We start from the raw sequence: 57,035 nt of genomic DNA on the forward strand, positions 1-57,035 counted from the left end.
CCTGCGCCATGGCAGACTTAGTACTTGGAGCTTAGCCGATCGATCAGCTCTTCATACCGAAAGCGTGAGCGGCGTCCCCGCCAAAACCGACGTCTTTGAGTACTATCCCTCGACCATCCTGCGGGAAGATCGCCCAACGTTTACCTTTACCGGCATGGTCCGCAGCCCATGCGCGGTTATGTCGACCCGCTTCGTAGGTCAACCCCGGATCACCGCCGTAATTGGCACGTAACGTACCCCAGTCGGCCAACGAAGGCATGTGCGCACCCGCGCCGTTTACCGGTTTCATAGCTTCGGTGTAGGTGTGGAAGATGAAGAACACAAACGTCAGGACATTCGAGGTTTTCACGTTATAGCTGACGCGTTGACCCGCGCTGTCGGTGACGATGATAGCGGCAGCGCCATTGCCGACCGAGATGACTCGTCCCGTTGCGTCGACCTCCGCAATCGTTGGTGCGCTGGACTGGTAATGGTAAGGCGCGACCCCACCCGAAGCCACTCGCTGCGAGAATGCTCCGGCAGGTGGAAACTTCGGCGTGGCCGCCGTTCGCAAGTGCCGAGCGCTCAGCACCAGTTCAGAGGTGTCGATGATCAACGGAGGCTTGGCAGCGGCCACGACGTTGAACGCAGTCGCTGGCGAAACCAGCGGCAAAGCATTGTTACGAGTCGCCTCGTAAGTGACCTGAACTGCGCCATCGGCACTGCCGATCACAACGGATTTTGGCACGACGAATTCAATCTTGGCCGCGGTGCCGGCCTCTTTCGCAGGGGTTGCGTGGTTTTGAGGGCCGGCCCATTTAACGACGATGCTGTCTTTTCCATCGATGCCGGTGTAACGGGGGACTGTTACCAGCACGCCGTAACCAGGTACGTTTTCCAGGTGCATGATGTTATTAACGTCTACACCTGCGACAGTCGGCTTGGGAAGGTGGGAGAGGGCAGTGTCGATCAGCAAATCAAGGACGTTTGACTGTTCAATCGTGCCGTCGACGCGGGTGACTACATAATAGATCTGCACCTTATTGCCGAGGTCATTGGCAACTATCGTTCCCGAAAAAATCACCAACAACTCTTGCCCTGCTTGACTGGCGGAGATGCTTTTATCTTTAGCGTACCTCCCGCATGGCGATTGCCATGACACGGTCACGAAATCGCCTTCCTTCAGATTCGCGCTGGCGTCAATGGCCACGGTCGCGCCTTTGAACGTATCGACAGGGTCAAGGGTGCCATCTTCTTTGGATTCCTTAACTGTTGGATCGGGCAGATGAGTGATGACCGTGGTGCTGATTGTGAGTGGCAGAGTTTCCGAGGCAAGCGTGCGATTGCCACGTACCACTTCATACCGCACAGCAACGCTGCCGTTGAGGTTAGCGTCCACGTAGTGCTTCTTGACCCGGAAAATGACGTCCTTGCCCGACGTGCCGCTGTTGAGTGTTGTGCTGGCGCTGTAACTGGCGTCCGGCGCGCGGCCATCCCAATACAGCGTGACATTATCCAGCGGCGCCATACCCGTGTAGGGCCGAATACGGACCACGGCCTCGAGCACGATGTCCGTTGGATCAAGCGCGCCATCGGCACTTGCGCCATCGACAGAGGGGGGCGGTAACAACGCGCCCCCGCCAGCGCTGACCTGCACCTGCAACGAAGGCGACTTGAAAAACGCCCGGGCGAACGTAGTCACCGTGTAATAAAGCTCAAGCGTACCGCCCGCCAGCGAGCTGACTTTATCGTCAGGGATCAAAAATTCTACTGTCTCGCCCACATCGTCGCTATTGAGGTTTTTCACCTCTTCATGAATCACATTGGCACCGCCAGCCGTCTTGCCCATCCACACCAGAGTGACGTCATTGCCATCGGCCATGAAGTAATACGCTGGCACTTGAGCGATGACATTGTGCGCCGTCGGGTCGAGCACCCCGTTATTCTCCTCTGCGACAGGCAACTTCGGTGGCGCCAGTACTTGGACTTTACCCACGATGGTCAGCGGCAGGCTCTTGGAACGCTGCTCCTCGCCGGACACTTTCCTGACCTTGTACTTGAGCCGCGCACGGCCTTGTGCAATCGGCTCGAACTGTTCATTGGGAATCAGGAACTGCACAAACCCGATGGACGTGCCCACCGCTTTTACCGCGACATAAGGGTCCAGCCCCATCCCTTCCGCCGTGTTGCGCTCGACGGTGAAAGTGATTTCGTCCGTGGCATTGATACCCGGATAAGACAACACCAACGCCTGCACATCGGCCCCGGCGAGGGTTGCAAGGTTCAGCTCCATATTGGCCGCTTGTGGCGCGACCGGGGCGGGGAGAGTGGAATTGCCGACTTCGACTTCGACATAGGTGGGGAGTGACCAGCGCGACCAGTTGTTTACGACGTCGCGGAGTTCATAACGCACTTCCAGCATGTCGGAGTCGCCAGCGGCATCAATAACTTCCTTGGCAATAGGCAGTACGACAGGTTTGCCGAGCTCCGCTTGAGATTTCAATTCGTATTTGACGAATTCACCGTTCCACGAAAGGGTAATTCTGTCGCCGACTTCCATGTTTGGATAGGGGGCAACAGTGACGCTGACACCTTCAGGTGAACTGATAATTCCCTGGGGTATAACGGTAGCTTTGGCCAGTGCTTCGTTTTCCCAAGGCGTCGAAGGATTGATGTCCGTTCCGCCCGGGAGTGTCAGCTTGACCCTGATTGTTGCGGGCAAGGATTTATTCCTCAAGCCGCCAATAGGCTCGGTCACTTCATACAGTAGCGTTATCTGCTCCGGATGAATGTTCTGTTGGTCCAGTTCCAACACAACATAGGAAGGTGTTTCGGGTATGAGATCTCCGTCCTTGATTGTATAGTTGAAAACAAGAGTGCCATTACAGTACAAATCAATAATATGACCCGCAGCCATGTCAGTGTAAGGCCCAACTCGAACGAGCAGCGGTACGCTAGGGTCCAGGGTGTCCGCATAACCAATACCACTCGGGTCATGGAGGTTTTGCATGGCCGGTTCGGGCAGTAATGCCTTCAAGAAATTATTCATGTTGTTATCCGGTTTTTATTTGTTAGAAGGCGAGCCCTCAAGGCTCGCCTGTTGAGTTACATCAGCAGCCAGCGCCAGGTGTGGCCATGCGCATCAGGACTGAAGCGGTTCTGGAGTTAACGGGCCCGTTGGGGCCTTCGACCCTGTAATAGGCTTCAGCATGCCCGGTACAAATGAGGCGTAATTTAGCGTCCGGCACCCGGAAGCTATAGCCGTTAAGGATTTCACCATCGTCCAGCGTATGGGTTTCTTCCATGCTGGCGCCCGGTACAGGCGTGCTGCCGTTGGCCGCGTTATAGCCGTGGAACACAAGGGTGACGCGAGGGTATTTATCGATGTGTTCGTACGGTGCGATAAAAATGGGCGTGCCATCCGGACTAAGAATCGGACTGATGGCGTTATTTTCATTGGCGTTGGTAAATACAGGCTGCGCCAAACCATCTTCCCCGCCCGGTAGATCACCTTCGGCTCGGACTTCGACTGATTGGGCAAAGGATTTGGAGGTGTTAGGGTTACCGTCATGACTGACGGTGTAGTACACCTTGATCGCTTCGCCGGTGCCCTCAGCGGCCATCAATGTATTAGGAATGGTCAGCGTAATGTCTTTGTTCAGATCGATGGATTTAATCTGGAAACTGACCGGTGTTGGCTGCGCGCCCCAGAACAAATGAATGCGGTCACTGACGGCGAAATCATTCTTCCAGCCAATAACGGCTTTGGCCTCAAGCAAGAAATCATCTTCATCAATAACGTTATCGTCGTTATTCGCATTACTGCTGGTTCCTCGGATAATCGGTAGATCGAGGTTTTCGTTTTCTGGGGTTTCCGGGTCTGGGTCAACGGGGCCTGGCAGCTCCAGATTGACATTGACCATCAGTTCCGAGGAACTGCCGATCAATACAGTATTGCGTCGCACCTCATAACGAAGCACTACCTCTCCATCCCCTGACAGCGCGATAGTTGGATAACGAACATTGATGTCAAAGATCGGGTCTTGAGTTTCATCGCCAAGCTTTAGTTCAGCGTCAGGCAGCGCATTATCACCCCAGTACAGGGTTACCTTGTCGCCTGCTTCTGGAGCTGGGTACTGAGGAATGGTCACCGCAACCACCGCGCGCGCATCCGCGTCATCAATCACCCCGTCATCGGCCTGAGCGCAGAGCGGTGCAGGGAAGTCGGCTGGCGCGGGCTTGAGAAACAGACTGAATGTTTTAGTCTGGGATTTGATCGATACATTGCCGGCACGGTCGGTGACAATATAGTGAACCGGTTCGGCGACATCGCCGACGCTTTCCAGGAATGCCCGGTCGAAGTCGATCATCACCTGATCCAAGGTGACTTCATCTTCAATCACCGTATGGGTGGGGCCCACTTTGTCGCCCCAGAACGTCTGGATATAATCGCCCCACGCCATGCTGGTATAGCCCGGCACTTCGGTGCTGAGTATATCGCCCAGCCCCGTCAGCTCGGCCGAGGTCAATACACCGTCACTGACGACCGACGGGAATATCATTCCGGCCAACAGGCTGCCGCCGGGCGCGGTTCTGTCGACAATGATGTAGGCGGCGTCGGACGTACTACCTTGACCGCCTTCAACATTAGTTGCCCGGTAAGCAACTTTATACCGACCGTCGTTAGCCAATAGAGACGCAGGAATATCAAGGGACAGTGGCGCGCCGGGACCTTCATCGTTGGCGATTTTTTTTATTTCACCAGCCGCAACCTCATTCCATATTAATTGGTACGTATCGCCCGGCAGGGCTTCATCCCATACGACCAGTGTGGCAACGATAGGGTTCTGTAAATCATCAAGCGTCAGTAATCCATCGACGGGGTCGGCCAAAGGCACGACCGGGGCATTCAATGCCCGTGGGTTATTCGATTTACGGGTGATCAATGAGCGCGAGTGTGACGTACACATGGGTAGTTCTCCAAAATTAAGGCGGAATTAAAACTATTTAAAAGGTTCGCCGCCTTTTAAGCGGCAATAAGAGATCGGTCACTTTTCTTCAGGAAAAATTAATGAGTCGGCGTTATTGGCCAAGGGTTAAACGTTGTACCGCTGGATAGAACATGTGCTCTATCTGTAATCGAACTAATCGTAAGTGCGGCGGTGTGTCAATAAGGTGTGGTAAATAAATATTTTATTTTTTTGCTGTTTGGGGGCTGTTGTAGGCGTTGTATGGCTGAACATTAAGAAACGTCTTACGTTGACGCTATTCCATCGAACAACCCGCTGCGGGTGGTCGTCCATCCACATAGGCATCTGCCTTTAACGAAGTGGCCTGGCCATAGCGGTTGCTCACGCTGTACCGCGCTTCGGCACGCCCCAGCGGGATAGCCAGCAAGTTGGCCTCCGGGATGTTGAAATCACAGCCTGTGAGGGCTTCGTTTTCGCCGACCGATTGCTCCGGAGTCATCGCCGAGGCCGCCAACGGATGGCCGCCCAGCCAGGCATCGAAACCCGAGAACGACAGCGTGACCACGTCCCCTACGCGCATGTTGCGGTAAGGCTTGATCGACACGGTTGTGCCGTTCGGGCTACCGATGGGTTCCAGGGTGTTGTAGCGGTTGGCCTGAATGAACAGGGGGGCGGCCAGCCCGGACTCGCCACCGGGCAATTGCGCCTGAGACACCACCTTGACCCGCTGCGTCGGTGAATACGAGGTGTTGGGGTTGTCTGGATGGGTCACGGTGTAGCGCACCGAAATCGCCTTGCACACGCCTTCGTGGGTGATGAGGGTGTTAGGGATGCACATCACCAGGTCCGTCGCGGCGTCCAGATCGTGCTGATGGATCGGCCGTACCTCGGGCATGGTAGCGGTGCCCCAAAAAAGATTGATCTGATCACACCGCTTGAAGTCCTCGCGCCAGGCGATCACCGCGTCGGCGTTGAGCCGGTAGTCGTCTTCATCAAGGTGGTTATCCTGACGGTTGGCGTTGTCGCTCCTGCCCTTGATCACGGGCGCCGCCAAGGCTTCATTGACCAGCGTGTGTGGCGAAGCGTCTTGTGAGCCGGGCAGGGTCAGAAACACCCGTACCTTCAGGCTCGGCGAGGTGGCCAGCAATTGCCCGTTACGCCGTACTTCGTAACGCACATCCAGCGTGCCATCCCCGGCCTGAGCCAGGCTGGCGTATGCCAAGGCCAGGGTGAACATCGGTGCCTGACCCACTTCTGCGTCGGTAAGCAAATGCTCGGGCAGGGGCTCGCTGCCCCACAGCAGGGTAATGGCATCTCCCGCAGCGGCATGGCCGTAACCGGGGATGTGCACCTGCACCCCCAACCGGCCATCGGCGTTGTCGATCAGGCCGTCGTCAGCCTGCGGGACCACGGGCGGCAATAAGTTGTTGGGCAGATTGTTTATCTGCAATTTCACCGTGGCCGGTTGTGACAGCACCGAGAGGTTACCCGCACGGTCGGTGACGGTGTATGTCACCGCCACTTCGCCATCGCCGAGTTGTTCGAGGAAGCGCCGGTCGAAGTTGAACGTGATGGCGTTAGCCGTTGGTTGTTCGGCCTGTACGGTATGGACCGGGCCGGGTTGCCCCGCCCAGTAGCTATGCACCACATCGCCCCATTTCGCATCGGAATAACCGGGCAGGGTGGCGACCAGAACATCGCCCATGTTCGAGAGATCGGCGGCACTCAAGCCGTGGGCGGCGCTTGAAGGAAACATCAGCGGTGCCAGCAGCGCGCCGCCGGGTGGCGTGCGGTCGACAATAATGTAGGTGGCGTCGGACGTACTACCTTGATCGCCTTCAACATTAGTTGCCCGGTAAGCAACTTTATACTGACCATCCTTAGTCAGCAGAGATGCAGGAATGTCGAGGGACAGTGGCGCGCCAGGCCCTTCATCGTTGGCAATTTTTTTATCACACCCGCCGCAACATCATTCCATATTAATTGGTAGGTATCGCCAGGCAGGGCTCCATCCCAGACGATCAGCTTGGCTGTGATGGGTTGTTGTAGCGATTCAAGTGTCAGCAAACCGTCCACGGGGTCTGCTAACTCCACGACGGGTGTGTTGAGTGCCTGTCCATGTACATAGCGGCGCATATGCGAGCCCTGGGTGTTGTGTTTTTGTTGGGATAAAGTGTCCATGTTCATTCTCCAGTTTTTAGGGCTAAACGCGTAGCTATCGCTCGGCCACTTTTTAATAAGCAGTATTGCGCCGGCAACTCATCCGAATAGGGATAGTGGGTTATCAGCGCTTTATGCCAATGATGAGACGAGGTGCTTTCCTCATCTGTAAACGACCTAATCGTGATGCAGGTGTTGTGTCAAGAGAGGTGGTAAATAAATAGTGTTTTTGTGAGATGTGAACTCTTTATTTGGCCTTGGGTAAGCGTCTGTAGGAGAAATAGTACTTTTATCAGGAAGGCTCCTACGGCATGAAGGGATGGAAGGCAGAGATTTGACGTTGATGTTTTTGGAGAATGTCCATTCCGATTGTTAGTGTGGAGTATGGATATTGGAAAATAATGGACGCCTGTGTCGCCTGAGCATCGGTGTAGCAGGGATAACTCTAGGGATGTCGTTGGCTGGCGCTGTATGTGCGAAAACTGAAACCATCGTGGGCGGGGTAACAGATATTAGTGAGTCGACTGGAAATGATTACTCTATTATCCAAAAGGCTGTCGTCAATTTTAATGGTGCCGATGTGGGGTGGATTGCTGCCGATGACTCGACTATAAATATCGAGGGTGGTTCAGTTGGCAAGGATGCGCCGGGTGGGTTAACACTGAGTGCTAGCGTTCTCCATGCAGAAGGGACTGTAATTTCTAACGCTGAGGGTACTGGCCTTGCACTGAGATCCCTTGCAGCTGCTGGCTCCAATGCAACACTAAGTAAAAGTAAGGTTTTCGGCGTTGGTATAGGTGTGATGGTTGGTAAGTCGGGTGACTTGGCATTGAGCAATACCAGCGTTATTGGGACGCAGGACGCCGCCGGTAAAGGTGTTGGGATAGATGTGACGGAAGCTACAGCAACGCTGACGGAGGGCAGCTATGTCCGTGGTGACAGTGTAGGGGTATTGGTTACCCCAGCTGGACAGCGACCGGGAGGTGGAAAAAGTTCGAATTTAAATGTGGTTACTGTCGACGGCTCCATCGTCCAGAGCACCTATGGGGCAGCTATCAAGGTTGATGAGCCACCCCGCGCTGGCACTGTCTTTACTGGCACTGTGGCTAATATAGTCGTCCGAAATAACTCGGTTCTCCTGTCAGGCAACGGCAACCTTTTGGAGGTTGAGCACGCCAGCACCGCCACGTTCACCGTCGACAACAGCACCCTCACTGGCAATCTCGTTGCCGATGACACCAGCGCGCTGAATGTCACCCTGCGAAACAACGCGCAACTCACGGGTGATGTGATCAATGGCAATAATCTGTCGATCAATTCCGGCGCACAGTGGCAGATGGTGGGTGATAACAGCGTCGCCACCCTGGCCCTTAACCGGGGCACGGTCAGCTTTGGCGACGGGTTTCATACGCTGTCGCTGGGTGAGTTGTCCGGTTATGGGACATTTGCCATGAACATCGACCTGGCTGCGGGTATCGGCGATTTGTTGGTGGTCAACGGCGAGGCCAATGGTTCCTTCGCGTTGAAGGTGAAAAACACGGGCGTTGAACCGGTGTCGCCCGACATTCAACCCTTGCAGGTGGTCCATACCGAAGGTGGCGATGCGCAATTCAACTTGCTGGGTAACAAGGTGGATCTGGGCGCCTATTCCTATGAACTGGAAAAGCAGGGCACCGACTGGTTCATCGTCGGTTCGGGCAAAATCATCAGCCCCTCGACGCAGAGTGTGCTGGCCTTGTTCAACGCAGCGCCGACTATCTGGATGAGTGAATTGACCACCTTGCGCAGCCGCATGGGCGAAGTGCGCAACAGCGGTGAAGGTGGCGGCTGGATCCGGGCGTATGGCAATCGCTTCAATGCCACGACCAGCGCAGGTGTCGATTATGAGCAGCGGCAGAGCGGTATGTCGTTCGGTGCGGATGCGCCGGTTCCGGTGAGTAGCGGTCAGTTGCTGATCGGTTTGCTCGGTGGCTACAGCAAGTCTGATCTGGACTTGAGTCGCGGCACCTCGGGCAATGTCGACAGCTACTACGTCGGCGCCTACGGTACCTGGCTGTCGGAGGAGGGCTATTACGTTGATGGTGTGCTCAAGCTCAACAAATTCCACAACGAGTCTGAGCTGGCGATGAGCGACCAGACCAAATCCAAGGGCAGTTATACCAATACGGGTATCGGTGGATCGGTGGAGTTTGGCAAGCACATCAAGCTGGCCGATGACTTCTTCCTTGAACCCTTTGCGCAGATGGCGGCGGTGGTGATTCAGGGCGACCATTACACCCTGGACAACGGCCTGGAAGCGAAGAACAACCGTACTCAATCGGTACTGGGCAAGGTGGGTACCTCGGTCGGTCGTAACATCGCGCTCAAGGATGGTGGGGTACTCCAGCCCTATGTGCGTGTTGCTGTCGCTCACGAGTTTGCGCGCAGCAATGAGGTGACGGTCAACGACACCCGTTTCAACAATGAGCTGTTTGGCTCGCGTGCAGAGTTGGGTGCAGGTGTGGCGGTATCGCTCTCGAAGCGCCTGCAAGTGCATGCCGACTTCGACTACATGAAGGGTAATAATGTTGAGCAGCCGTGGGGGGCGAATGTTGGGGTGCGGTTTGCTTTTTGATGGGGTGAGCCCAAGCGCTTCGTGGTTCTGAAGCCCTGCGTGTAAAAACCCCCGATGATCGCTCACCGGGGGTTTTTCTTTACATCGTCAATGCTGCGGCGGCGGGCGTCGCTGCTGTTTACGTCTGATGGATCGTCCTCTGTTGCGTTGTTTGACGCTGGATCGGTAACAGCTATGCACGTTCAGATGGAGGATCGCGGAGGTGCCAATCCGTTGCCCGTCGCGATTGATGTCGTAACACACTTCGACTTTGCCCTGCGGGGCAACGTTATCGGTGCTGTACGAGACCCATTGCATCCCAATGATCGGATCGTTGATGTTTTCTTCATCCAGCGTCTGGATGGGGTAGGTTCTGCTGCCCCACAGCAGGTGGAATTCATCCCCGGGTTTCAAATAGGAAGAGCCAGGTATCAGTACGTTGATCCCTGCTTTCATCTGCGCTTCCGAGACTGACTTGGGGTTGATCCCTTCCAGCGAGGGTGGCTCCAGGTGGGTGGAGATGAGGACGGCAAGCTCGCCCGACGAGCTATCTTCAGCCCGAAGCACGTGGGCGTATGTAAAGGCCATTTCCCCGGTTGATGAGGTCTTCGGGGCGCCGTCCGAATGTTCAGTCGGCAGGTGCGTTCCGATAGGAAGGCCCGGTTTGGTGAGGCTGTCTCGCCGAGCCGGACGCGCACCCTGCTTCGTAGGCTTTTTAGGTTTGAAGGGAGGAGGGCCAGGCGGCTTTTGATCATCCATATTCAATACTCCTTACAGTGCTGACATAAACGTTGATAGTGCGGCGACACAATATTTATAAGCTGCAATGGCGATTTATTCCTGGAGAATTACATTGCTTCGTGTAACGAGGCTCGGGTTTGGTTAGAAGACTACACGGTTGTTGCTTGGTTTTCCGCCATTGATTTCATATTATGAACAATTGATGCCGTGTGTGACTTGTTATTACTAATTAGGTGCGTGTCGACGTAATAGGATGTTCGTCGGGTTGTCAAGCGAAGTGGCCCATTCGGATAGTCAGTTAGTTGAGGCGGCGTGAAGAGTGTAGGACGCAACCTACACGTGCGGATTAATTCCTACGTGTGCAAAGGAAGATACTTATTTGTAATAAAAATAAAACCCTGAGGGATAATCCACCAAGGTTTTGTTGGTGCGTGAAAAAAGAGAGGAGGAAGGAGTGTCTTATAGTTGCAGCGTTAAGGTTACACAGTGCGAGGCGATGGATGTATTGCCTGCTCGGTCAGTGACGAAGTAGTCAATTGTTACTTCGTCATCGTTCTGCGCTTGCAGGCATGGACGATCAAACTGGATTGTTAGTGTCGCGCTGTTCTACCCCTCGCCAAACTGGGAAGCGAACGAGGATATCACTTTCAAGATCCACCGTTTTAATAAGACCATCGTTACCTGCGACAGGCACGACGGGCGCACTCAATCCATAGTTACTTTCGTTGTTCATTGTTGATCTCCTTGCAGTGTGGGTAGCCAATAAATCTGCTTCTACCGTCGATAATTGATTGTTCAGGCAGCGATACCTAATGGCCTACTCTGGGGGGGTAATTAGTTATTGCTTTCGCTGCCTTCAAATCAACTAATAGAGGTGGCAAGATTCTGTCAAGCTGTTCGAGTGGGCCTGTCGTGTTGTTGTGGTCTACAAGCCGTTCAAATGCCGTATTTCAGAAACGTCCTGCATTTCCTAAACGCCACCCAATAAAAAACCCTAACAAACAAAGTCTGTCAGGGTCTTTTTACAACACATTACCTATTACCGATTAAAGCGTTCCACCAGCGAATATTGAGACCGCGCGGTGCTGGTCAGCTCTTCGCTCAGCACGGCCGAGCGGCGGGCTTCGTCGGAGGTTTTATCGGCCAGTTCGGCGATGGTGGTGATCTTGCGGCTGATTTCCTCGGCGACGGCACTTTGCTCTTCGGTGGCGGCGGCGATTTGGGTGGTCATGTCCGTGATGTTGGCCACAGCGTCGCTGATGCCCACCAGCGCCTTGTCGGCCTCCATAACCCTGGCAACGCCTTCTTCGGCCTGGCGATGCCCGGCGTCCATGGTTTGCACGGCATTATTGGCGGTTTTTTGCAGTTTGGCGATCAGGCTGTGAATCTGCCCGGTGGACTCGGTGGTGCGTTGTGCCAGTTGGCGAACTTCATCGGCGACCACCGCAAAGCCCCGGCCCATTTCCCCGGCGCGTGCCGCTTCAATGGCGGCGTTGAGCGCCAGCAGGTTGGTCTGGTCGGCGATGCCTTTGATGACATCGACCACGCTGCCGATTTCGTTGCTGTCTTTGGCCAGTTGCGTCACGGTCAGGCCGGTTTCACCGACGGCGGTGGACAGGCGCTGAATCGCTTCGCGGGTTTCGCCTGCGATATCACGGCCGCGACGGGTCAGTTCGTTGGCTTGTTGGGTGGCATCGGCCGTGCGCTGCACGTGGCTGGCGACTTCTTGAGTGGTGGCGGCCATCTGGTTGACGGCGGTGGCCACTTGTTCGGTCTCGACACGCTGACGCTCAAGTCCATCGGAGCTGGCGTGGGCGAGGGTGTCGGATTGACGGGCCTGGTCGTTAAGGTCTTCGGCAGAGGCCTGCAAGCGGGTCAGGCAGGTTTTCAGGCGAGCCTGCTGGCTGAGGATCGACATCTCCAGGCGCGCTTGCGGCCCACGGCTGTCGGTATACATTTGGGCGATCAGCGGGTCGGAGGTGGTTTGTTCGGCCAACTTCAACAATCGCTTGATACCGCGCTGCTGCCAGCTCAAACCGAGCAACCCCAAGGGGACCGACAATGCAGCGGCGAGGGCGAAGCCCCAATTGGAGTTAAGCCAGGCGCCGATCATGAAGCTTAATTGGCTGACCAGGATGAACGGTATCCAGTCCTGAAGGACGGGTAGCCATTTGTCCCGACGAGGAATAGCCGATTTTCCGTTATTGATACGTGAGTACAAGGCTTCAGCGCGACGGATCTGCTCGGCGGTCGGTTTGACCCGAACCGATTCATAGCCCACCACCTGATCTTTTTCAAATATCGGTGTTACGTAGGCGTTAACCCAGTAGTGGTCGCCGTTTTTGCTGCGGTTCTTGACGATTCCCATCCATGGCTGACCCTGCTTGAGGGTGTTCCACATGTGGGCGAAAACCGCCGAGGGCACGTCTGGGTGCCGGACGATATTGTGCGGTGCTCGAACCAGCTCCTCGGCGGTGTAGCCACTGATTTCAACGAAAGCGTCGTTGCAATAGGTGATTACGCCCTTGGCGTCGGTGGTGGAGATCAACCGCTGTTGAGCGGGAAACGTCCGTTCGCGCTGGGTGATGGGCTGGTTATTACGCATGAGCTTTCGAGTCCGCTGGGCTTTGGCGGGTTATCGGCCAAGGCACTGATAAATTGAGCAGGTTTCTTGAGTGACCGACGAGTCGCAGGCTTTGACATGAACCGGCCTTTGATCGCGACGCTCATTATCGATCAAACATCGGGTAGGTAAACAGGCTGAAATGCACCAGATTCAAACCAAAGTGAGTGATGACCGCCGCCTGTAGACCGCCAAAACGGTAGGCCAGGCCATAGCCTATGCCAGCAAACCCTGACAGTAGCACCCATTGCCAGCCTGCGCCCATGTGAGCCAGGCCAAACACTGTCGCTGCTGCGGCGATGGCCAGCGCGCTGCCATAGGGCAGTTGTTTGAATAGACGGTGAAAGCTGCCCTGGATATAGCCGCGAAACAGCAGCTCTTCGGTCAAGGTCACCAACAACAGGTTATTGGCGATCCACAGCCCGCTTTGCGCCGGCCATTTCGGTGCCCACGTGATCATGCCCAGCGACACGGCGGCCAGCATGCAGGCCGTACTGGTGGCAACCAGCGCGACGGCACTGACGGTGGCTGATCGGGTAAAGCCTGTGCGGGTCAGCACCCACGGGCATATCCATAGAATCCAGAAGCCGATGAGCGGCTTGTCGAGGTTCAGGTACATCGAAAAGGGTGCAGCCTCGGGCGTGAACCGCACGCCGGCGATCACGCGCGCACTGTAAAAACCCGGCAACCAATGGGTGGCCAGCGCCAACGCCAGCAGAAGAAACAGCCCGTGGCCGAACGCGCGGACATAGGAGTTGCTGAACTGCGAGACGCACAGGCCCGCCATGATCAGCAGGGCGATGGACAATGAGGCGAACAGGTTCAGATAACCGTAGGCCAGCGCCATGCCGTACCCGAGGGTGAGTAACGTTAATCCTGTCCAGCGCAATGCAGGCATGGGGAAGCTCCTTGTGACCATTCAAAATCCGTTTAGGCGCGGATTCTACCGTTGAATGGTGCGCAAGCCTGTCAGACGCAGCAAGGATATTTCCGATGATCAGGGGAGGGGGATTCCAGTTCTTTCGTAAGAGTCTTCTGAAAGACGGATTACTGCGTGATTGCGCCCCAGTGAAGACGGGGCGCGATCAGTCACGTGATGTGTTCTATAGGCAGGGTTATCGCCAGGCGTCCTCCTGCCAACAGAACTGTTCAGCTACGAAGCAATCAGCTGGCGCAGCACGTAGTGCAAAATCCCTCCGGCCTTGAAGTATTCAACCTCATTCATCGTGTCGATCCGGCACAGCACGTCGAGGGTTTCCTGGCTGCCGTCGTTACGGGTGATGTTCAGTTTCAAACTCATTCCCGGTTGCAGTTCGGTCTTGGTCAGGCCGGTGATGTCGATTTTTTCGTTGCCGGTCAGTTTCAGCGTTTTGCGGCTCTGACCGTTCTTGAGCTGCAGCGGTAATACGCCCATGCCCACCAGATTGGAGCGATGAATCCGCTCGAAGCTTTCGGCAATCACGGCTTTGACCCCCAACAGGTTGGTGCCTTTGGCCGCCCAGTCACGGCTTGAGCCCGTGCCGTACTCTTGCCCTGCGATCACTACCAACGGGGTGCCGTCGGCCTGATAACGCATGGCCGCGTCGTAAATCGGCAGTTTTTCGCCGGTCGGCACATAGAGGGTATTACCCCCTTCTTCGCCTCCGAGCATTTCGTTGCGGATGCGGATGTTGGCGAAGGTGCCGCGCATCATGACTTCATGGTTGCCGCGACGGGAGCCGTAGGAGTTGTAGTCCCGTGGCTCTACGCCTTTTTCGCTGAGGTAGTGGCCTGCGGGGCTGTCGGCTTTGATATTGCCTGCGGGGGAGATGTGGTCGGTGGTCACCGAGTCGCCGAGTAGCGCCAGGATGCGTGCGCCAGAGACATCCTCGACCACGGGCGGAGGGCCGTCGATACCGTCAAAGAAAGGCGGGTGCTTGATGTAGGTGGAGTCATCCTGCCAGACATATGTCGCCGCCTGCGGTACTGCAATGGCTTGCCATTGCGCGTCACCGGCGAATACCTCGGCGTACTCCTTGTGGAACATGCTGGTGTTGACGTTTTCCACCGCCTCGGCGATTTCCTTCTGGCTTGGCCAGATATCGCGCAAGTAAACCGGCTTGCCATCCGAGCCGTTGCCCAGCGGCTCGCTGCTGATATCGATGCGCACGGTGCCAGCCAAGGCGTAAGCCACAACCAGCGGCGGGGAGGCCAGCCAGTTGGTTTTTACCAGCGGATGCACGCGGCCTTCAAAGTTACGGTTGCCGGACAGGACCGAAGCCACGGTCAGGTCTGATTGTTGAATGGCTTTCTCAATCGGCTCGCGCAGTGGCCCGGAGTTACCGATGCAGGTGGTGCAACCATAACCGACCAGGTCAAAGCCCAGTTTATCGAGGTACTGGTTCAGGCCAGCGGCCTTATAGTAGTCAGTGACCACTTTCGAGCCGGGTGCCAACGAGGTCTTGACCCACGGTTTGCAGGTCAGTCCCTTTTCTACCGCTTTTTTCGCCACCAACCCGGCAGCCATCATCACGCTGGGGTTCGAGGTGTTGGTGCAGGAGGTAATCGCGGCGATCACCACGGCGCCATTTTTTAGCCGATAGGTCTGACCTTCGTGTTCGTAGTCCGCTTCGCCGATCAGGTCCGCGCTGCCCACGGCAACACCACCCCCGCCCTCGCTTTCCAGGCGGCCTACTTCCTTGCCGTTGGGTTTGACTTGCAGGCCGAGGAAGTCGGTGAATGCTTGCGCGACATTCGGCAGTGAGACCCGGTCCTGTGGACGCTTCGGCCCGGCGAGACTGGCTTCGACGCTGGCCATGTCCAACGCCAGGCTGTCGGTGAATATCGGTTCCTGGCCGGCCAGGCGCCACAAGCCCTGGGCTTTGCTGTAGGCCTCCACCAGTTTTACGGTCTCGGTCGAACGTCCTGACAGGCGCAGGTAATCCAGGGTTACATCGTCTACAGGAAAGAAGCCGCAGGTGGCGCCGTATTCCGGGGCCATGTTGGCGATAGTGGCACGGTCAGCCAATGGCAGGTCCGCCAGGCCGTCGCCATAAAACTCGACGAATTTGCCGACCACGCCTTTCTTGCGCAACATTTGCGTGACGGTCAGCACCAGGTCAGTGGCGGTGATGCCTTCCTTGAGCTTGCCAATCAGCTTGAAGCCGATCACTTCAGGAATCAGCATCGACACCGGTTGGCCGAGCATCGCTGCCTCCGCCTCGATCCCGCCGACGCCCCAGCCGAGAATGCCGAGGCCGTTGATCATGGTGGTGTGGGAATCAGTGCCGACCAGCGTGTCGGGGAAGGCGTAGGTGCGGCCATCTTCATCCTTGGTCCAGACCGTGCGCCCGAGGTATTCCAGATTGACCTGGTGACAGATCCCGGTGCCCGGCGGCACCACGCTAAAGTTGTCGAACGCGTTTTGGCCCCAACGTAGAAAGGCATAACGCTCGCCGTTGCGCTGCATTTCGATGTCGACGTTCTGGCCGAAAGCGCTGGCATCGCCGAATTTGTCGACCATTACCGAGTGGTCAATCACCAGGTCCACCGGGGACAGCGGGTTGATGCGCTGGGGATCGCCACCGGCCTTGGCGACGGCCGCGCGCATCGCGGCCAGATCGACCACTGCAGGCACGCCGGTAAAGTCCTGCATCAGCACCCGCGCCGGGCGGTATTGAATCTCGCGATCCGAGCGTCGCTCGGTGAGCCAGGCGGCCATGGCCTTGAGGTCGTCGCCGGTGACAGTCTTGTTGTCTTCCCAGCGCAGCAGGTTTTCCAGCAGCACCTTTAGCGACATCGGCAGCTTGCTCAGGTCGCCGAGGGATTTAGCGGCTTCCGGCAGGCTGAAATAGTGGTAGGTCTTAGTGTCGATTTCTAGTGTTTTGAGGCTTTTCAGGCTATCGAGGGAGGGCATGAAATAACTCCTTTACGAGTCCGCACGGTGCGGACCAGGGAATCGAGCAGAGTCTTAAACTAGCTCTGATGGGTCGTTCTGGCTAATGACATGAGTATTACTGGACCGCAGAGCGGAGCCAGTGGTTCCTGATTCCGCTATCATGCGCCGGTTTTAAGCGTTGGGGCTGACCCCGAGCGCCGCGCAGTGGCTGAATGTTTCGCCGCTGCCCAGGAGAATTGAATGAACACCCTGTTTATGCACTGCCGGCCTGGCTTCGAAGGTGAAGTCTGTTCCGAGATCGCCGAGCACGCTGCCCGCCTGAACGTGGCGGGTTATGCCAAAGCTAAAACCAACGCCGCCTGTGCCGAGTTTGTATGCACCGAGGAAGATGGCGCCGAGCGCTTGATGAAAGGGCAGCGCTTCGCTCAGTTGATCTTTCCCCGGCAATGGGCGCGTGGCGTTTTTCTCGATTTGCCGGAAACAGACCGCATCAGCGTGATTCTGGCTCAGCTCGCGAACTTCCCGACCTGCGGCAGTCTGTGGCTGGAGGTGGTCGATACCAATGATGGCAAAGAGTTGTCGAACTTCTGTCGCAAATTCGAAGCGCCTTTACGCAAGGCGTTGACCCAGGCTGGCAAGCTGGTGGAAGACGCCAGCAAACCGCGCCTGCTGCTGACCTTTAAAAGTGGACGCGAAGTATTTCTCGGGATGGCCGACGCGGACAACTCGGCGATGTGGCCCATGGGCATTCCTCGCCTGAAGTTCCCCCGGGAGTCGCCTAGCCGTTCGACCTTGAAACTGGAAGAAGCCTGGCACCATTTCATCCCCCGCGATCAGTGGGATGAGCGCTTGTCGGGCGAGATGACTGCCGTCGATCTGGGGGCCGCACCGGGTGGCTGGACCTATCAATTGGTCAGGCGCGGCATGCTGGTGACGGCCATCGACAACGGCCCAATGGCCGAAAGCTTGATGGGCACCGGGCTCGTGCAGCATTTGATGGCCGACGGTTTTACCTTCAAACCGCGTCATCCGGTGGACTGGATGGTCTGCGATATCGTCGAGAAGCCTGCGCGCAACGCTGCGTTGCTGGAAACCTGGCTGGGCGAAGGCTTGTGTCGGGAGGCGGTGGTTAACTTGAAGTTGCCGATGAAGCAGCGTTATGCCGAAGTACGGCGCTTGTTGCAGCGCATTGAAGAAGGCTTCGAGGCGCGGGGCATCAGGGTCGAAATCGGCTGCAAGCAGTTGTATCACGACCGCGAAGAAGTGACGTGCCATCTGCGGCGCCTGGATGGCAAGCGGCGTTGAATTAACCCGGTGGGTTTCCACGGGGTTTGGCTGAATCAAATGAATTGAGCGACAATGCCCGCCTGTTTTTGGAGTGTTTTATGTCTGAACCCATCGATACCTTGCCGGTTGACGCCATCCTCGACGCCAGCGGCCTTAATTGCCCGGAACCGGTGATGATGTTGCACCAAAAGGTTCGGGACCTGCAGGCGGGTGGTTTGCTCAAAGTCATCGCCACGGATCCGTCGACCCGTCGCGACATCCCCAAGTTTTGCGTGTTCCTCGGGCATGAACTGGTCGAGCAACAGGCAGACGGCGGCACCTACCTGTACTGGATTCGCAAAAAGCTGGATTGATGTGCAACCGCCAGCGCTCCTTGTAGGAGCGGGCTTGCCCGCGATCCACTTGATTCGCTGTGCCAGACATACCCCTACCGCAGGCAAGCCAGCTCCTACGCCCTCTGGGCAGAATCACAACCCAGTTTGCTGCGCGACAGCGCGGCGTTGAAGACTGGGCGGCATCTCCTACAAAATTCGGTCGGCTTTTAAGCTTTTGAACTGATCCGAATCCGCTTGCGCGCGCTGCCGGTCAGGCGGATCGAGAGCATCAGCGCTGCACAGGTCAGGCCGACGATCAGTCCTTGCCACAGTCCGGCTGGACCGCTGGCAGCACCGAGCAGGTCGGTCAGGCCCAAGGCATAACCCACCGGCAAACCAATCCCCCAGTACGCGAACAATGTCAGGATCATCGTCACGCGAGTGTCCTGATAACCGCGCAGAGCGCCAGCGGCGGTGACCTGGATCGCGTCTGAAAACTGGAACAACGCCGCAAACACAATCAGCGACGCCGCCATCTTGATCACCACCGGGTCGGCGGTATAGATCGTCGCGATGTATTCACGCGAGAGCATCATCAAACTGGCCGAAAAGCACGCATAGGCCAAGGCTGTCGCCATCCCGACCCCGGCTGTGAAGCGCGCTTCCCGAGGCTGGTTACGCCCTAATGCCTGGCCGACGCGCACGGTCACGGCCATGCCCAGCGAGAAGGGGATCATGAACACCAGTGAGCTGAAGTTCAGGGCGATTTGATGCCCTGCCACCACGTTGGAGCCGAGGCTGCCGATCAGCAGTGCGATCACCGCAAAGATGCTCGATTCCGCGAACACAGCGATGCCGATGGGCAGGCCGATATCGACCAGGCGCTTGATCGCGGCCCATTGCGGCCACTCGAAACGGCTGAACACTTCGCTGGCTTTATAGACCACAGCGCGCCGCACCCAGCCCGTCATGCCCAGTAAAATGGCCCACATCACAATGGCCGTGGCCCAACCACAGCCGACACCGCCCAAGGCTGGCATGCCGAAATGGCCATAGATGAAGATGTAATTCAGCGGAATATTCAGCGCCAGACCACACAAGCCGAGCACCATGCTTGGGCGGGTTCGGCCCAGGCCGTCGCTGAAGCAGCGCAGCACGTAAAACAGTGCCGTGGCGGGAAGACCGCTGGCAATCCCCCGGAGGTATTGCATGCAGGGCTCGATCAGCACCGGGTCGACGTTCATCAGGTGCAGCACCGGTTCGGCGCTCAACAACAACGTCGACGCGATCAGCCCGACCGCCAACGCCAGCCACAATGCCTGACGCACCAACACGCCGATTTCTGCGGTATGACCGGCCCCATGATGTTGTGCAACCTTGGGCGTGGTCGCCAGCAGAATTCCGGTCATCAACAGGTAAACCGGCACCCAGATCGAGTTGCCCAAGGCCACGGCTGCCAGATCCCGTGGGCCGACACTGCCCGCCATCACCGCATCGACGAAGCCCATGGCGGTGTAGGCCAACTGTCCGATCATGATCGGTAGCGCCAATGCCAGCAGCGTGCGCAGTTCCAGGCGTACCCTCGCCGGACGGGTCAAGGGGGGTGTAAGCATTGTTGCAGAGTTCACAATAAATCCAGAAGCTGACGCAGAAAGCCGGCCATTCTACACTCTTGACGCAAAAGTCAGGAATCGAAGTTGTACAAGACGATGGCTGGCCTAGTGAGGGGACTAGCGCCTACACTGCCGCCGACCTCAGGGAGCTCATCATGCGAATTGTTGCCGACGAAAATATACCGCTGCTCGATGCCTTTTTTGCCCAGTACGGTGACATCCGCCGTCTGCCGGGACGCTCACTCGACCGCGCCGCCGTTGCGGATGCCGACGTATTGCTGGTGCGCTCGGTGACCCAGGTTGATCGGGCACTGCTCGAGGGCAGCCCGGTACGCTTTGTCGGGACGTGTACCATCGGTACCGATCACCTGGATCTGGATTACTTTCAGGAGGCCGGAATTCAATGGTCCAGCGCCCCCGGTTGCAACGCGCGCGGGGTAGTCGACTACGTGCTGGGCAGTTTGCTGACCCTGGCGGAGATCGAAGGCGTTGATCTGACTCAGCGCACCTATGGCGTGGTCGGTGCCGGAGAGGTCGGCGGGCGACTGGTCAAGGTGTTGCGCGGGCTGGGCTGGAATGTGCGGGTCTGCGATCCACCCCGTCAGGCGGCAGAAGGCGGCGACTTTGTCAGCCTTGAGCAGGTGCTCGAGCACTGCGATGTCATCAGCCTGCACACGCCGTTGAGCAAGGCCGGTGATCAACCGACCTGGCACCTGTTCGATCACTCGCGTTTGCAGCAGCTCAAGCCCGGCAGCTGGTTGATCAACGCCAGCCGGGGTGCGGTCGTGGACAACGCAGCCTTGCGTGAGGTGTTGCTTGAGCGCGAAGACCTGCAAGCGGTGCTTGATGTCTGGGAAGGCGAGCCGCAGGTGGATGTCGCGCTGGCCGATTTGTGTGTTTTGGCCACGCCGCACATCGCCGGTTACAGCCTTGATGGCAGGCAGCGCGGAACGGCGCAGATCTATCAGGCGTTTTGCGCATACCTGGGGCAAACACCACGGATTAGCCTGGACGACCTGTTGCCAAAACCCTGGCTGGCGCAGGTCAGCCTGAATGCCAACAGCGATCCAGCCTGGGCGCTGGCCATGCTGTGTCGTGGGGTCTATGACCTGCGCCGCGACGACGCAGACTTTCGCCGCAGCCTGATCGGCGATACAAACAGTCGCCGCCTGGCGTTTGATGCGTTACGCAAACACTACCCTGCTCGCCGTGAAATCGAAGGGCTGGCCGTGAATATTCAGGGTGAGTCGGCGCAATTGCAGCGGATCGTGACGGCGTTGGGTGCGGTGCTGGTTTAAATCACACACCCTGCGGAGATACCTGTATCGCAGGCAGAAAAAACCCGGCATCAAGGCCGGGTTTAAAAAAGCTGTGCAGCATCAATCTTGTTTTACGGGTTTGACCCAATGTTTGTCGCATTCTTGACACGCGACCTGAACCATCTCTTCGGTGATCAGGATCTCGCGTCCATCCTTGTCAAGAATGGCGCCCCCGACAGGCAAGGTCGGGGTGGCTCGAACGACCGGTACGTGATTGGTGCTGTTTTGCAAGCTCATGGCCTGTCTCCTCATCAGGTTGTGCGCTTCAAAGTAAACCCGCTTGATGACCGCGCTGTGACATTCCTTCAGCGCATTCAAACGGCAGCCCAAGTCCAGCAGAAATGATTAAAAACTGCCAGCAGGGCGTTAGACCAAAACTGTCTAACCCTTATAGAGCAACGACATATCAACGTTGACCTGGCGTGACTGCCCAAGCTCATTTCAGCGCAGGCAACGTTATCGAGGGATTCGCCCGCGCCGCAGGTGTAGGCTCTCTGACTCAAGTCTTTTCGGCAGGCAGGTCACCTCCATGGTTTCAGTGTTTTCCAGTCGCCAGCGCAATGCCATTCGTCTGGCCGTGCGTTTTATCGCGCCGTATCGTTGGCAGTCGCTGGGCGCTTTGCTGGCTTTGATCGTGACTGCCGGCATCACCTTATCCATGGGCCAAGGCATACGCCTGTTGGTGGATCAGGGGTTCATGACCCAGTCGCCGCAGTTGCTCAACCGTTCGATCGAGTTCTTTCTGCTGCTGGTGGTGGGGCTCGCGGTTGGCACCTTTGCCCGTTTTTATCTGGTGTCATGGATTGGCGAGCGGGTGGTGGCCGATATCCGCAAGCAGGTATTCAATCACCTGATCAACCTGCACCCAGGCTTCTATGAAAACAACCGTAGCTCGGAAATTCAGTCGCGGCTGACCGCCGACACCACGTTATTGCAGTCGGTGATTGGTTCGTCGTTATCGATGTTCCTGCGCAACCTGCTGATGGTCATCGGCGGCATTGTCTTGTTGTTTTTCACCAACCCCAAGCTCACCAGTATCGTGGTCGTGGCCCTGCCGCTGGTGGTCGCACCGATTCTGATTTTCGGCCGTCGGGTGCGCAGTTTGTCGCGCTTGAGCCAGGACCGGATTGCCGATGTCGGCAGTTATGTTGCCGAGGCGTTGGGCCAGATCAAAACCGTGCAGGCTTACAACCATCAGCAGCAGGACAAACAACGCTTCGCGGTGACTGCAGAAGAGGCGTTCGACACCGCGCGCAAACGCATTTTGCAGCGTTCATGGCTGATCACCCTGGTCATCGTTCTGGTATTGGGCGCCGTGGGGGTGATGCTCTGGGTGGGCGGTATGGACGTGATTGCCGGGCGTATTTCAGGGGGAGAACTGGCTGCGTTCGTCTTTTATAGCCTGATCGTCGGCAGCGCCTTTGGCACCCTGAGTGAAGTCATTGGCGAGTTACAGCGCGCGGCGGGTGCGGCTGAGCGGATTGCCGAGCTGCTGCAAGCCCCGAGTGAAATTGAACCCCCAGCCAGTGATCTGCTGCATCTGCCGGAACGGGTCAGTGGGCGCCTGACCCTGGAAGACGTGAGCTTTGCGTACCCGTCACGGCCCGAGCGTAATGCGATCAATGGTTTTAGCCTGAGCATCGAGCCAGGCGAAACCCTGGCACTGGTGGGGCCTTCGGGTGCGGGAAAGTCGACATTGTTCGATCTGCTGCTGCGTTTTTACGACCCGCAAACGGGGCGTATTCTGGTCGAAGGGTTGCCGATTACCCAGCTTGATCCACTGGACTTGCGACGCTGTTTTGCCATGGTTTCGCAAACGCCTGCGCTGTTTTTTGGCAGTGTCGAAGAAAACATCCGCTACGGCAATCCAGACGCAACCGACGAGCACGTTCAGGCCGCCGCGAGGATTGCCCACGCTCATGAATTCATTTTGCAGATGCCCGAAGGCTATCAGACCCATCTGGGCGATGGCGGGCTTGGGCTGTCCGGCGGCCAACGTCAACGTCTGGCGATTGCCCGAGCGTTGTTGGTCGATGCGCCGATTCTGTTGCTGGATGAGGCAACCAGCGCGCTGGATGCCCAGAGCGAACACCTGATTCAGCAAGCCCTGCCGAGTCTGATGAAAGGCCGCACGACGCTGGTGATTGCCCACCGCCTGGCCACGGTACAAAACGCCGACCGTATTGCGGTGATCGATCAGGGGCGTTTGATTGCGGTCGGCACCCACCACCAACTGATCGCCAGCAACCCGCTGTATGCACGGCTGGCGGCGTTGCAGTTCAATGCGCATCAGGAGGCGGTGGTTTGAAAAGGTGACGCGTAGCGTCACTCGATCACGCGTGACTCAGCGGTATTCACACAGGTAAGCGCTGTCTTCAAGCACTTCCAGATTGAATTTGCTGTTGGCCGGTACATTGAACTGGCTGCCGGACGTGAAGGTTTCCCACACGTCGCTGTCCGGCAGTTTGACTTTCAAGGCGCCGGAGATGACGTGCATGATTTCACGCTTGCTGGTACCGAACTCGTATTTGCCCGCCGCCATGACGCCGATCGTGGCATCGCCTTCCGCCTGACGGAACGCAATCGATTTCACAGTGCCGTCGAAGTATTCGTTGACTTTAAACATGGGCGATTCCTCGAAGATAAGGGTTACAAAAGATCGCTCAGTATGCCGAACGTATAAAAGGCCGTCATCCGCTTTAAAAAAGGCGTCACGTCGGCAGTCTATTCATCACGTGGGAAGTATCAGTGGCAGGAGTCGCGCTGTATTGCGTGCGTCCACCAGCGCCCGGTGCTGCTGCCCGTTGAACTGCATGCCAGCCAGTTGTAACGCGCCGTTCAAGCCCAGTGGGCGTTGCAGTTTGCGGGCCTCGATAAAACGTTGTTTGAGGTTGATGTGGGGCAGGGTGCTCAAGGCGCTGGTCAGTTGTTGCTGCTGCCATTCCTGCTCCAGTTGCCGGCGATCGTACTCGCCCCAACTGGCCCACCCTTCCAGGCGTGGCAGGTGATGGCTTAGCCAGCGTTCGAACTGCGGCCAGACGCTGGTCAATGGCGCGGCATTGTCGATATTGACCTGGCTGATGTGCGTCAGCTCCCGGCAAAAGCGGGTCAGCTGCGGGCGGCGTAAAGGCCGCACGAAACGCTCGAAGTGATCCAGCTCGCGGCCGTCCTGGTTGACCAGGCTCACACCGATCTCAATGATCTCCATCTCGGCCAATGGCCAGCCGCCGTCCTCTGTTGTGGCTTCCAGATCAATCACTAGCCAGTGCGGCATATCAAACTCCGATCAAAAAAGCGCTAAGGTGAGTTGAGCGTAGACACAATCAGCCTGCTACGTCCAATGGCGCAACCTCGAGCAATACCTGGCGGTTTTTTACCTGATCACCTTGAGTCACGTGCAGGCGACGAATGACCCCGTCGATTCCGGCTTTGAGCGGGTGTTCCATCTTCATGGCTTCGAGCACCAGTAACAATTGGCCCTGGCTGACGGTCGTCCCTTCGCTGACCAGTACATCGACAATCGCTCCGTCCATGGGGGCTTTCAGGGTGCCTGAGTGAACGTTGATCTGGCCTTTGACAAGGGCGTGGGTCAGGTCGAGTACGTGTAGATTGCCTGAGTTGCTGTGCAGCCAGAGCGTGTCGGCGTCCAGATGATAGGCATGCCGACGACGCACACCGTCAATCTCGATATTCGCCCGGCGGCCGTCGGTATCCAGCACATGCAGGCTGATCAGCGTTTCCACCACCCGCACGTCCAGGCGCTCACCGTTCTGACTCAGCGCCACGGCGAATGTGTGTTCGCCGTTTCCCAATTGATAGTGTGAGGGGCCCGTGGCGTTGTTGCGCCAGCCTGCACGCTGGGCGGGATGCGTCTTGGCCGAGGCGAGATAAAACAAGGCCGCGGCCATCGCCAGTTCAATGGCGGTGGGCGAATGAGGGTGCAGGCAAGGGGCGTCGGTGAAGTGATCGCCGATAAACCCGGTGCTGACAGTGCCCGCGACGAACTGCGGGTGTTGCAGCAACGTGGACAGCAGTTGCTGGTTGCTGTTGATGCCCAACAGCACGCAATCTTCCACCGCTCGCAACAGCTTGCGTCGGGCCTCTTCACGTGTGGCGCCGTGGGCGATGATTTTGCCCAGCATCGGGTCATAGAACGGGCTGATGTGCTGACCTTCCAGTACCCCATGATCGACCCGCACACCGTCACCCTGCGCGGGTTGCCAGTGCACGATCTGCCCGGTCTGGGGCATGAACCCCTGCGCCGGGTCCTCGGCGTAAAGCCGAACTTCCATCGCGTGACCCTGGGGTTGAATCTGCTCCTGACGCAGCGGTAAAGGATCGCCTGCCGCCACTTGAATCTGCCAGGCCACCAGATCCTGGCCGGTGACCATTTCGGTCACCGGGTGTTCGACCTGCAAGCGCGTGTTCATTTCCAGAAAGTAGAACCGCCCACGCTGATCAAGCAAAAACTCCACAGTGCCCGCGCCGACGTAATGCACTGCGCTGGCGGCCTGTAACGCCGCTGCGCCCATGGCGGCGCGCAGCTCCGGGGTCATGATCGGGCAAGGCGCTTCTTCGATGATTTTCTGATGCCGACGTTGCACCGAGCAGTCACGTTCGCCGAGGTAAACCAGATTGCCGTGGCTGTCGCCGAAGATCTGCATTTCCACGTGACGCGGTCTGATCAGCGCCTGTTCGAGAATCAGTTCGCTGGAGCCGAAAGCGTTGTGCGCTTCCGACCGTGCGGTGCGCAGGTGTTCGAGCAGGTGTTCGGCTTTTTCCACCATGCGCATGCCCCGGCCACCACCACCGGCACTGGCCTTGATCATCAGTGGGTAGCCAATCCGTTCAGCTTCGCGGCCGAGGCTGGCGTCGTCCTGCGCGGCGCCTTGATAGCCCGCGATGCAAGGCACGCCAGCCTCGATCATCGCCAGTTTGGACAGGCGTTTGCTGCCCATCAGCGTGATTGCTTCCACGCTGGGGCCGATGAAGACCAGACCCGCCGCCGCGCAGGCCAGAGCAAAATCAGCGTTCTCCGACAAAAAACCATAACCGGGATGAATCGCATCGGCACCCGTGCGTCTGGCGGCGTCGATAATCGCTTCGATGTTCAGGTACGACTGCTGCACGTGCGCCGGGCCGATACACACCGCTTCATCCGCCAGCTGCACGTGGCGAGCGTGCGCATCCGCTTCGCTGAACACGGCCACGCTGCGATAGCCCAGACGGTGTGCAGTGTGCAGAACACGGCAGGCAATTTCGCCGCGGTTAGCGATGAGGATTTTGTTGAAGGCTGGCATTCGTGGCGTCCTTTTTCCGGGTGTCTAGAAGCTGCTTTTCGCCCACGCGGGTTCGCGTTTTTGCATGAAAGCCAGCGTGCCTTCCACACCTTCGGTGCCGACGATTGCAGTGCTGAACGCTTCAGCCGCCTGATCCAGAAGGGCGCCGAGTGGCACATCTGCGGTGGCCAGCAACAAGGCTTTGGTCGCGGCATTCGCACCGGGTGCACAGCGCAAGACCTGCTCCAACACATCGCTCAAGCGTTCAGCCATGCCTTGCGCGTCGCGTTCGACAAAGTGCACCAGCCCCAGGCGTCCGGCTTCTTCGCCATCAAAGCGCGCGGCGGTCAGCGCCAGGCGCCGGGTCTGAGTCAGGCCGATGCGCTTGACCACGAACGGGGCGATTTGCGCCGGGATCAGACCGAGGCTGGTTTCTGGCAGACCGAATTGCGCCTGATGATGGGCAATGGCGACGTCGCTGACGCAGGCCAGGCCAAAGCCGCCACCCAGCACCGCGCCTTCCAGCACCGCGACCACCACCTGCGGGGCTTTTTCCACTTCTTCCAGCAGCGCGCCAAATGCGCGGTTCAAATCCTTGTAAGCCTCGGCGCCCTGGCCTCGGGCGTTGGCCATGTCCTTGATGTCGCCACCGGCGCAGAAATGCCCGCCGGCACCGCACAGCACCAGCGCCCGCACCTGTGGGTCTTCGCGCACCCCGGCCAGCACAGCGCGCAGTTCGCCGACCATGTGCAGGCTCATGGCGTTGCGGCTTTCAGGCCGATTAAGGGTGATGTGCAGCACGCCGTCGTGGCTATTCAGCAGCAGGGTGTGGCACGTGGGCAACAGGCTCATGCTTTTTTACCGGGCAGGATGCTCATCAGTTTGCAGATAATCCCGAGCATGATTTCGTCGGCGCCGCCGCCAATCGACACCAGGCGCACATCGCGATAAGCGCGGGAAACCGGGTTGTCCCACATAAAGCCCATGCCGCCCCAATATTGCAGGCAACTGTCGCTGACTTCGCGGCCCAGTCGTCCGGCCTTGAGTTTGGCCATTGATGCCAGTTTGGTCACATCGCGGCCCTTCACGTACTGCTCGGTCGCCTGATAGACCAGGGCCCGCAGGCATTCGATTTCGGTTTGCAGTTCGGCCAGGCGGAAGTGGATCACCTGATTGTCGATCAGCGCGTTGCCGAAGGTTTTGCGCTCGCGGCAGTACTCGATGGTGCTGTCGATGCAGTACTCCAGGCCCTTGATCATGTTGGCGGCACCGAACAGACGCTCTTCCTGGAACTGCAGCATCTGCATCATGAACCCTGCGCCTTCGTGGCCGATTCGATTGCGTTGGGGGACGCGTACGTTATCGAAAAACACCTGGGCGGTTTCCGAGCTGCGCATGCCGAGCTTGTCCAGGAGTGGGCTGAGGCTGATGCCGGGGCTGTTCATCGGCACCATGATCAGCGATTTATTCACATGGGCTTTGTCGTCCGAAGTGTTGGCCAGCAAGCAAATGAAGTCTGCGTTCGGAGCGTTGGTGATCCACATTTTGCTGCCATTGATCACGTAGTCGGCGCCGTCTTTTTTCGCACAGGTCTTGAGTCCCGCGACATCGGAGCCAGCGCCGACTTCGGATACGCCAATACAGCCGACCTTTTCGCCGGTGATGGCCGGGCGCAGGAACTCTTCGCGCAACTCATCGGAGCCAAAGCGCGCCAACGCGGGGGTGCACATGTCGGTCTGCACGCCGATGGACATCGGGATGCCGCCGCAGTGGATGGTGCCAAACTCTTCGGCGGCGACGATGGAGTAGCTGTAATCCAGGCCCATCCCACCAAACTGTTCGGGTTTTGAAATGCCCAACAGACCCAGTTCGCCGGCTTTCTTGAACAGCTCATGGATCGGGAAACGTCCCGCTTTTTCCCATTCATCGACGTGCGGATTGATCTCCTTGTCGACAAAATTATGCACGGTACGCCGCAGTGCTTCGTGTTCCTGGGTGAAGATCATTTTTATTGTTCTCCTTTGGAAATCGCCTACGGGTTCAACATCAAAATCGCGCCACGCCGAAGCTATTCGGTTGCAGCGGTCTTACCGCCGCTTCCTGACAAATATCCAGCAAATAGCCGAGCAAGGTTCGGGTGTCGCGAGGGTCGATCAGGCCGTCATCCCACAGGCTGGCCGTGCCGTACAGCGCCCCGGACTGACTGTCGAGCTTCTGTGCGGTCACCTGTTCCAGCATGTCGAGCATCTTCGGGTCCGGGTCGAGTCCGGCTTTGATGTGTTTGGCCTCGGTGACGATGCGCAACACCTTGCCGGCCTGAGCGCCGCCCATCACTGCGGTTCGGCTGTTGGGCCAGGCAAAGATGAAGCGCGGGTCCAGACCTCGGCCGCACATAGCGTAGTTGCCCGCGCCGTAGGAACCCCCGACCACAATGGTCAGTTTCGGCACCCTGGCATTGGCCACCGCCTGAATCATCTTCGCCCCATGCTTGATCACGCCGTGTTGTTCGGACTCGGTACCGACCATGAAGCCGGTGGTGTTGTGGAAGAACAGCAGCGGCGTCTGGCTTTGGTCGCACAGCTGAATGAATTGCGCGGCCTTGCTCGCGCCTTTGGGCGTGATCGGCCCGTTGTTGCCGATAAACCCGCAGGGCTGGCCTTCAATCTGCAAATGACCGCAGACGGTTTGCTGGTCGTATTCGCCTTTGAACTCGAGAAACACTGAGCCATCGGCCAGACGGGCGATGATTTCACGCACGTCATAGGGCTTTTTCGGGTCATGGGGGATCAGCCCGAGCAGCTCGTCGATGGGGTAGCGCGGCGCTTGATAAGGCGGGCGGGGGCGCATCGGCAACTGGGCATTCCACGGCAGCAAGGCGATGATTTCGCGCACGATGCGCAACCCATCGGCGTCGTTTTCCGCCAGATACTCTGCGGTGCCGGCAATTTGCGCGTGCATCTCTGCGCCGCCCAGCTCTTCATCGGTCGCAATTTCGCCGGTCGCCGCCTTGAGCAACGGCGGACCGGCGAGAAACAGTTTTGCCTTGCCGCGCACCACCACCACGTAATCCGACAGTCCCGGCTGATAAGCGCCGCCAGCCGTGGAGGAACCATGCACCACGGTGATTTGCGGCAAGCCCATGGCCGACATCCGCGCCTGATTGGCAAACCCTCGCGCGCCCTCGACGAAAATCTCCGCCGCATAGTTGAGGTTGGCGCCGCCGCTTTCGGCCAGGGTCACCACCGGCAATTTGTTTTCCATGGCGATCTGTTGCAGGCGCAGGGATTTTTTCAGTCCACTGGGGGAAATCGTGCCTCCCCGGATAGCGCTGTTATTGGCGACCACCAGCACACGCACCCCGGACACATAACCGATGCCGGCAATCAGCCCGCCACCGGCCTGGCTGCCGTCCTTGTCGTCATGCAGTTTGTAGCCGGCCAGCGACGCCAGTTCGAGAAACGGCGCGCCAGGGTCGAGCAACAGATTCAGGCGTTCGCGGGGCAACAGCTGACCGCGTTTGTCGAATTTTGGCTTGGCCTCAAGGGCTTTGTCCAACAGCACCCGTTCAAGCTGGCGCACCTGCGCGATACTCGCCAGCATGGCCTCGCGGTTCTGCGCAAAGCTCGTGCTGTGGCAATCAAGCTGCGATTCAATTACCGGCATGCGCTACTCCTTGTCCTTCAAGACATCGGGCAGACAGGCGCGATGAAAGCCGTTATACGACGTGCTGTTCTGCGCCTTGTGCAATGGCCAGGCGCGACTGCCAAGGCTGGCGGCACCATCAATGCGCAGGGTGCTGCCGCTGATGAACGCGGCCCCGGGACTGAGCAGAAACACAATCGCCGCGCTGACCTCGGATTCGGTGCCAATACGCTTGAGCGGTACATGCTCGCGCAAGGTGGGAATCACTGCCTTGAACGCACCTTCGTACGTATCCATGCCGCTGGAAGCTATCCATCCCGGTGCTACAGCGTTGACGCGTACTCCGGCATAAGCCCATTCAACCGCAGCGGTTTTGGTGAGGTTTTCCATGCCTGAACGGGCGGCACCGGAATGGCCCATACCGGGCATTCCGCCCCACATGTCGGCGAGCATGTTGACGATGGCGCCACCGTGCCGGCTCATGGATTGATTGAAGACCTCGCGCGCCATCAGGAAACCACCGACCAGATTGGTGCGTATCACGGTTTCGAAACCCTTCTGATTGATTGAGGCCAGTGGGGCGGGGTATTGGCCGCCGGCGTTGTTGACCAGCCCATGAATCGGCCCGCGCTCGGCAATCACCTGAGTGACCAGCGCCTTGACCCGATCTTCTTCGCGGATGTCGCACACCTGCCAGCTGACCTGACCGCCGTCTTCGCTGATCTCGGCGCTCACCTGCTCGAGTTTCGCCTGCTTGCGCCCGACCAACACCACATGGGCGCCAAGGGCTGCCAACTCGTGGGCGGTGCAACGGCCGATACCGCTGCCGCCACCGGTGACCACATGGGTCTGGCTGCGGAACAGGTCGGGTCTGAAGACCGAATCGTATGCCATGCATCACCCCTTCTTATTGAGTGTCCGGATCGCTTTCCGGGAATTGCTGGCCATCGACCTGATCGGCAATGCTTTGTGGCACCGGGATCTGGATTTCCAGCAGTTGCTGAGCGAACGCTTTGCCCTGCGGGTCGATACGCAGGCTGGCGACTCCGCCACCGCCGAGGGCGTTTTCCAGGAGGAAATTCAGGCTGTGGCTGCCGGGGAGATACCAGCGCTCGACCCGACCATGAATCGGGTCGAGGACATGGCTCATCCAGTCCACAACCACCGCGCTGCTCAGGGTTTCGGCGATCCACGGCAGGTACTCAGGGCGTCGCGCCATGACCCCGATATTGCTGTGGTTGCCTTTGTCACCGGAGCGCGCTACCGCCAGTTTTACCAAGGGCACGCTGGCATCGGCACGGCCATGAGGTTGCGGCGGTTGCAGGTCCAGGGGCAGTGCGCTTGGGTCGAACCTCTGCTGGGGCGGCAGCTCGAAAGGACTGCGCTGGCCATCGATGTCGATTTCCAGGCGGCAGGCGGACTTGTCGATCAGGAATGAGAACAGGCGAATGACCGGGTACACCGTGGGCCGGCCGCCAACGATGCCCGTGAGCCCCGGCGCCATGCCCGTGGCGGCCTGCGCGATCTCGCGGGAGAAGAGGATCAATGCTTGTTTTTCGGGGTGACGCACCGCCAGTTTGATCACCACTTCGCGAGTGTCGTGCCGTTGGCCGTGGGGGCCATAGGTGGCTTCGCTGCCCAGCAGTTCGATGTTCACTTCGCTATAGGGTGGCCAGCCGCGTTGGCTGAACAGCTCATTGGTTTTGTTGATAATCGCCTGGCCGACGCGCTCGGCTTTTTTTACCGCATCGATTCCGGCGATCAGGCAACTGGCCGTGCAGCGGAAACCGTCCGGGTACGTCGCGCAAACCTTGTATTGGCCGCTGGGCGCCAAGCCGCGAGCGCCCTCGACGCTGACCCGGTTGTCGCCCACTTGCTTGAGTCGGACGTGGGTGAAGTCGCACACCACATCAGGCAGCAGGTAGGCCCGTGGGTCGCCGATTTCGTAGAGCAACTGTTCACCGACACTCAGCGGTGAGATCAACCCCCCGGAGCCGGCGGGTTTACTGACAATGAAGTGACTGCCAGCGCTGACTTCAATGATCGGGAAGCCGATATGTTCGTAGTCCGGCACGTCCTGCCAGTCAGTGAAGTTGCCGCCAGTGCACTGCGCGCCACACTCTATGATGTGGCCGGCGAGGGCGGCTTGGGCCAGTTTGTCGTGATCCTGCCAGGACCAGCCGAACTCGTGGACCAGCGCTGCACTGACCACTGCGCTGTCGACCACTCTGCCGGTGATGACGATATCAGCGCCCAGTCGCAGCGCTTCGACAATGCCAGGTGCACCGAGATACGCATTGATGGACACGCACATCGGCGGCAGGGGCGCGCCAGTGAACATTTCGTGAACGCCCGCGCCGCTCAAGTGCTTGAACTGCGGCTGCAGATCATCGCCGAGCAGGACAGCGATCTTCAGGTTGACCCCCGCGCGCAGGCAGGCTGCGTGCAAGGCTGCTGCACAGGCAAGGGGATTGACTCCGCCCGCGTTGCTGATGATCCTGATCTTCTGCTCGGCGATCTTTGGCAGCAGCGGTGCGAGCACTTCGATGAAGTCAGTGGCGAAACCCGCGTCCGGATTTTTCATCCGGGCCCCGGCCAGCAGCGACATGGTGATCTCGGCCAGGTAGTCGAACACCAGATAGTCCAGTCCACCGCCGTCCACCAGTTGCGCGGCCGCCGTGCAGGTATCCCCCCAGAATGCGCTGGCGCAACCGATGCGCACGGTTTTGGACATGACAGACCTCGTAGTCGATTGACTGTGCATTAGAGACTACCAAGCAAGCGCTTGGTTTTGAAAGCCCCAACTTAAAATAATTGCTTTACGTGGCACCCGAGCGCTTGCTTGGTGTGCCGCACAGGCATAAATTGCGCGCGCCATATGCCAACTTCCAAGAGGAACCTCACCGTGGACGAGCAAAAAGCCTTGAAGGTGATGCGCGAATTGGTGGACGGTGGGCACATCACCGATCCCGACAGCGCCCGTGGCAAACTGCTGCAGGTGGCTGCTCACCTGTTTCGCAACAAAGGCTACGAACGCACCACCGTGCGGGACTTGGCTGGCGCTGTAGGCATTCAGTCCGGAAGTATTTTTCATCACTTCAAAAGCAAGGACGAAATCCTGCGCTCAGTGATGGAAGAGACCATCCGCTATAACACCGCCTTGATGCATGCGGCGCTCGCCGACGCGGGCACTGTGCGCGAGCGGGTGCTCGCGCTGATTCGCTGTGAGCTGCAATCGATTATGGGCGGCAGTGGCGAGGCCATGGCAGTACTGGTCTACGAGTGGCGATCGTTGTCGGAAGAAGGGCAGGTTCACGTGCTGGCCTTGCGCGACCTCTACGAGCAGCTCTGGCTGCAAGTACTGGGAGAGGCGAAAGAGGCCGGCCATATCAAGGGCGATGTGTTTATCACACGGCGCTTTCTAACGGGCGCCTTGTCGTGGACCACCACCTGGTTTCGCGCTGAAGGCAGCATGACCCTTGATCAGTTGGCGGATGAAGCACTGATCATGGTTTTAAAATAACGGTGAAACCTGCCAGCGAGTGCGATTTGAAAGCACGTTGACATTGTCTAACAGGCCGAAAACGCATAGCTTATCCACATCCAGTTACCTGAGGTGTGCCGTGTTGATGTCTTCGCCTTCGCGGACGGCTTACGGAACTTTGTTTTTGGCTATCAGTACGTTATGGGCCAGCGAGGCGTGTGCCGTACAGCAGGTTCGTATCGGTGCGGCGCATTTTCCGCCTTACACTGTTCGCCCCGAAAAAGGCGAAGACACCGGTTTGTTGCCGCAGTTGGTCATCGCCTTGAATGCAGCGCAAAGCGACTTTCAGTTTTTGCTCGTGCCGACGTCCATTCCGCGTCGCTTTCGTGATTTTCAGGACGGCCGGATCGACATGGCCATCTTCGAAAATCCGGATTGGGGCTGGAAGAATATTGCGCACGTCAATGTCGACATGGGCCTTGAAGACGCTGAAATCTTCGTCGCCAAGCGTGAAGAAGGGCGCACACAAAACTACTTCGATGACTTGCAGGGCAAGCGCCTGGCCTTGTTCAGCGGCTATCACTATGCGTTTGCCCACTTCAACGCCGACCCCAAATTCCTGGCCGAACACTACAACGCGACGCTGACGTATTCCCATGACAGCAACTTGCTGATGGTGCTGCGCGAACGGGCTGACATTGCCCTGGTGACGCGCTCGTACCTGAGCGATTTCATGGCGCGTAATCATGATAAGGCCCGCCAGTTTTTGGTGTCCGAGCGGGTCGATCAGGTTTATCGGCATTACGCCTTGCTGCGTCCGCAGGCGCCTATTACGGGGGAGCAGTTCAGCCAGTTATTGCAGCAGCTTCGTGATAACGGGCAGATGTTCAAGATCTTCCAGCCGTACCGAATTGCGGTCACATCGCTACAGAACAATCACTCGATCGCTGCGGACGGAATGCATTAATCCCGCTATCAGATGGCTGGAGCGTTGTTTTCGCAGGCAAGCCTGCGAAAACGGTCACGTGGGTCAACGATCCTTCGCGTCTTTGGCATCCATCTCGGCGTTGCGTTCATGAACGCGCTTGAGCTGCTCATCGGTCAAATCAACCTTTGTAGCGGTATCGCGCAGCATCAACAGACCACCGACGATCGAGCCAATGGCAACGATCAGAATTAACCAGGCATACCAGGGCATAGGGCTCTCCTTGAAGTGATATCACTTTGAGCAATCTATATTGCCAGTGGTTCAATTCTAGGCGCCCTGTGCCCGGTTTGTTAGCGGCATGCGAGTTGTCAGCGACTTATAGACCGGTCAACATTGCATCGGCTGACGCATCGGCGCGCAGTTGGCTGGTGAGCAGGAAATATCTATTACCGATCACCGGGTCCCGAAAATCGACCGGTTCGGCTACAATGCGCGCCGATTTCGACTTGCCTGAGAGCCTACTCATGTCCGCCTGCCAGACTCCTATCATCGTCGCCCTGGATTTCCCTAACCGTGACGCCGCGTTGAAACTGGCCGATCAGTTGGACCCGAAGCTGTGCCGGGTCAAAGTCGGTAAAGAACTGTTCACCAGTTGTGCGTCGGACATCGTCGAAACCCTGCGTAACAAGGGCTTCGAGGTGTTTCTCGACCTGAAATTTCACGACATCCCCAACACCACGGCGATGGCGGTGAAGGCCGCTGCGGAAATGGGCGTGTGGATGGTCAATGTCCATTGTTCCGGTGGTTTGCGCATGATGGCGGCCTGCCGTGAAGTGCTTGATCAGCGCAGCGGGCCAAAACCGTTGCTGATTGGGGTCACTGTGCTGACCAGCATGGAACGTGAAGATCTGGCGGCTATTGGTCTGGACGTCGAACCGCAGGTGCAGGTGCTGCGTCTGGCCGCGTTGGCGGAAAAAGCCGGTCTGGACGGTCTGGTGTGCTCGGCACTTGAAGCCCGAGCCCTGAAAACTGCCCATCCTTCTTTGCAACTGGTCACGCCCGGCATTCGTCCGGCAGGCAGCGCCCAGGATGACCAGCGCCGCATCTTGACCCCGCGTCAGGCGCTGGACGCTGGCTCCGACTATCTGGTCATCGGCCGTCCCATCAGCCAGGCCGCCGACCCGGCAAAAGCGCTGGCGGCGGTCGTGGCTGAGTTGGCGTAAAAGCTATTCGCGAGGCGTCTGTTCAGGCGCCTCCGATCACACCTTCAACACCAGTTTTCCGAAGTTTTCACCCTTGAACAGCTTCATCAGGGTTTCGGGGAACGTTTCCAGACCCTCGACGATGTCTTCCTTGCTTTTGAGTTTTCCTGAAGCGAGCCAGCCGGCGATTTCCTGACCGGCTGCGGCGAATTTGGGGGCGTAGTCCATGACCACGAAGCCTTCCATGCGCGCACGGTTAACCAGCAATGACAGGTAGTTGGTCGGGCCTTTGACCGCTTCCTTGTTGTTGTACTGGCTGATGGCGCCGCAGATGATCACCCGTGCTTTGGGCGCCAGGCGGGAAAGAACGGCGTCGAGGATATCGCCACCGACATTGTCGAAATACACGTCGACGCCTTTCGGGCATTCACGTTTGAGGCCCGCGTTGACGTCTTCATTCTTGTAGTCGATGGCGCCGTCGAAACCCAGTTCATCAATCAGCGACTGGCATTTTTCTTTGCCCCCGGCGATGCCGATCACGCGGCAACCTTTGATTTTGGCGATTTGCCCGGCAACACTGCCCACCGCACCTGCGGCCCCGGAAATCACCACGGTCTCACCGGCTTTCGGCGCACCGACGTCCAGCAGGGCGAAATAAGCGGTCATGCCGGTCATGCCCAGCGCGGACAGATAACGCGGCAGTGGTGCCAGTTTCGGGTCTATTTTGTAGAACCCCCTGGGCTCACCGAGAAAGTAGTCCTGCACCCCCAGCGCGCCCTGCACGTAATCACCGACGGCAAATTCAGGGGCCTGTGAAGCGATCACTTTGCCTACGCCCAGCGCGCGCATCACGTCACCCAGATTGACGGGTGCAATGTAGGACTTGCCTTCATTCATCCAGCCGCGCATGGCCGGGTCCAGCGACAGGTATTCGTTCTTGACCAGAACCTGACCTGCCGCCACTTCGCCGACAGGCACTTGCTGGAAGGTAAAGTCGTCGCGACTCGCGGCCCCGGAAGGGCGCTTGGCGAGCAGGAATTGACGGTTGGTCTGGGCAGTCATGGCAGGCACTCTTTTAGACAGGAAGGAGAGATAACACGCCTACGTGATAGTCGTTGACCGCCGTTCCGGCAAGGTTTGTCCGTCTGGCGAATGCAGGCTGATCCAGTTGGGTGATGAGCCCTCGCTGGCTTAATCACTCTGGCGCATACGTGCATAACCGGGTCTTTGATAGTGCTGACGTGCGCCTGCGGGGGATGGCTAGACTGCGTCACTATTCAACCGTCAGAGGACAATTACATGAGCATGACTTTTTCCGGTCAGGTGGCCTTGGTCACGGGCGCTGCTGCGGGCATTGGTCGCGCGACCGCATTAGCCTTTGCTGAGCAGGGTTTGAAAGTGGTGGTGGCAGACCTGGACAGTGAGGGCGGGGAAGGCACGGTTGAATTGATTCGTGCTGCGGGCGGCGATGCAGTGTTTGTGCGCTGCAATGTCACGAAAGAAACTGAAGTGCGCCAGTTGATGGAGCAGGCCGTGAGTACGTATGGCCGCGTCGACTATGCCTTCAATAATGCTGGCATCGAGATCGAAAAGGGCCGTTTGGCCGAGGGCAGCGAAGCCGAGTTCGATGCAATCATGGGCGTCAACGTCAAAGGCGTCTGGTTGTGCATGAAGTACCAATTACCGCTGATGCTCGTCCAAGGCGGCGGGGCCATCGTCAACACAGCGTCAGTGGCCGGCCTTGGCGCTGCGCCAAAGATGAGCATCTACAGTGCGTCGAAGCATGCCGTGATCGGCCTGACCAAGTCGGCCGCGATTGAGTACGCGAAGAAGAAAATTCGCGTCAACGCCGTCTGCCCGGCAGTGATCGACACCGACATGTACCGTCGTGCCTATGAAGCCGACCCGAAAAAAGCCGAATACGTGGCCGTCATGCACCCGGTCGGTCGTGTCGGCACTGTCGAAGAAATCGCCAGCGCTGTGCTGTACCTGTGCAGCGATGGCGCGGCCTTCACCACTGGCCACGCGTTGGCGGTGGACGGTGGGGTGACCGCGATTTAGGACCCACCAATCCTTGGTAGTAGGCGCTCACGCTTGCGCGCGCTGATCGGCTAAGCTCGCCTCCTGTAGTGGTCTATGTGTCAGGAGTGAGTCGATGGATTTCATGTGGTTTGCCTACCCACTGGTCAGTGCCTTGGTGCTGATCATTATCGACCTGACCCTTTGGCAATGGGTTGACCCACGGTATGTGCGCTGGAAGATGGCGGTGCGGCTGGGCCTGTTTCTGTTGTTCAGCATGGCATTGCTGGATGCCGGGTTGAGCCCTCTGTTTCCGGTGCCGGATGTGGTCCTGCCACCCCGGCACACGCTGGCGACCGTGCTTGCGATTGCCTGGTGGCTTTATGGCGCGCGAACCCTGACCGTATTGGCGGTGGTGATTCTGGAGCCCCGGATCGGTGGCAAGGGGCATTTGCTGCAAGACCTGATGGGCGCGATCATCTTTTTGGTCGCCGTCGTCGCGGCTGCCGCGTATATCCTCGATTTGCCAGTCAAAGGCTTGCTGGCGACATCGGGCGCGGTGGCGATCATCCTCGGTCTGGCTGTGCAGAGCACGCTGGGCGACGTATTTTCCGGGATCGTGCTCAACGCAACCAAACCCTTTCGGGTCGATGACTGGATTCGCGTCGACGACATAGAAGGCAAGGTAATCGAAATTGATTGGCGGTCAACCCATCTGCTGACGTCCGAAGGCAGCATGGCGGTGATTCCCAACGCGATGGCGGCCAAGACCCGGATCGTCAATTTCAGCCGTCCCGATCACTTCCATTCCGTGACGCTGACCGTGGAGTTACCGGTACGCTTGCGCCCGAGTCTGGTGCTGGACTCGCTGGAGAAAGCCTTGCAGGGCTGCCGTGAGCTGCTGGCAAAACCCAAAGCCGGGGCCGTGGTCAAGGCGTCCGGTCTGCGCTCCGTGGAGTATGAAATCACCGGCTACGTCAAATCCCGGGACCGTCGCAGCGCGGTGAGTAATCAGCTCTATGACTTGATCTATCGCCAGTTGGCGGCGTCCGAAACCCTGCGCCAGGATCAGATCAAGCCTGCGACGCGGCAGTCGGCAGTGCTCAACACTGTCGGGGTGCTGCGCATGCTCAGCGATGAAGACCGTGCCGAGCTCGAGCGCCACATGCACTTGCGCTCGTACCCTGTCGGCGCGGTGATTCTCGCTCAGGGTGTCGTCCCCGATGCGCTGTTGATCATTGAGTCCGGGGTGGTGACTGCGGCCGTTGAGCGGCCCGATGGCTGGCTTGAGGTTGGGCGCATGGGGCCGGGCGAACTGATCGGCGAAACCGGTATTGTCGACCAGTCGGCCAGCCTGGCGCGATTCAGTGCACTGACCGACTGCATGGTCTATCGCATCGAAAGCAAAGACCTTGAGCCGTGGCTGGACGAGCACGGTGAATTGCGCGGCGCTCTGGCGGGGTTGGTACGCTTCCGCGCGCAGGCTCGGGCGACGATGATTCAGCACAAGCCCGTGGATGTAGGCCCGAACGGTTTCCTCCAATGGTTGCGCAAAAGCGTCACTCGCTTTCAGCCGGGTAACGAGCGCGGGCCGACGGACAAACTCAGTTGAATCGCCACAGCACAAACGTTCAATTCTCAAACCGCTGACTGACGCATATTGAAGCCTCGCCCTGCTAATCGACAGCAACGAGGTATGCACAATGTCCAACGCCGCCCCGGATGATGTGGTGACGCTGGTGGTTCGCCATCGGATCAAAGCTGGCGCCGAAGCGCAATATGAAGCCTGGCTGCGCCGGACAGTCAGCATTGCAGGCCGTTACGACGGCCATTTGGGTGTCGATATCATTCGCGGGCATGGCGCGGGCCTGCGTCTGTTCACCTGTGTTCTACGCTTTCGCGACACCGACTCGTTGCAACGCTGGCTCGATTCCAGCGAGCGGCGCGGTTTGATCGAGGAGGTTAGCCCGCTCTTGGCTGACGGCGATCAGACTGAGATCAATCGACAGAGTGAGTTCTGGTTCACACCCGCTGATGTTGCCAGCCCGCCGCCGCGCTGGAAGCAAGCCGCGGTGACGTTTTTGGTGATCCTGCCACTGAGCATGCTGGTGCCCTTGTTCTGGAAGCCGATTCTGGGAAGGCTGCCGGCGCTGGACGCCCTGTTGAGCTATCTGATCGGCAACGTGGTGATCACCCTGAACATCGTCCTGCTGGTGGTTTACCTGTTCATGCCGTGGGCCACGCGCGTGTTCGCGCCCTGGTTACGCGCTGCTTCAAACCCTCCTGACGTCGATGCCAAGCACCCGTCAAGCGAGGTCAAACCATGAGCAATACGGCCTTCCATGTTGACGATGAGGGGACACGAATGAACGCTGATCTGATTCTGTACAACGGCCATTTCCACACGGTTGATCGCGACCTGCCCACTGCCAGTGCGGTGGCCATTCAGGGCGGGCGCTTCGTCGCGGTGGGCGATGAGGCTCAGGCCATGGCCCTGCGCGGCACAGGCACTCAGGTGATTGACCTCAAAGGCCGCTCGGTGATTCCCGGCCTGAACGACTCGCACCTGCACCTGATTCGGGGCGGTCTGAACTACAACCTGGAACTGCGTTGGGAAGGCGTGCCGTCGCTGGTCGACGCGCTGCGGATGCTCAAGACCCAGGCCGAACGCACGCCCGCGCCGCAATGGGTGCGCGTGGTGGGTGGCTGGACCGAATTCCAGTTCGCCGAAAAACGCATGCCCACTCTCGATGAGCTGAATAAGGCCGCGCCGGACACACCGGTTTTCGTCCTGCACTTGTACGACCGCGCCTTGCTCAACCGCGCTGCCTTGCAGGTGGTGGGTTACACCCGTGATACGCCGAACCCGCCGGGTGGGGAAATCATGCGTGATGCCAAAGGTGAACCGACGGGCATGCTGGTGGCGCGGCCCAACGCGATGATCCTGTATTCGACCTTGGCCAAGGGACCCAGGCTGCCCCTTGAATACCAGGTCAATTCGACCCGCCAGTTCATGCATGAACTCAATCGATTGGGCGTGACCAGCGCCATTGATGCGGGCGGCGGTTATCAGAATTACCCTGACGACTATGCGGTGATCCAGCAGTTGGCCAAGGACCGGCAGCTTACGGTGCGCATTGCTTACAACCTGTTCACCCAGAAGCCCAAAGAAGAACTGAGCGATTTCAAGAACTGGACCAGCACTTCGCACTACGGCCAGGGTGACGATTTTTTGCGGCACAACGGGGCAGGGGAGATGCTGGCGTTCAGCGCCGCCGATTTCGAAGATTTTCTCGAACCGCGGCCAGACCTGCCCGTGGGGATGGAGCAGGATCTGGAGCCGGTGGTGCGGCATTTGGTGGAGCAACGCTGGCCGTTCAGGTTGCACGCCACCTATAACGAGTCCATTTCGCGAATGCTCGACGTCTTTGAACGGGTCAATCGCGACATTCCTTTTGATGGCTTGCCCTGGTTTTTCGACCATGCCGAAACCATTACCCCGAAAAATATCGAGCGCGTGCGGGCCTTGGGTGGCGGGATCGCGATTCAGGATCGCATGGCCTTTCAGGGTGAGTACTTCGTTGACCGCTACGGTGCCAAGGCGGCCGAAAACACGCCGCCGATCCAGCGCATGCTTAGCGAAGGCATTCCGGTAGGTGCGGGCACTGATGCCACGCGGGTGTCGAGCTACAACCCCTGGACTTCGCTGTACTGGCTGGTCAGCGGGCGCACCGTGGGCGGGCTTGAGCTATACCCGCAAGGCGTGTCTCGGGAGATCGCGCTGGAACTGTTTACCCATGGCAGCGCCTGGTTTTCGGCTGACCAGGGCCAGAAAGGCCAGATCAAGATCGGGCAACTGGCGGACCTGGTGGCGCTGTCGGCGGACTATTTCAGCGTCGACGAAGAGGCGATCAAGTGGATTGAGTCGGTGCTGACCGTGGTCAATGGCAAGGTCGTGTATGCCGTTGGCGACTTCAGCACGCAGGCGCCGCCCAGCCTGCCGGTGATGCCGGACTGGTCGCCGGTGGTCAAGGTGCCGGGTCACTGGCGTCCCGCATCACCACTACTGGCTCAGGTGCATCAGTGTGCCGGCCCTTGTGCAGTGCATGTTCACAGCCACCAGCAGGCACGCCTGTCATCGGCGCCGGTCAGTGACTTCCAGGGCTTTTGGGGTGCTTTTGGCTGCTCATGCTTTGCGTTTTGAGTCGCCGTGTTCTAACGCGCCGCGCGCTGAAATGGAATGAAGAAAAGGTGATAACCGGCGCCTTGGCTGGACGCGGCGCTGATCGATAAACCACACTGGAGCAACCCCATGAGCAACGTGACCCCCTACAAGCGTTTGGATAAGGATGATGCCGTGGTCCTGATGGTCGATCATCAGACGGGCCTGATTTCACTGGTTCAGGATTTTTCCCCTAACGAGTTCAAGAACAACGTATTGGCGTTGGCCGACATTGCCAGGTTCTTCAAATTGCCGACCATTCTGACCACCAGTTTTGAGCAGGGCCCCAACGGCCCGCTGGTGCCGGAACTTAAAGCGATGTTCCCGGACGCGCCGTATATTCCGCGCCCCGGGCAGATCAATGCCTGGGACAACGCTGATTTCGTCAAGGCCATCAAGGACACCGGGCGCAAGCAGTTGATCATTGCCGGAGTGGTGACGGATGTCTGCGTGGCGTTTCCAACCTTGTCAGCCATCGCCGAGGGCTTTGATGTGTTCGTGGTCACCGACGCGTCGGGAACGTTCAACGAAACCGTGCAGCAAGCGGCCTGGCAGCGAATGACGGCGGCTGGCGCGCAACTGATGAACTGGTTCTCGGTGGCCTGCGAACTGCATCGCGACTGGCGCAATGACATCGAAGGGCTCGGTCATCTGCTGTCCGAGCGTCTGCCCAACTACCGCAACTTGATGAACAGCTACGCGGCCAAGAAGTAAGCCCGAAGCGTCTTGTTTCAGGGCTGACCATGCTCATGCGCTGAGTGGGCATGGTCAGGCTACCGATCGTCCCCTGAGCCCACCCTCACGGTTCAAGCAGCTACCCTCAGGTTTCCGTGAATACTGGAAGCTCAGGCATGACCCTTAAGCAAGGCAGTGAGCCTGTCCCTGATCTCGTGTCGGCGCACCTGTACACCGAACGGCTATCGGTGCGTCGTGCCAAGGAGTTGATCGCCAACCATCTGTCTGAAGGGTTGTCTGTGGCGCGCATCGCAGAAGCGTGCGCGTTGTCACGCAGCCATTTCTCCCGCGCCTTCAAGCAAAGCACCGGCATGGCGCCCCATGCCTGGCTATTGCAGATGCGTATAGAAAAGGCCAAAGAAATGCTGGCGAGCGGACAGCATTGCCTGTCGCACATCGCGCTGGACTGTGGTTTCGCCGATCAGGCGCATTTCACCCGGGTGTTTTCACGACGGGAGGGTACGACACCAAGTGCCTGGTGTCGCATGCGCCCTTGATGGGACTTTAGCTGGCAGCGGCCGAGGCTGTATCGCGAGACACATACCGTTCCAGTTCGGAGATCCCGGTTGGCAGGTCCAGAGAAGCGCCGGCATGGCGCATGCTCGACCCCAGGGCGTGCAAGGTGCGGAACAGGTTGTGCACGCGGCTTTGCTCACCCATCTGGCCGATACGCACGATATTGAGGCCGAACGAACCGGAGATTTCGACCCGGTGTACGGCTGTCATGTGGCTTCTGACCAGGTCAGCGGAAACGCCTTTGGGAACGTTGATGCCGATCACCGAGTTGAGGCGTACTTCTTCTGGAACCAGGAGTTCCAGACCCATGGCTTCCATCCCTCTTTGCAGGGCTTTGGAGCACAGCTCATGCCGGTGGAATCGACGCGGCAGGGTTTCTTCGCACACCAGGTGCAATGCTTCATGCAGCGCCAGAATGCCGGAGACTGGTGCAGTGTAGTGATAGGAACGCTGGTTCCAGAACTTGTCGGCCAGCAGTGCGTCCAAGCACCAGTGGGCAATCGGCTGTTTGCGCGCTTCGATTCGCGCCCATGCGTAGTCGGAAAAGGCCAGCAGCGAAACGCCGGGAATGGACGACAAGCCTTTTTGCCCGCCGGTGATGACTGCGTCGACTTGCCACTCATCCATGTCGAACGGCATGGTGCTCAAGGTGCAAACCGCGTCGACAATCACTGCGCAGTCATAGGAATGCGCCAGTCGCGAAATCGTTTCCAGATGGCGGTTATAAACGGTATTCGAGGTCTCACCCTGAACAATGGTCAGCGTGCGGAAATCACCCTGCTTCAAGTATTGCTCAACGATATCGGGGTCGGCCGCTTGATTGTCCGGGACCTCCATGATGGTGACTGCACCGCCGACACGGGATGCCATCTCGGACATACGACGGCTGAAGTAACCGTTGCAGATCGACAGCACCTTGCTGCCCGGGGTCACCAGGTTGCAGATCGCCATTTCCATTGCCGCTGAACCGGGACCGGCTACACCCAATACATGCTTGGACGCAGTCTGAAAGACGTAGGCGCCCATGTCCTTGACCTGGTCGATCACCTGATTCATCACATCGCCCAGGTGATTGATGACGATGGAGTTCGCATAGGCCACTTTGTGCGGCAGCGGTACAGGGCCCGCGCCCATCATCAGCAACGGTTCCTGGGGTAGAATTTGATCGAGCGCGATGATGGAAGCCGGGATTTTAATGTTCATGAACGTTCTTTATGGGTCGATGAAATAGGGGCGCTACCTAAGCAACCTAGCGCTGTATCGGACGCCGCTGAGCATACCTCAACGAGGGTGGTGAGTTCATGCCCTGGGTTTTGGGTGACAAGAAACGGTGGTTCGATGTGTGGTTAACTGTTTTATCAAAACCAGGGGGCGGCGAGTAACGATGGATTTTTATCACACTCAAGAACACAGCGGTTTACCGACACTGCACCCTCAACGGCTTCGAGTCGGGGATGCCGTCGCGCTGGTGTCGCCTGCCGGGCCCGTGGCTCAGGCGCGCGTCGAGGTCGCGGTCAAGGTGCTCAGCGATTGGGGCCTGCGACCACGCATCTATCCCCATGCGCTGGATAAAAACTCGTTTCATGCGGGCAGGGATGAGCATCGTGCTGCGGACTTGAACGACGCGTTGGCCGACCCCGAGATCCGTGCGGTCATCTGCAACCGCGGTGGTTATGGTGTGCAGCGCATTATTGAACACCTGGACTTCGATGCGGTAAGGCGAGACCCCAAGCTGGTGCTGGGATTTTCCGATATCACGGCCTTGCATGCAGCGCTCTGGCGTAACGCGCGGTTGGCCAGCATCCATGGCCCGGTGGCCGTGCAGCTTGAGCGGGGCGGCCTGACGAATAGCAGCGTAAAACACACGTTGATGAGCGCCGAACCGGTGCTGGTCAGGGCCGATCCCGCAGAAGCCACGGTGAGTGTGCGCAGCACGGGTGTAGCTCAAGGGATTTTGTTGGGCGGTAACCTGAGCATGCTCAGTACCTCCATTGGCACGCCATTTATGCCCGACCTGAACGGCGCGATCCTACTGATCGAGGACGTGGCCGAAGCGGCGTACCGTGTCGATCGAATGCTCACGCATCTGCGCAATTGCGGCATCCTGCAGCGTCTGGCGGGCGTGGCGGTGGGGCAGTTCAGCGAGCCCGCAGGCGCGGCAGGGCAGATCAGTCTGGCGGACGTGCTCAACGAACGTCTGGGCGATCTCGGTATTCCGCTGCTGGGTGGGCTGTCCATCGGCCACGGCGACCCCAACATTGCGGTGCCACTGGGCACGCACGCCATCCTCGACGCTGATGCCGGCACCTTGCTGGTGGCAGCGGCCTGCCGTTAAAGAAAGGCGCGGCGTGAAGTCGAAGATCATCGCCATGGGGTGAGTATCTTGCCAAAGGGTGACGTTCAGCCGATAAAGTTCACGTGCCAGCCGACACTAAGCGTCCTGAAAACGACTTGCACGTAGCTTTTTGCCATTATTCAGGCGCCAGAGGCTTGTGCTGAGTCGGGTCCGTTGCGAATCTGCATGATTCCAGGATGGCTTAATGAATGGCCTGAACGCCTTTTGGTATTCGAACGGGGATTGAGCGCTATGATTTCGGCCGTGCAAGCACGTTTTGCCAACCTCGGGATGGCGAAAAAATTGGGGGTGGGTTTTATCCTCGTATTGCTGCTGACCGCCCTGGTCGCTGCCATTGGCGTTTGGTCGCTGCAGAGCATCAGCCTGCGTTTCAATGGCCTCAAGCAAATGTCGACCCTCAATAGTGGCCTGCTCAAGGTGCGCTCGCAGGAGCAGGATTACGCCCTGCACAGCGACCCGAAAGTGGCGGATGATGTGCGTGCGGGCGTCGACGCATTGCAGGCCCTGGCTGAGCAGCTCAAGGGTGAGTCGGCCGCTAATCAGACCATGATGAGCCAAGTGCAAACTGCGCTCACGGCCTACCGAAAATCCTTCGATCAATTTGTCGAGATCAGTCAGAGCAAGGACCTTTCCCTGGAAATGGCCAGTTGGTCGGTGTCCAGCGTGGCTAATAATCTGGATGTATTGCAAGCCGGGCTGGCCGATGACGGCACCTACGCGCTGAAGGACTCCCAGGGTCAGCAGGGTGCCGAGTTCATTGCGCAAGCCAATCAGGTCAGCCAGGTGTCACGGTTGATGTTGCAGGCGATGGATGAAGCGCGGGTGCGTCTGGACCAGAGTCGTAAAACAGGCTCGGGTGAGACCCCCAAAGAAGGCAAGATCGAACAGGCTGACCAGGCACTGGCGTTGGCCGAACAGCTCAAAGGCGTGGTCAAGGACTCCGGTTACCTGACCGTACTGGGCGAAGTCGGCACGCACATTGGCAACTTTACCGAAAAACTCACCGAATACACCGGTCTGCTTGCCAACGAAGCGCAGGTCTATCAGCAGCTTGCCGACAATGCCAAACAGGTCGTGCAGCGGGTCAACGAGGCCTATAGCGCCGAAGATCAGGCAATGCAGGCGGAGCTCAAAGCCAGCTCGCTGCTGATTATCGGCTCCTCGATGCTGGCGTTATTGGTCGGTTTGATCGCCGCTTGGGTCATTACTCGCCTGATCGTGGCACCGTTGCGCAGCGTGATCCGCGTCGCCCAGCAAATTGCGTCCGGCGATTTGAGCGCGACGGTGGAGGTCAAACGCCGCGATGAAATCGGCCAATTGATGCTGGCCATGCAGCAGATGGGCGCGGGTCTGAGCGGCATTGTCAGCGGCCTGCAAGCCGGTATCGAGCAATTGGCGACATCGGCTCATTCGCTGTCGGCAGTCACCGAACAGACCAACCTGGAGGTCAGTAGCCAGCGGGAAGAAACCGAGCAGGTCGCCACGGCCATGAATCAGATGACGGCGACGGTGCATGACGTGGCACGCAATGCTGAGGAGGCCGCACAGGCCGCACAGACGGCCGACGACAAAGTCGAAAGCGGTCAGCAGGTCGTTCGCCAGAGCATGCAACGAATCGAAGCGCTTGCCAGCTCCGCCAGCTCCGCCAGCCACAGCATTGAGAACCTCAGTGCCGAGATCCAGAACATTGGCAAAGTCTTGGGTGTGATCAAGAGCGTCGCCGAGCAAACCAACCTGCTGGCGCTGAATGCCGCTATTGAGGCCGCGAGGGCCGGGGAGCAGGGACGGGGTTTTGCGGTGGTCGCCGATGAGGTACGCGCGCTGGCCAAACGGACTCAGCAATCAACCGAAGAAATCGAGCGACTGGTCGGCAGCCTGCAGAGCGGGGCGCAGTCGTCCGTGGCGCAGATTAAAAACAGCGGCGAATTGGTGAAAATGGCCGTCAGCGATGCGTGGCAGACCGAAAGTGCCCTGGGCAGCATCGCCGTCGCCGTGTCCTTGATCCAGCAAATGAACCAGCAGATCGCCGCCGCTGCCGAGCAGCAAAGTTCGGTCGCCGAAGAGATCAATCGCAGCGTCACCAGCATCCGTGCCAGTGCCGATCAATCAGCCCTTGCGATGCAGGGGAATGCGGCGTCAAGTATCGAGCTGGCGCAATTGGGGACTGAACTGAAAGGCATGGTCGGACACTTCCGGCTTTAAATAGGCGAAGGGTTGATGTGGAACACCTGATACGGAAAACCTGAGTTACCGCATCAGCCCTTACGGCTATTCAGGATCATCAACGTCAGCACCCCGGCCACAATCCCCCAGAATGCCGAACCGATGGAGAACAGTGTCAGGCCTGATGCGGTGACCATAAAGGTGATCAGCGCTGCCTCACGCTCCTTGGGTTCGTTCATGGCGACGGTCAGGCCATTCATGATCGAACTAAACAGGGCCAGCGCGGCAATCGATAACACCAACTCTTTAGGCAAGGCCGCAAACAACGCCGCCACGGTTGCGCCAAAGACGCCAGCGATGGCATAAAAAACGCCGCACCAGACCGCAGCGGTGTAGCGCTTGTCACGGTCTTCGTGGGCATGCGGGCCGGTGCAGATGGCGGCGCTGATCGCGGCCAGGTTGATGCCGTGCGAGCCAAACGGCGCCAGTAGCAACGATGCAATGCCGGTAACCGAGATCAGCGGGGAGGCCGGTACGGTGTAGCCATCGGCGCGTAGAACAGCGATGCCGGGCATGTTTTGCGAGGTCATTGCCACCACGAACAGCGGGATACCAATACTGATGGTCGCCGCCAGCGAGAACGACGGTGTGGTCCACACAGGTGTCGCCACTTCCAGCGCAAAGCCACTGAAATCAAGAAGTCCCAGTAAGCCCGATATCACCGTGCCGGCAATCAGCGCTGCAAGGACCGCGTAGCGCGGTGACACGCGCTTGATCAGCAGATAGCTGAAAAACATGCACAGCACCAGGCCAGTACGGTGTTGCGCGGCGACGAAAATTTCACTGCCGATCTTGAATAAAATCCCCGCCAACAACGCCGCTGCGAGTGACGCAGGTATGCGCTTGACCAGCCGCTCGAAACTGCCGGTAACGCCGCACAGGGTGACCAGTACCGCGCACGTGATGAAGGCCCCGATGGCTTCGCCGTACGACACACCGCCCAGGCTGGTGACCAGCAGCGCTGCGCCGGGCGTCGACCAGGCGACGGTGATGGGTGTGCGGTAGCGCAGAGACAGGCCAATGCTGCAAATCGCCATGCCGATAAACAGGGCCCAGATCCAGGAAGAAATCTGGGCGCTGGTCAAGCCCGCGGCTTGCCCTGCCTGAAACATCAGGACCAATGAACTGGTGCAGCCAGTCATCATCGCAATAAAGCCCGCGACCACGGCAGCAGGCGAGCTGTCGGCCAATGGCCGCAGGCGGGTAGGAGTGATGGCGTCGGTCATGTGGGTTTTCCTTAACGGTGTCCAGTCAAGCCACAAGCCTAAACGCAGTCGTTACCCGGTGTTGCAATACAGCAATCGTCACAATTAGCCGTACAGTCGCAATTGATAGCGTCGAATGCGTCAGCTGTATCACTCGGAGGTTAGAGGCTCGGCAGGGATTATCACCCCTGTCTGACGGGCTTGCCCCAGCGCTTTGTTCACGGCCAGCCAACCATCAACCGCCGCTTCGCCCGCTTCGGCAAACACCCGTTGCAGCAGCTCCACCTGTTCGTGACGCAGGGCCTGCTCGAATGCAATGCCTTCTTCCGTCAGGCCCAGCAAGCGTTTGCGCTTATCGACGTCAGGCGCGACGCTGTGCACCATGCTCATGTCGATCAATTGGCGCAAGGGTGTATTGAGTGCCTGCTTGCTGACACCGAGCACCGTCAGCAACTCTTTCACGCTCAAACCCGGATAGCGGGCGATGAAAAATACGATGCGTTGGTGCACGCGACTGAGGCCGCGTTGCGCGAGCATTTCGTCGGCTTTGGCGGTGAACGCCTGATAGCCGAAAAAGAAGGCTTCCATCGCCGATTGCTGAGTTATTTTATTTTTAAGGTCAATCATATTGACGTATCTAGGCCCGGTATCGTAATTTCGGTCAAGCAGTTTGACGTATTTCTATTTAACTCCGCTACGGGTGACCTCCATGGCTTTCTCCGAACGTGTCTCGCGCCTTAAAAGTTCTTTGATTCGTGAAATTCTGGCTGCGGCCCAACGTCCGGAAGTGATGTCGTTCGCCGGTGGGCTGCCCGCAGAAGCCATGCTGCCCTGCGTTGAGTGGGCTGACATGCCACTGGCTATGGGTCAGTACGGCATGAGCGAAGGAGAGCCCGCTTTGCGCGAAGCACTGGCCGCTGAAGCCCGCGCCTTGGGCGTGCCGTGCGAAGCCAGCCAGGTGCTGATTGTCAGCGGCTCGCAGCAGACCCTCGACCTGGCGGCCAAGCTGTATATCGACAAGGGCACCGAGATCCTCCTCGAAGCACCGACTTACCTGGCCGCCCTGCAGATTTTTCAGCTGTTCGGTGCCGATTGCATCACCGTGCCCTTGCAGGCCGATGGCCCGGACCTGGTCGCTATGCGCCAGCGTCTTGAGCAGCACAAGCCTGCGTTCGCTTACCTGATTCCGACCTTTCAGAATCCGTCAGCCGTACGCTACAGCGAAGCCCGTCGCGATGCCGTGGCGGCCTTGCTTGATGAGTTCGATGTCACCCTGATCGAAGACGAACCCTATCGCGAACTGAATTTCGACGGCGGCAGCGCGACCCCTATCGTCAGCCGCCTGAAAAAGGCCAGCTGGATCTATACCGGTACGATGTCCAAAACTCTGCTGCCTGGGCTGCGCGTGGGTTACCTGATCGCGACGCCGGACTTGTTTCCGCACTTGCTGCGGCTGAAACAATCGGCCGATCTGCACACCAACCGGATGGGTCAATGGCAGGCTCTGCAATGGATAGGTACCGAGCATTACCGCAATCATTTGGCGGAATTGCGCGACTTCTATCGTGTGCGTCGTGATGCTTTCGAGGCAGCCCTGCAAGAGCACTTCAGCGATCTGGCCGATTGGAATAGCCCGCAGGGCGGCCTGTTTTTCTGGTTGACCCTTAAAACGCCTTTGGACACCCGTTCTCTGCTCAAACCCGCGCTGGCCCAGGATGTGGCGTTTATGCCGGGTGAGCCGTTTTTCGCCGATCCGGACGCCAACCCCGGTTATCTGCGATTGAACTTCAGTCATATCGACCCCCAGCGTCTGGGGGAGGGTCTCAAGCGGCTGGCCGCAGTGGTTCGCCAGGCACAGGTCGCTGAAGCGGCGTGATGCATTTATGAATACGCAGCAAGGGAGAAGGGTGATGTACACAGTTTACGGCGACTACAACTCAGGCAATTGCTACAAGATCAAATTGATGCTCAACCTGTTGGGCATCGAGTACCAATGGGTGGCAGTGGACATCCTCAACGGTGAAACCCAGACCCCCGCGTTTTTGGCAAAGAATCCCAACGGCAAGATCCCGGTCCTGGAGCTTGAGGATGGTACTTGCCTGTGGGAATCCAATGCGATTCTCAACTTTCTGGCCGACGGCAGCGCCTATCTGCCCAGCGAACCGCGCTTGCGCACGCAGGTATTGCAGTGGCAGTTTTTCGAACAGTACAGCCATGAACCTTGTATCGCGGTGGCTCGCTTCATCCAGTTTTACCTCGGGCTACCGGAAGAGCGCCTGGCGGAATACCACACCATGCAAAAAGCGGGATACCGAGCGCTCGCTGTCATGGAACAGCAACTCAAGCGCACGCCGTTCCTGGTAGGAGAAACCTTCTCTATTGCTGACATCGCGCTTTATGCCTACACCCACGTCGCTTACCAGGGCGGGTTCGACCTTGCCCCGTACCCGGCGATCCAGCAATGGCTGGGCCGAGTGGCCGAGCAACCGGGCTATATAGGGATGCTGGATTAATCTGAGCCTGGGTTGAAAACAAAAAAACCGGTCTGCAACGAGCGACCGGTTTTTTAATGTCTGGAGTTTTCGGTGGCGATATAGGCCTTTGTCTGGGCATTGATGCTGTTCTAGTCTGCGCGGCTGTTTGGCTCGAGCTGAACGTTATTTCTGGAGGAAGGAGTGTTGACTATGCGTTATTTGATAACGGCCGCCATGGCGATGGGGCTTGGGTGGACAAATGTGCAGGTTGTGTTAGCTGACGACTGCAATGCGAATCAGGCAGCCATGAACGCGTGTGCGGGCACTGACTTGTCCAGACTTGATGCGGACCTGAACACCCAATACCAGGCGCAAATGGCTTACTTGAACACGTCGACGCAAAAGCAGGCGCTCAAGGACGCGCAGCGCAAGTGGGTCGCGTTTCGTGATGCCGATTGTCTGTATCAAGTGGGCAAGCCAGAGGACTCTGGCTCGATCTGGCCGTTGCTTCAGTCGCAGTGTCTGGCTGCACATACCCAATTGCGAGTGGAACAGTTGAAAGCCTACGTGGCCTGTCGGGCTGAAGGTTGCCCGAAATAAGCCTCCACAGGCTGGCCTGCGAAGGCTCCAGCGCAGTGCGTCTCAAGCCTCGGCTTCAGACCGCCGCGAAGCGCTGCTGCAAGTAGTCGATGATGACCTTGGATTCATACATCCATACGGTCTTGCCGCCTTCTTCGATGCGCAGGCACGGTACTTTGATCTTGCCGCCTTCGGTGAGCAGGGTCTGGCGATCGACTTCGTTGTTTTTCGCATCACGCAAGGCCACGGGAACGTTCAGGCGGCGCAAGGTGCGACGGGTCTTTACGCAGAACGGGCAGGCGTTGAACTGATACAAGGTCAGGTCTTGAGCCGACAGATCGACGGAGGCCTGGGCGGCAGGCGTGCGCTTTTTCTTGCTTGGGCGAGTCAGGAAATCAATGAAAATGATGAGTTGGCCCAGACCAACCCTTAATGCCTTGATGAACACGGTGACGCCTCGCAGTAGGGGGATGAAACGGAGGTGAGATCGCTCAGGCGCCGCAGACAAGAAATCTGGACGGCCCCTGCACAGCGAATCACTTGATCAAGCTGAGAAATTCACTGCGGGTCGCCGCATTTTCGCGGAATTCACCGAGCATCACCGAGGTGATCATCGACGAGTTCTGTTTCTCGACGCCGCGCATCATCATGCACATATGCTTGGCTTCAATGACAACTGCGACACCCAGAGCACCGGTCACTTGCTGAATCGCATCGGCGATCTGGCGGCTGAGGTTTTCCTGGATTTGCAGGCGGCGGGCATACATGTCGACGATCCGCGCGACTTTCGACAGGCCGAGTACTTTACCGTTCGGGATGTAAGCGACATGAGCCTTGCCGATAAAAGGCAGCAAATGGTGTTCGCACAACGAGTACAACTCGATGTCCTTGACCATGACCATTTCACTGTTGTCGGAGCTGAAGAGGGCACCGTTGGTGACTTCTTCGAGACTTTGCTCATAGCCTCGACATAGATACTGCATGGCTTTGGCAGCACGTTTTGGCGTATCGATCAAACCTTCGCGGGACACGTCCTCGCCGAGCTGACCCAGTATCGCGGTGTAATTCTGTTCCAGTGTCACAGGGCTGTTTTTCCGTACGGGTTTCAGGGCGGTACATTGTGTGTCTGTACCAGATGTGTACCAATCAGGCTTGTTTCGAGCTTTCCGAGTTCGCGCCAGTCGGTGCTGGCGTTTATCCATCGGGCGTACGTGGATAGTAACATTTGCACGCTACGGCCGAGCTGATTGGCGATGAATGCAGGGTCCATGCCCGCCATGAGGCACATGGTAGCGTAGGTGTGACAGCAGTTGCACGGTCGACGCGATCTGAACGCCGACGGCAAAGAGCCCGGCGTCAGGCCGGGCTCGGCTGTGTCACTGCCTAGTCGTGGCTGTGAAAAAAATGCGGCTTGCTTACATGCTGCGCTATTTGCCGGTAGGTGCCGTCGTCGGTTGCCGCCAGAAGCTTCCTGCCATCTTTTAACGTTGCCAAAAACGTCACTTCCTTTTCCTCGCTGGCCAGCATGAAACCTGCTGCGGCGCCTACGGGCCCCAACACCAACCCGCCGGCTAATCCAAAGCCGATAGCGTCTGCGGTTTTTTTATTTGACGCTTCGCTGGCTATTTCCAGGGCTTTTATCGCAGAAACCGAAATCTTGATGCCGGGCCAGGGGTAAAGGGGCGTCGTGAGCGTAATTGAGCCGGAACGGTATTCGCCATCACCTTGAAGAAAATCACCCGCTAGCGCTTTGATTTTGGCCATGTGGAATCCTCCTTAAGTGCCACTGCAAAAAATATTCAATGCCTTGCAGTGGCATGCGTCAATCCTGGCGGGATGGAAGACAGTGCCGTCAGTCTGCTTTGGACGCAGGCGTCTGGTGCCTGTCAGGCACGGGATGGATTGTTGATAAAACTCAATACCGCTCCAGCCTCGGGGCGTAAAACCACAATAGCAGTGGGAAGCTCGCTGCCAGATGCGAGAAATCAATGAGTCCATAAAAACGCGAGGAACCGCCATGAACGATTTAAGTCTACGCCAGGATATTTTGGATGAGCTTGAATTCCAGCCTAACATCGATGCCGTCCACATCGGTGTAGCCGTAGAGAACGGCGTCGTGACACTGACAGGTCATGTCCCAAACTATGCACAGAAAATCGCGGCAGAGCGGGCCGTCAAGAGCGTCAAGGGTGTTCGAGCCATTGCCGAGGAAATCGAAGTGCGTTTTCCGAGCGACTTCGTCGTCGCGGACGACACCATCGCCTCCAGGACGCTGGATGTCATCAGTTGGAACACCGAAGTTCCGGATGACCGGATCAAGGTCAGGGTTCAGGCGGGCTGGGTAACGCTGGAAGGCGAAGTGGACTGGCAATTCCAGAAAGAAGCCACTGAACGTGCAGTGCGCAAACTGTCCGGTGTGAAGGGCGTCACCAATCTGCTCACGCTCAAAGCACGGGTAAATGCTGCGGACGTTCAACGCAAGATTGAAGATGCACTGAAGCGCAATGCTGCCGTCGAGGCTCACGGTATTCACGTCAAAGTCACTGGCGGCACCGTGAGACTCGAAGGCAAGGTTCATCTCTGGCTTGAACGCCAGGCAGCTGAACAGGCGGCATGGTCCGTCCCTGGCGTGTACAAAGTTGAAGATAAGCTAACGATTGGTTGATGCTCGGGGGCCAGACGACGCTCTCCCTGTTCGTCCGGCCCCACGCTATCGAAAGGAGTACGTTAATGAGCGAGAGAAGGCGAGAGCATCTTCGGCGTATTGCACTGGAGTTAGAGACGCTGCGCGCGAGCATTCATCAGCTAAAGGCGGAAGAAGACGCCGGTTCCGAGCGTTTGCCCGGCAATAACACGGTTAATCGCCGTCACGCGCTTGAACACGCTTTTGAGGATTTGCGCGACTCCATCAATCACATGGAGGAAGTCTTGGCGACCCTGGCCGAGGCCACGGGGGAAGTTTAAAGCCGCCTTCAGCCACCAGGCATTTACCTAACCTTTACAGTCATCGGTTGGCGATACGCGTGCCGTTGATGTCTGAAGTATCAGGTAATAAATACCTGTCGTGAAGAGAGTGAATGTATGGTGAGTCGAGTAGTGAAACTGGCGATTGTGGTGGCGGTATTGTCGTCCATGTCAGGCTGTTTCTTTGGACCTTGGCATGACGGTCATGGACACGGTCACCGTTACTATGAGGGTGACCGGCGTTGATTGGATCGGATCTGATTCAGTCAGGCTGTGACACTCCAACAGCCTGACAGGTCCGCACTCACTGAAGGCTGCGACTCAAGGCGTTATTCGTCGCGGCCTTCCATCATGGTTCGTTTGAGCATGACGTAAACGGCGCCCGCGCCGCCGTGTTTAGCCAGGCAAGAGGCAAAGCCCAGCACCTGCGAATGCTGGCGCAGCCATGTGTTGACGTGGCTTTTGATCATCGGGCGTTTACCATCCAGGCGCACCGCCTTGCCATGAGTCACGCGCACGCAACGAACTTCCAGCTTGGTCGCTTCGGCCAAAAATTCCCAGAGTGTTTCCCGCGCGACTTCGACGCTCATGCCGTGCAGGTCCAGGCCACCCTCGAAACTGATCTGCCCGAGTTTAAGCTTGCGCATCTGACCTTCCTGGACGCCATCACGAGCCCAGCTCAACACGTCCTCAGGGCCAACGTCGATCACGAATTGGTCTGACAGGCCATCTATGGTCACCGAGTCAGTGCGCACAGTGGCAGCCTGACGCAGTTTGGCCAGGTGCTTGCGGTCGGCTTTGGGTTTGCCAACGTCTGCGTGATCGTGCTTGATCGGCTTTACGCCGCGGATCTCGTTTTTAAACAGGGAAAAATCGTCGTCTTGCATCTAAGCCTCCGCGCAGGAGGGCTAGTTTACCTGCGTCACGCCTTGCTCGGCGTGACTAAAACGTTATTGCTGTGCCCGGCTGCGTTCCCAGTGAGCGATACGAAGCGGTTTTGTGAGCCTCAGTCGTGCTTTTTCATCAGGTGCGGCGCCATGTTCAGCTCACTGGGCCGACGCAAGCGTCGGCGGCAGCGACGCCATATCGAGACGCCGACATACAGCAGGAACAACCCGATTGCCACCACGAGGCTCGCTCCGCCCGCGCTGGCATTGAGCTCGCCCAGTGCCGGCGGGTGACCGATCAGGCTAGCAATACCGGCCATCACCAGTAAGACGCCACTGGTGGCCAACAGTGCTGCAAATGCGGCGCCGAAGCGCATCCGCCAGTTGCGTGGGCCTTTTGGGCGCAAGCGACGAGCATCGAAACCATCGGATATCTTCATTCCGATTTCCTCTCAGGGTATCGGCGCTCTGACCAGTATATGACCTGGTGGTTCCCGTTTTGGCGGGAATCAAGGGCTGCGGGGGTGATTAATGGATGGGCGGTTACATCACGTTCGTCACCTTGGCAGAGGTAACGCAGGTGTTTTTCAGGAACTGCCGAAGCGATGAGGCCGGGTCAGTTCCTGATGAATCAAGCCGGAGTCAGATCAAATCCTTGGTCAGTGCGAGCGTGGCGAAGTTGTCCGCCATGATCGCCATCTCGGTCTGATGAACCATTTTGGCGCTGATCACGCCCTGCTTGCTGGGCAAGTCGCGGGTTGCGCAGGCGTCTTCCACCAAGGTGCAGCGATAACCATAGTCTTTGGCTGCGCGTACGGTGGTGCTGATGCTTGAGTGACTCATG

52 protein-coding genes and 2 pseudogenes (1 of these 54 cut by a window edge) are annotated in these 57,035 nt (G+C 58.1%); 22 read left to right on the forward strand and 32 right to left on the reverse strand.

Going from position 1 to position 57,035, the window contains the following annotated elements; genetic code table 11:
- Positions 1–43: 43 nt before the first annotated feature.
- The 4 genes from K0F75_RS03875 to K0F75_RS03890 all read right to left on the reverse strand — a co-directional run bounded on the left by K0F75_RS03875 (position 44) and on the right by K0F75_RS03890 (position 7,130).
- Positions 44–3,028: a hypothetical protein gene (locus K0F75_RS03875; RefSeq protein ID WP_219060531.1), complete on the reverse strand. Its 2,985-nt coding sequence runs from the start codon at positions 3,026–3,028 to the stop codon at positions 44–46.
- Positions 3,029–3,089: 61 nt separating this feature from the next.
- Positions 3,090–4,949, reverse strand: a complete 1,860-nt coding sequence (locus K0F75_RS03880; protein WP_219060532.1) for a hypothetical protein — start codon at positions 4,947–4,949, stop codon at positions 3,090–3,092.
- A 295-nt stretch (positions 4,950–5,244) separates the two neighbouring features.
- The gene (locus K0F75_RS03885; RefSeq protein WP_219060533.1) at positions 5,245–6,705 is read right to left on the reverse strand and encodes a hypothetical protein; all 1,461 of its coding nucleotides are present in this window, start codon (positions 6,703–6,705) and stop codon (positions 5,245–5,247) included.
- Between the two features lie 128 nt (positions 6,706–6,833).
- A complete protein-coding gene (locus tag K0F75_RS03890; RefSeq protein WP_219060534.1) occupies positions 6,834–7,130 on the reverse strand; it encodes a hypothetical protein in 297 nt (98 codons plus the stop codon).
- Positions 7,131–7,599: 469 nt separating this feature from the next.
- Between K0F75_RS03890 and K0F75_RS03895 the strand changes: the two genes are divergently transcribed.
- Complete coding sequence (locus tag K0F75_RS03895; RefSeq protein WP_374028599.1) at positions 7,600–9,723, forward strand: autotransporter outer membrane beta-barrel domain-containing protein; 2,124 nt, start codon at positions 7,600–7,602, stop codon at positions 9,721–9,723.
- Between the two features lie 87 nt (positions 9,724–9,810).
- Here K0F75_RS03895 and K0F75_RS03900 read toward each other — a convergent pair whose 3' ends face one another.
- The 5 genes from K0F75_RS03900 to acnA form a co-directional block, all read right to left on the reverse strand.
- The gene (locus K0F75_RS03900; protein WP_219060536.1) at positions 9,811–10,461 is read right to left on the reverse strand and encodes a hypothetical protein; all 651 of its coding nucleotides are present in this window, start codon (positions 10,459–10,461) and stop codon (positions 9,811–9,813) included.
- A gap of 559 nt (positions 10,462–11,020) precedes the next feature.
- Complete coding sequence (locus tag K0F75_RS03905) at positions 11,021–11,176, reverse strand: hypothetical protein (RefSeq protein ID WP_219060537.1); 156 nt, start codon at positions 11,174–11,176, stop codon at positions 11,021–11,023.
- 306 nt (positions 11,177–11,482) lie between these two features.
- Complete coding sequence (locus K0F75_RS03910) at positions 11,483–13,048, reverse strand: PAS domain-containing methyl-accepting chemotaxis protein (protein WP_219060538.1); 1,566 nt, start codon at positions 13,046–13,048, stop codon at positions 11,483–11,485.
- Between the two features lie 124 nt (positions 13,049–13,172).
- Positions 13,173–13,964, reverse strand: a complete 792-nt coding sequence (locus tag K0F75_RS03915; RefSeq protein WP_219060539.1) for a CPBP family intramembrane glutamic endopeptidase — start codon at positions 13,962–13,964, stop codon at positions 13,173–13,175.
- A 255-nt stretch (positions 13,965–14,219) separates the two neighbouring features.
- Positions 14,220–16,961, reverse strand: a complete 2,742-nt coding sequence (gene acnA, locus K0F75_RS03920; protein ID WP_219060540.1) for an aconitate hydratase AcnA — start codon at positions 16,959–16,961, stop codon at positions 14,220–14,222.
- Between the two features lie 222 nt (positions 16,962–17,183).
- Here acnA and rlmM point away from each other — a divergent pair, with 222 nt between their 5' ends.
- On the forward strand, positions 17,184–18,248 hold the full coding sequence (gene rlmM / locus K0F75_RS03925; protein ID WP_219060541.1) for a 23S rRNA (cytidine(2498)-2'-O)-methyltransferase RlmM: 1,065 nt from the start codon (positions 17,184–17,186) through the stop codon (positions 18,246–18,248).
- A gap of 80 nt (positions 18,249–18,328) precedes the next feature.
- Positions 18,329–18,583 carry a sulfurtransferase TusA gene (tusA, locus tag K0F75_RS03930; protein WP_219060542.1) on the forward strand — a complete coding sequence of 85 codons (255 nt, stop codon included), beginning with the start codon at positions 18,329–18,331 and terminating at the stop codon, positions 18,581–18,583.
- Between the two features lie 188 nt (positions 18,584–18,771).
- Here the strand turns inward: tusA and K0F75_RS03935 are convergent, their stop codons facing one another.
- The gene (locus tag K0F75_RS03935; RefSeq protein ID WP_219060847.1) at positions 18,772–20,157 is read right to left on the reverse strand and encodes an MATE family efflux transporter; all 1,386 of its coding nucleotides are present in this window, start codon (positions 20,155–20,157) and stop codon (positions 18,772–18,774) included.
- 155 nt (positions 20,158–20,312) lie between these two features.
- On the opposite strand from K0F75_RS03935, the gene pdxB reads away from it, so the two are divergent.
- Positions 20,313–21,455: a 4-phosphoerythronate dehydrogenase PdxB gene (gene pdxB / locus K0F75_RS03940; protein ID WP_219060543.1), complete on the forward strand. Its 1,143-nt coding sequence runs from the start codon at positions 20,313–20,315 to the stop codon at positions 21,453–21,455.
- A gap of 81 nt (positions 21,456–21,536) precedes the next feature.
- On the opposite strand, the gene K0F75_RS03945 is transcribed toward pdxB, so the two are convergent.
- Positions 21,537–21,713: a PA1571 family protein gene (locus tag K0F75_RS03945; protein WP_219060544.1), complete on the reverse strand. Its 177-nt coding sequence runs from the start codon at positions 21,711–21,713 to the stop codon at positions 21,537–21,539.
- A 292-nt stretch (positions 21,714–22,005) separates the two neighbouring features.
- On the opposite strand from K0F75_RS03945, the gene K0F75_RS03950 reads away from it, so the two are divergent.
- The gene (locus K0F75_RS03950) at positions 22,006–23,784 is read left to right on the forward strand and encodes an ABC transporter transmembrane domain-containing protein (protein WP_219060545.1); all 1,779 of its coding nucleotides are present in this window, start codon (positions 22,006–22,008) and stop codon (positions 23,782–23,784) included.
- 36 nt (positions 23,785–23,820) lie between these two features.
- Here K0F75_RS03950 and K0F75_RS03955 read toward each other — a convergent pair whose 3' ends face one another.
- From K0F75_RS03955 to K0F75_RS03990, 8 genes are all read right to left on the reverse strand, one after another.
- Positions 23,821–24,102 (reverse strand): pyrimidine/purine nucleoside phosphorylase, encoded by a 282-nt coding sequence (locus K0F75_RS03955; RefSeq protein WP_219060546.1) that lies wholly within the window; start codon positions 24,100–24,102, stop codon positions 23,821–23,823.
- Positions 24,103–24,207: 105 nt separating this feature from the next.
- Complete coding sequence (locus tag K0F75_RS03960; RefSeq protein ID WP_219060547.1) at positions 24,208–24,750, reverse strand: exonuclease domain-containing protein; 543 nt, start codon at positions 24,748–24,750, stop codon at positions 24,208–24,210.
- Between the two features lie 49 nt (positions 24,751–24,799).
- Positions 24,800–26,776, reverse strand: a complete 1,977-nt coding sequence (locus K0F75_RS03965) for an acetyl/propionyl/methylcrotonyl-CoA carboxylase subunit alpha (RefSeq protein WP_219060548.1) — start codon at positions 26,774–26,776, stop codon at positions 24,800–24,802.
- A 24-nt stretch (positions 26,777–26,800) separates the two neighbouring features.
- Positions 26,801–27,607 (reverse strand): enoyl-CoA hydratase/isomerase family protein, encoded by an 807-nt coding sequence (locus K0F75_RS03970; protein ID WP_219060549.1) that lies wholly within the window; start codon positions 27,605–27,607, stop codon positions 26,801–26,803.
- Positions 27,604–28,761, reverse strand: a complete 1,158-nt coding sequence (gene atuD / locus K0F75_RS03975; protein ID WP_219060550.1) for a citronellyl-CoA dehydrogenase — start codon at positions 28,759–28,761, stop codon at positions 27,604–27,606. Before atuD ends, K0F75_RS03970 begins: the two co-directional genes overlap by 4 nt.
- 40 nt (positions 28,762–28,801) lie before the next feature.
- Positions 28,802–30,418: a geranyl-CoA carboxylase subunit beta gene (gene atuC, locus K0F75_RS03980; RefSeq protein WP_219060551.1), complete on the reverse strand. Its 1,617-nt coding sequence runs from the start codon at positions 30,416–30,418 to the stop codon at positions 28,802–28,804.
- 3 nt (positions 30,419–30,421) lie between these two features.
- Positions 30,422–31,291: an SDR family oxidoreductase gene (locus K0F75_RS03985; RefSeq protein ID WP_219060552.1), complete on the reverse strand. Its 870-nt coding sequence runs from the start codon at positions 31,289–31,291 to the stop codon at positions 30,422–30,424.
- A gap of 13 nt (positions 31,292–31,304) precedes the next feature.
- A complete protein-coding gene (locus K0F75_RS03990) occupies positions 31,305–33,131 on the reverse strand; it encodes an acyclic terpene utilization AtuA family protein (RefSeq protein ID WP_219060553.1) in 1,827 nt (608 codons plus the stop codon).
- Positions 33,132–33,302: 171 nt separating this feature from the next.
- Between K0F75_RS03990 and K0F75_RS03995 the strand changes: the two genes are divergently transcribed.
- Complete coding sequence (locus tag K0F75_RS03995) at positions 33,303–33,920, forward strand: TetR/AcrR family transcriptional regulator (RefSeq protein WP_219060554.1); 618 nt, start codon at positions 33,303–33,305, stop codon at positions 33,918–33,920.
- 106 nt (positions 33,921–34,026) lie between these two features.
- Positions 34,027–34,848 (forward strand): ABC transporter substrate-binding protein, encoded by an 822-nt coding sequence (locus K0F75_RS04000; RefSeq protein ID WP_219060555.1) that lies wholly within the window; start codon positions 34,027–34,029, stop codon positions 34,846–34,848.
- A 63-nt stretch (positions 34,849–34,911) separates the two neighbouring features.
- On the opposite strand, the gene K0F75_RS04005 is transcribed toward K0F75_RS04000, so the two are convergent.
- Positions 34,912–35,079, reverse strand: a complete 168-nt coding sequence (locus tag K0F75_RS04005) for a DUF2897 family protein (RefSeq protein ID WP_219060556.1) — start codon at positions 35,077–35,079, stop codon at positions 34,912–34,914.
- Positions 35,080–35,185: 106 nt separating this feature from the next.
- On the reverse strand, positions 35,186–35,335 hold the full coding sequence (locus K0F75_RS04010) for a hypothetical protein (RefSeq protein ID WP_219060557.1): 150 nt from the start codon (positions 35,333–35,335) through the stop codon (positions 35,186–35,188).
- Here K0F75_RS04010 and pyrF point away from each other — a divergent pair.
- The gene (gene pyrF / locus K0F75_RS04015; RefSeq protein ID WP_219060558.1) at positions 35,334–36,032 is read left to right on the forward strand and encodes an orotidine-5'-phosphate decarboxylase; all 699 of its coding nucleotides are present in this window, start codon (positions 35,334–35,336) and stop codon (positions 36,030–36,032) included. The genes K0F75_RS04010 and pyrF overlap by 2 nt on opposite strands.
- Positions 36,033–36,068: 36 nt before the next feature.
- Here pyrF and K0F75_RS04020 read toward each other — a convergent pair whose 3' ends face one another.
- On the reverse strand, positions 36,069–37,073 hold the full coding sequence (locus tag K0F75_RS04020; protein WP_219060559.1) for an NADP-dependent oxidoreductase: 1,005 nt from the start codon (positions 37,071–37,073) through the stop codon (positions 36,069–36,071).
- Between the two features lie 237 nt (positions 37,074–37,310).
- Between K0F75_RS04020 and K0F75_RS04025 the strand changes: the two genes are divergently transcribed.
- The 6 genes from K0F75_RS04025 to K0F75_RS04050 all read left to right on the forward strand — a co-directional run bounded on the left by K0F75_RS04025 (position 37,311) and on the right by K0F75_RS04050 (position 43,484).
- Positions 37,311–38,072, forward strand: coding sequence for an SDR family oxidoreductase (locus K0F75_RS04025; protein ID WP_219060560.1), 762 nt, complete (start codon positions 37,311–37,313; stop codon positions 38,070–38,072).
- Between the two features lie 94 nt (positions 38,073–38,166).
- A complete protein-coding gene (locus tag K0F75_RS04030) occupies positions 38,167–39,642 on the forward strand; it encodes a mechanosensitive ion channel domain-containing protein (RefSeq protein WP_219060561.1) in 1,476 nt (491 codons plus the stop codon).
- A 91-nt stretch (positions 39,643–39,733) separates the two neighbouring features.
- Complete coding sequence (locus K0F75_RS04035; protein ID WP_219060562.1) at positions 39,734–40,357, forward strand: antibiotic biosynthesis monooxygenase; 624 nt, start codon at positions 39,734–39,736, stop codon at positions 40,355–40,357.
- Positions 40,358–40,395: 38 nt separating this feature from the next.
- Entirely contained in the window at positions 40,396–42,234 is a 1,839-nt protein-coding gene (locus K0F75_RS04040) for an amidohydrolase (RefSeq protein WP_219060563.1), read from the forward strand.
- 108 nt (positions 42,235–42,342) lie between these two features.
- Positions 42,343–42,966 carry an isochorismate family cysteine hydrolase YcaC gene (gene ycaC / locus K0F75_RS04045; RefSeq protein ID WP_219060564.1) on the forward strand — a complete coding sequence of 208 codons (624 nt, stop codon included), beginning with the start codon at positions 42,343–42,345 and terminating at the stop codon, positions 42,964–42,966.
- Between the two features lie 137 nt (positions 42,967–43,103).
- On the forward strand, positions 43,104–43,484 hold the full coding sequence (locus K0F75_RS04050; RefSeq protein WP_219060565.1) for a helix-turn-helix domain-containing protein: 381 nt from the start codon (positions 43,104–43,106) through the stop codon (positions 43,482–43,484).
- Between the two features lie 7 nt (positions 43,485–43,491).
- On the opposite strand, the gene K0F75_RS04055 is transcribed toward K0F75_RS04050, so the two are convergent.
- Positions 43,492–44,706, reverse strand: coding sequence for an alanine--glyoxylate aminotransferase family protein (locus tag K0F75_RS04055; RefSeq protein WP_219060566.1), 1,215 nt, complete (start codon positions 44,704–44,706; stop codon positions 43,492–43,494).
- 181 nt (positions 44,707–44,887) lie between these two features.
- Here K0F75_RS04055 and K0F75_RS04060 point away from each other — a divergent pair, with 181 nt between their 5' ends.
- The 3 genes and pseudogenes from K0F75_RS04060 (at position 44,888) to K0F75_RS26155 (ending at position 48,061) form a co-directional block, all read left to right on the forward strand.
- On the forward strand, positions 44,888–45,838 hold the full coding sequence (locus tag K0F75_RS04060; RefSeq protein WP_219060567.1) for an LD-carboxypeptidase: 951 nt from the start codon (positions 44,888–44,890) through the stop codon (positions 45,836–45,838).
- A gap of 1,185 nt (positions 45,839–47,023) precedes the next feature.
- Positions 47,024–47,200: pseudogene (locus K0F75_RS26150) on the forward strand (HAMP domain-containing protein); the annotation flags it as partial.
- On the forward strand, positions 47,198–48,061 hold the full coding sequence (locus K0F75_RS26155) for a methyl-accepting chemotaxis protein (protein ID WP_374028600.1): 864 nt from the start codon (positions 47,198–47,200) through the stop codon (positions 48,059–48,061). The pseudogene K0F75_RS26150 and the gene K0F75_RS26155, both read left to right, overlap by 3 nt.
- A gap of 53 nt (positions 48,062–48,114) precedes the next feature.
- Here K0F75_RS26155 and K0F75_RS04070 read toward each other — a convergent pair whose 3' ends face one another.
- Both K0F75_RS04070 and K0F75_RS04075 read right to left on the reverse strand, forming a co-directional pair.
- Positions 48,115–49,308 carry a benzoate/H(+) symporter BenE family transporter gene (locus K0F75_RS04070; protein WP_219060569.1) on the reverse strand — a complete coding sequence of 398 codons (1,194 nt, stop codon included), beginning with the start codon at positions 49,306–49,308 and terminating at the stop codon, positions 48,115–48,117.
- Positions 49,309–49,437: 129 nt separating this feature from the next.
- On the reverse strand, positions 49,438–49,914 hold the full coding sequence (locus tag K0F75_RS04075; protein WP_219060570.1) for a MarR family transcriptional regulator: 477 nt from the start codon (positions 49,912–49,914) through the stop codon (positions 49,438–49,440).
- Between the two features lie 82 nt (positions 49,915–49,996).
- Between K0F75_RS04075 and K0F75_RS04080 the strand changes: the two genes are divergently transcribed.
- The 3 genes from K0F75_RS04080 to K0F75_RS04090 all read left to right on the forward strand — a co-directional run bounded on the left by K0F75_RS04080 (position 49,997) and on the right by K0F75_RS04090 (position 52,361).
- Positions 49,997–51,163, forward strand: a complete 1,167-nt coding sequence (locus K0F75_RS04080) for a PLP-dependent aminotransferase family protein (RefSeq protein WP_219060571.1) — start codon at positions 49,997–49,999, stop codon at positions 51,161–51,163.
- Positions 51,164–51,197: 34 nt separating this feature from the next.
- On the forward strand, positions 51,198–51,800 hold the full coding sequence (locus tag K0F75_RS04085; RefSeq protein WP_219060572.1) for a glutathione S-transferase family protein: 603 nt from the start codon (positions 51,198–51,200) through the stop codon (positions 51,798–51,800).
- 171 nt (positions 51,801–51,971) lie between these two features.
- Positions 51,972–52,361: a lysozyme inhibitor LprI family protein gene (locus K0F75_RS04090; protein ID WP_219060573.1), complete on the forward strand. Its 390-nt coding sequence runs from the start codon at positions 51,972–51,974 to the stop codon at positions 52,359–52,361.
- 55 nt (positions 52,362–52,416) lie between these two features.
- On the opposite strand, the gene K0F75_RS04095 is transcribed toward K0F75_RS04090, so the two are convergent.
- The 4 genes and pseudogenes from K0F75_RS04095 to K0F75_RS04105 all read right to left on the reverse strand — a co-directional run bounded on the left by K0F75_RS04095 (position 52,417) and on the right by K0F75_RS04105 (position 54,104).
- A complete protein-coding gene (locus tag K0F75_RS04095; protein ID WP_219060574.1) occupies positions 52,417–52,788 on the reverse strand; it encodes a glutathione S-transferase N-terminal domain-containing protein in 372 nt (123 codons plus the stop codon).
- An 88-nt stretch (positions 52,789–52,876) separates the two neighbouring features.
- On the reverse strand, positions 52,877–53,422 hold the full coding sequence (gene folE / locus K0F75_RS04100) for a GTP cyclohydrolase I FolE (protein WP_219060575.1): 546 nt from the start codon (positions 53,420–53,422) through the stop codon (positions 52,877–52,879).
- 23 nt (positions 53,423–53,445) lie between these two features.
- Positions 53,446–53,670 (reverse strand): annotated as a pseudogene (locus tag K0F75_RS25580) (site-specific integrase); the annotation flags it as partial.
- Positions 53,671–53,723: 53 nt separating this feature from the next.
- Positions 53,724–54,104, reverse strand: a complete 381-nt coding sequence (locus K0F75_RS04105) for a hypothetical protein (protein WP_219060576.1) — start codon at positions 54,102–54,104, stop codon at positions 53,724–53,726.
- A gap of 253 nt (positions 54,105–54,357) precedes the next feature.
- Here K0F75_RS04105 and K0F75_RS04110 point away from each other — a divergent pair, with 253 nt between their 5' ends.
- Positions 54,358–55,005, forward strand: a complete 648-nt coding sequence (locus K0F75_RS04110) for a BON domain-containing protein (RefSeq protein WP_219060577.1) — start codon at positions 54,358–54,360, stop codon at positions 55,003–55,005.
- Between the two features lie 65 nt (positions 55,006–55,070).
- On the forward strand, positions 55,071–55,304 hold the full coding sequence (locus K0F75_RS04115; protein ID WP_219060578.1) for a hypothetical protein: 234 nt from the start codon (positions 55,071–55,073) through the stop codon (positions 55,302–55,304).
- A gap of 329 nt (positions 55,305–55,633) precedes the next feature.
- Here the strand turns inward: K0F75_RS04115 and K0F75_RS04120 are convergent, their stop codons facing one another.
- From K0F75_RS04120 to K0F75_RS04130, 3 genes are all read right to left on the reverse strand, one after another.
- Entirely contained in the window at positions 55,634–56,191 is a 558-nt protein-coding gene (locus tag K0F75_RS04120) for a Smr/MutS family protein (protein ID WP_219060579.1), read from the reverse strand.
- A gap of 119 nt (positions 56,192–56,310) precedes the next feature.
- Positions 56,311–56,631, reverse strand: coding sequence for a hypothetical protein (locus K0F75_RS04125; RefSeq protein WP_219060580.1), 321 nt, complete (start codon positions 56,629–56,631; stop codon positions 56,311–56,313).
- Positions 56,632–56,833: 202 nt separating this feature from the next.
- Positions 56,834–57,035, reverse strand: the 3' end of a protein-coding gene (locus tag K0F75_RS04130; RefSeq protein WP_219060581.1) for a cysteine hydrolase family protein. It continues 389 nt past the right edge of the window; 202 of the gene's 591 nt are visible here — the last part of the coding sequence; its start codon lies beyond the right edge, outside the window; the stop codon is at positions 56,834–56,836.

This window comes from Pseudomonas sp. UMAB-08, assembly GCF_900095225.1.
Lineage (GTDB): Bacteria > Pseudomonadota > Gammaproteobacteria > Pseudomonadales > Pseudomonadaceae > Aquipseudomonas.

Bases quoted from the DNA above. Each gene is read 5' to 3' on its own strand.
- K0F75_RS04085 (WP_219060572.1), top strand. From the start codon at position 51,198: ATGTACACAGTTTACGGCGACTACAACTCAGGCAATTGCTACAAGATC.
- K0F75_RS03970 (WP_219060549.1), bottom strand. From the start codon at position 27,607: ATGAGCCTGTTGCCCACGTGCCACACCCTGCTGCTGAATAGCCACGAC.
- K0F75_RS03955 (WP_219060546.1), bottom strand. From the start codon at position 24,102: ATGTTTAAAGTCAACGAATACTTCGACGGCACTGTGAAATCGATTGCG.
- atuD (WP_219060550.1), bottom strand. From the start codon at position 28,761: ATGATCTTCACCCAGGAACACGAAGCACTGCGGCGTACCGTGCATAAT.
- K0F75_RS03950 (WP_219060545.1), top strand. From the start codon at position 22,006: ATGGTTTCAGTGTTTTCCAGTCGCCAGCGCAATGCCATTCGTCTGGCC.
- K0F75_RS04055 (WP_219060566.1), bottom strand. From the start codon at position 44,706: ATGAACATTAAAATCCCGGCTTCCATCATCGCGCTCGATCAAATTCTA.
- K0F75_RS26155 (WP_374028600.1), top strand. From the start codon at position 47,198: ATGGGCGCGGGTCTGAGCGGCATTGTCAGCGGCCTGCAAGCCGGTATC.
- K0F75_RS03945 (WP_219060544.1), bottom strand. From the start codon at position 21,713: ATGAGCTTGCAAAACAGCACCAATCACGTACCGGTCGTTCGAGCCACC.
- K0F75_RS04080 (WP_219060571.1), top strand. From the start codon at position 49,997: ATGGCTTTCTCCGAACGTGTCTCGCGCCTTAAAAGTTCTTTGATTCGT.
- K0F75_RS03965 (WP_219060548.1), bottom strand. From the start codon at position 26,776: ATGCCAGCCTTCAACAAAATCCTCATCGCTAACCGCGGCGAAATTGCC.
- atuC (WP_219060551.1), bottom strand. From the start codon at position 30,418: ATGCCGGTAATTGAATCGCAGCTTGATTGCCACAGCACGAGCTTTGCG.
- K0F75_RS04115 (WP_219060578.1), top strand. From the start codon at position 55,071: ATGAGCGAGAGAAGGCGAGAGCATCTTCGGCGTATTGCACTGGAGTTA.
- K0F75_RS04000 (WP_219060555.1), top strand. From the start codon at position 34,027: ATGTCTTCGCCTTCGCGGACGGCTTACGGAACTTTGTTTTTGGCTATC.
- K0F75_RS03910 (WP_219060538.1), bottom strand. From the start codon at position 13,048: ATGCGTAATAACCAGCCCATCACCCAGCGCGAACGGACGTTTCCCGCT.
- K0F75_RS03875 (WP_219060531.1), bottom strand. From the start codon at position 3,028: ATGAATAATTTCTTGAAGGCATTACTGCCCGAACCGGCCATGCAAAAC.
- K0F75_RS03960 (WP_219060547.1), bottom strand. From the start codon at position 24,750: ATGCCGCACTGGCTAGTGATTGATCTGGAAGCCACAACAGAGGACGGC.
- ycaC (WP_219060564.1), top strand. From the start codon at position 42,343: ATGAGCAACGTGACCCCCTACAAGCGTTTGGATAAGGATGATGCCGTG.
- K0F75_RS03985 (WP_219060552.1), bottom strand. From the start codon at position 31,291: ATGGCATACGATTCGGTCTTCAGACCCGACCTGTTCCGCAGCCAGACC.
- K0F75_RS04060 (WP_219060567.1), top strand. From the start codon at position 44,888: ATGGATTTTTATCACACTCAAGAACACAGCGGTTTACCGACACTGCAC.
- K0F75_RS04050 (WP_219060565.1), top strand. From the start codon at position 43,104: ATGACCCTTAAGCAAGGCAGTGAGCCTGTCCCTGATCTCGTGTCGGCG.
- K0F75_RS04090 (WP_219060573.1), top strand. From the start codon at position 51,972: ATGCGTTATTTGATAACGGCCGCCATGGCGATGGGGCTTGGGTGGACA.
- K0F75_RS03935 (WP_219060847.1), bottom strand. From the start codon at position 20,157: ATGCTTACACCCCCCTTGACCCGTCCGGCGAGGGTACGCCTGGAACTG.
- K0F75_RS03880 (WP_219060532.1), bottom strand. From the start codon at position 4,949: ATGTGTACGTCACACTCGCGCTCATTGATCACCCGTAAATCGAATAAC.
- K0F75_RS03990 (WP_219060553.1), bottom strand. From the start codon at position 33,131: ATGTCCAAAACCGTGCGCATCGGTTGCGCCAGCGCATTCTGGGGGGAT.
- K0F75_RS04010 (WP_219060557.1), bottom strand. From the start codon at position 35,335: ATGAGTAGGCTCTCAGGCAAGTCGAAATCGGCGCGCATTGTAGCCGAA.
- K0F75_RS03905 (WP_219060537.1), bottom strand. From the start codon at position 11,176: ATGAACAACGAAAGTAACTATGGATTGAGTGCGCCCGTCGTGCCTGTC.
- pdxB (WP_219060543.1), top strand. From the start codon at position 20,313: ATGCGAATTGTTGCCGACGAAAATATACCGCTGCTCGATGCCTTTTTT.
- K0F75_RS04035 (WP_219060562.1), top strand. From the start codon at position 39,734: ATGTCCAACGCCGCCCCGGATGATGTGGTGACGCTGGTGGTTCGCCAT.
- K0F75_RS04110 (WP_219060577.1), top strand. From the start codon at position 54,358: ATGAACGATTTAAGTCTACGCCAGGATATTTTGGATGAGCTTGAATTC.
- acnA (WP_219060540.1), bottom strand. From the start codon at position 16,961: ATGCCCTCCCTCGATAGCCTGAAAAGCCTCAAAACACTAGAAATCGAC.
- K0F75_RS04030 (WP_219060561.1), top strand. From the start codon at position 38,167: ATGGATTTCATGTGGTTTGCCTACCCACTGGTCAGTGCCTTGGTGCTG.
- K0F75_RS03885 (WP_219060533.1), bottom strand. From the start codon at position 6,705: ATGTTTCCTTCAAGCGCCGCCCACGGCTTGAGTGCCGCCGATCTCTCG.
- K0F75_RS03900 (WP_219060536.1), bottom strand. From the start codon at position 10,461: ATGGATGATCAAAAGCCGCCTGGCCCTCCTCCCTTCAAACCTAAAAAG.
- K0F75_RS04005 (WP_219060556.1), bottom strand. From the start codon at position 35,079: ATGCCCTGGTATGCCTGGTTAATTCTGATCGTTGCCATTGGCTCGATC.
- pyrF (WP_219060558.1), top strand. From the start codon at position 35,334: ATGTCCGCCTGCCAGACTCCTATCATCGTCGCCCTGGATTTCCCTAAC.
- K0F75_RS04020 (WP_219060559.1), bottom strand. From the start codon at position 37,073: ATGACTGCCCAGACCAACCGTCAATTCCTGCTCGCCAAGCGCCCTTCC.
- tusA (WP_219060542.1), top strand. From the start codon at position 18,329: ATGTCTGAACCCATCGATACCTTGCCGGTTGACGCCATCCTCGACGCC.
- K0F75_RS03915 (WP_219060539.1), bottom strand. From the start codon at position 13,964: ATGCCTGCATTGCGCTGGACAGGATTAACGTTACTCACCCTCGGGTAC.
- rlmM (WP_219060541.1), top strand. From the start codon at position 17,184: ATGAACACCCTGTTTATGCACTGCCGGCCTGGCTTCGAAGGTGAAGTC.
- K0F75_RS04070 (WP_219060569.1), bottom strand. From the start codon at position 49,308: ATGACCGACGCCATCACTCCTACCCGCCTGCGGCCATTGGCCGACAGC.
- K0F75_RS04125 (WP_219060580.1), bottom strand. From the start codon at position 56,631: ATGAAGATATCCGATGGTTTCGATGCTCGTCGCTTGCGCCCAAAAGGC.
- K0F75_RS04120 (WP_219060579.1), bottom strand. From the start codon at position 56,191: ATGCAAGACGACGATTTTTCCCTGTTTAAAAACGAGATCCGCGGCGTA.
- K0F75_RS04025 (WP_219060560.1), top strand. From the start codon at position 37,311: ATGAGCATGACTTTTTCCGGTCAGGTGGCCTTGGTCACGGGCGCTGCT.
- K0F75_RS04040 (WP_219060563.1), top strand. From the start codon at position 40,396: ATGAACGCTGATCTGATTCTGTACAACGGCCATTTCCACACGGTTGAT.
- K0F75_RS03890 (WP_219060534.1), bottom strand. From the start codon at position 7,130: ATGGACACTTTATCCCAACAAAAACACAACACCCAGGGCTCGCATATG.
- K0F75_RS04105 (WP_219060576.1), bottom strand. From the start codon at position 54,104: ATGGCCAAAATCAAAGCGCTAGCGGGTGATTTTCTTCAAGGTGATGGC.
- K0F75_RS04075 (WP_219060570.1), bottom strand. From the start codon at position 49,914: ATGATTGACCTTAAAAATAAAATAACTCAGCAATCGGCGATGGAAGCC.